The following is a 51,594-nucleotide window of genomic DNA, read 5'->3' as shown; positions in this document are numbered from 1 at the left end:
CGACCCGGCGGAGACGCTGTTCATCGTCGCGTCGAAGACGTTCACCACCATCGAGACCATCACCAACGCCACCTCGGCCCGCGACTGGCTGCTGAGCGGCCTGGCGGCCGGTCCCGAGGCGGTCGCCAAGCACTTCGTGGCGCTGTCGACGAACGCCGGGAAGGTGTCCGCGTTCGGCATCGACACGGCCAACATGTTCGAGTTCTGGGACTGGGTCGGCGGCCGCTACTCGTACGACTCCGCGATCGGTCTCTCCCTGATGATCGCCATCGGCCCCGACCGCTTCCGCGAGATGCTCGACGGCTTCCACCTCGTCGACGAGCACTTCCGCACCGCCCCCGCCGAGGCCAACGCACCGCTGCTGCTGGGCCTGCTGGGCATCTGGTACGGCAACTTCCACGACGCCCAGTCGCACGCGGTGCTGCCCTACTCGCACTACCTCTCCAAGTTCACCGCCTATCTCCAGCAGTTGGACATGGAGTCCAACGGCAAGTCGGTGGACCGCGAGGGCAACCCGGTCGACTGGCAGACCGGGCCGGTGGTCTGGGGCACCCCGGGCACCAACGGACAGCACGCCTACTACCAGTTGATCCACCAGGGCACCAAGCTCATCCCGGCCGACTTCATCGGCTTCGCCCGCCCGGTGGGCGAGCTGAGCGACGGACTCAAGGCACAGCACGACCTGTTGATGGCCAACTTCTTCGCCCAGACCCAGGCGCTGGCCTTCGGCAAGACGCCGGAGGAGGTCCGCGCGGAGGGTGTGCCCGAGGAGCTGGTGGCGCACAAGACGTTCCGCGGCGACCGGCCCACCACCACGATCCTGGCGCGCGAGCTGACCCCCTCGGTCCTCGGCCAGCTCGTCGCCCTCTACGAGCACAAGGTGTTCGTCCAGGGCGCGGTGTGGAACATCGACTCCTTCGACCAGTGGGGCGTGGAGCTCGGCAAGGTCCTCGCCAAGCGGATCGAACCGGCCCTGACCGACGGCGCCGAGGTGCCCGGCCTCGACACCTCCACCCAGGCCCTCGTCGCCGCGTACCGGGGGCTGCGCAACCGGAAGTGACCACCGGTGCGGGAAGCGGGCGGCGTACGGCCGCCCGTTTCCCGCAGACTCCCCGGCGATCATCACGGCCGTGGCTCGGGGGAGTGCAAGGTGGCTGTTTCCAGGGGGAGTTGGACGGGCAGAAGGCTGCGTGGCGGCTCCTTCCCGAAACCCCACAAGGTGGCCCGGGTGCTGTTGCACCCCGCGTGGATCCCGGAGTCGCTCGACCCGTCCGTGGAGCGGCTCAAGCGCGTCCGGATCGCCGCGGGCGCGGTCGCGGCCATCGATGTCCACACCTTCGTCGAAGGCGGCTTCGTCCTCACGGAGATGATGCAGAACACGCTGGTCGCCGCCGCGGTGCTGCTGCTGACGGGCGCGGGCGCGCTGCGGGTCACGGCGAACTTCTTCGGCACCGCGGCCGTGCACCGCGCCCTGCCGCCGCTGCTGGCCACCGTGACTACCTGGCTGATGGCCGTCCCGGACCTCGTCACCGGCGATCTGCACGGCCTCGGGCTCCGCCTGGGCGTGGTCTTCATCCTGGGCGCCCCGGTCACGGTCACGGCCGTCTCCCTGCTGGAGCTGCGCCGTCTCAAGCGGCGCTACGGCATCCGGCTCGGCGCCCACCCCGCGACCCTGCCGCCGACGCGCCCGGCGTACGTACCGCCCCAGGGGAATCCGTACGGTCAGGGAAACCCGTACGGCCAGGGGAGTCCGTATCCCCCGGGAAGTCCGTATCCGGCAGGGAACCCGTACGGCCAGGGGAATCCGTATCCCCGAGGGAACCCCTACGCACCGCCCCCGCCCCCGCGACAGCCCCGTAACGGCCGGAACCCGTACGGCCGTTGACCGTACGGGTTCCGTGAAGTGCCTGCTCCGCCGTCAGGGCGACGCGGGCGGGTACAGCGAGCGCGGCAGCTGGGCGGCCGCCGCCGAGTCCAGCAGCCACAGGGTGCGCTGCCTTCCGTACGCCCCGGCCGCCGGGGCCTGGATCTCGCCCGCGCCCGACAGGGCGATCGCCGCGGCGTTCGCCTTGTCCTCGCCGGCCGCCAGCAGCCACACCTCACGGGCCGCCCGGATCGCCGGGAGGGTGAGGGTGGTGCGGGTCGGCGGGGGCTTGGGCGCGCCGTGGACGCCGACGACCGTGCGCTCGGTCTCCCGGACCGCGGGCAGCTCCGGGAAGAGCGACGCCACATGGGTGTCCGGGCCGACGCCCAGCATCAGCACGTCGAAGGTCGGCACCGCGCCGTGGTTCTCGGGGCCGGCCGCACGGGCCAGCTCCTGCGCGTACGCGGCCGCGGCGGCGTCCGCGTCCGCACCCTGCGGGCCGTCCGAGGCGGGCATGGCGTGCACGCGCTTCGGGTCCAGCGGTACGGAGTCCAGCAGTGCCTCGCGGGCCTGCGTGACATTGCGCTCGGGATCGCCCTCGGGCAGGAACCGCTCGTCGCCCCACCACAGGTCGAGGCGGCTCCAGTCGATGGCGTCCCGGGCCGGCTGGGCGGCCAGCGCGGCCAGCAGCCCGTTGCCGTTGCGGCCACCGGTCAGGACCACGGACGCCGCACCCCGGGAGGCCTGCGCGTCCACGATCTTCGTGATGAGCCGAGCCGCGGCGGCCTGGGCCATCAGTTCCTTGTCGTGGTGCACGACCAGCTGGGGAGTGCTCACTTCGCCGCCTTCTTCCCCGGAGGCGGGGCCGGCACCGGAGCCTTCCCGGCGGTCCTCTCCGTGGTGGACGCGGCGGGCCCGCCGGGCGTCGCCGCGAGCCCCTCCGGCGCCCGCTCGCGCGGGGCCGCGGACTGCGCGTGCAGCCGGTCCACCCCGAACCGCAGCGCCGAGGCGTACGTGTCGTCCGGGTCGAGCCGGCGCAGCTCCTCCGCGATCAGCTCGGCGGTGTCCCGCCGCTTGAGCGCCACCGCACGGTCCGGCTGCCCCTCGATCGACAGCGTGGCGACGGTGCCGTCCGCGCGGTCGAGGGCGATCGAGCCGTGGTCGGTGGCCAGGCGGACCGCCGTCAGGCCGGGGCCGGACGACAGGGATCGCCTGACGGGGACGTCCAGCCGGTCCGCGAGCCACATCGCGAGCAGCTCGCAGCTCGGGTTGAACTCCTCGCCCTCCACCTCGACGCCCTTGACCTCGCAGACGACCTGGTCCAGGGCCGCGGCGAGCATCGAACGCCAGGGCGTGATGCGCGTCCACGACAGGTCCGTGTCGCCGGGCGCGTAGGTGTCGGCGCGGGCGGACAGCTCCCGTACCGGCTGCTCGGCGGCGTAGGTGTCGGTGACCCGGCGCTGGGCGAGGGCGCCCAGCGGGTCGTTCGCCGGGTCCAGGGGCGAGTCGACCGGCCACCAGACCACCACGGGGGCGTCGGGCAGCAGCAGCGGCAGCACCACCGACTGGGCGTGGTCGGCGACCTCGCCGTACAGCCGCAGGACGACCGTCTCGCCGGTGCCCGCGTCCGCGCCCACCCGCACCTCGGCGTCGAGGCGGGACTTCGTGCGGTCGCGGGGCGAGCGGGAGACCCGCCTGATGACCACGAGGGTGCGCGAGGGGTGCTCGCGCGAGGCGTCGTTCGCCGCCTTCAGGGCGTCGTAGGCGTTCTCCTCGTCGGTGACGATGACCAGGGTGAGCACCATGCCCACGGCCGGGGTGCCGATGGCGCGGCGGCCCTTGACGAGCGCCTTGTTGATCTTGCTCGCCGTGGTGTCCGTCAGGTCTATCTTCATGGCCGGCGCCAGCTCCGTCCGTCTCGCTCCAGCATCTCGTCCGCCTCGACGGGACCCCAGGTGCCGGCCGGGTACTGGGCCGGCCTGCCGTGCTTGTCCCAGTACTGCTCGATCGGGTCGAGGATCTTCCAGGACAGCTCGACCTCCTCGGTGCGCGGGAAGAGGTTCGAGTCGCCGAGCAGCACGTCCAGGATGAGCCGCTCGTACGCCTCCGGGCTGGACTCCGTGAACGACTCGCCGTAGGCGAAGTCCATGGACACGTCCCGGATCTCCATCGACGTGCCCGGCACCTTGGAGCCGAAGCGGACGGTGACGCCCTCGTCGGGCTGGACGCGGATGACGATCGCGTTCTGGCCCAGTTCCTCGGTGGCCGTCGTGTCGAAGGGGGAGTGCGGGGCGCGCTGGAAGACGACCGCGATCTCCGTGACCCGGCGGCCGAGGCGCTTGCCCGCCCTCAGGTAGAACGGCACGCCCGCCCAGCGGCGGTTGTCGACGCCCACCTTGATCGCGGCATAGGTGTCGGTCTTCGACCTGGCGTCGATGCCGTCTTCCTGGAGGTAGCCGATGACCTTCTCGCCGCCCTGCCAGCCTTCCGAGTACTGGCCGCGCACGGTGTCCTTGCCGAGGTCCTTCGGCAGCCGTACGGCGCCGAGCACCTTGGTCTTCTCCGCGGCCAGCGCGTCCGCGTCGAAGGAGGCGGGCTCCTCCATCGCGGTCAGCGCCATCAGCTGGAGCAGGTGGTTCTGGATGACGTCACGGGCGGCGCCGATGCCGTCGTAGTAGCCGGCCCGGCCGCCGATGCCGATGTCCTCGGCCATGGTGATCTGCACATGGTCCACGAAGGACCGGTTCCAGATCGGCTCGAACATCGTGTTGGCGAAGCGCAGCGCCAGGATGTTCTGGACGGTCTCCTTGCCCAGGTAGTGGTCGATACGGAAGACCTGGTCCGGGGCGAAGACCTCGTGCACGACCTTGTTGAGCTCCTCGGCCGACTTCAGGTCGTGGCCGAAGGGCTTCTCGATGACCGCGCGCCGCCACGAGCCGCGCGCCTGGTCGGCGAGGCCGTGCTTCTTGAGCTGCTGGATGACCACCGGGAAGGAACGCGGCGGCACGGAGAGGTAGAAGGCGAAGTTGCCGCCCGTCCCCTGTGCCTTGTCGAGCTCCTCGATGGTCCCGCGCAGCCGCTCGAAGGCGTCGTCGTCGTCGAAGGTGCCCTGGACGAAGCGCATCCCCTGGATGAGCTGCTGCCAGACCTCCTCGCGGAACGGCGTACGGGCGTGCTCCTTGACGGCGTCGTGGACCTCGGCGGCGAAGTCCTCGTGCTGCCACTCGCGGCGGGCGAAGCCGACGAGCGAGAAGCCCGGCGGAAGCAGCCCGCGGTTGGCGAGGTCGTAGACGGCGGGCATCAGCTTCTTGCGCGACAGGTCGCCGGTGACGCCGAAGATGACCAGGCCCGACGGCCCCGCGATACGCGGGAGCCGTCGGTCGGCGGGGTCACGCAGCGGGTTGCTGCTTGACAAAGTTTCAGCCCTCCGAAGGGGCGAGGCGCTGGAGCTCCGCCTCGGTCGACTTGAGCAGGTCGTTCCAGGACGTCTCGAACTTGTCGACGCCCTCGTCCTCCAGCAGCTGCACCACGTCGTCGTACGAGATGCCGAGCTTCTCGACCGCGTCGAGTTCCGCGCGGGCCTGCTCGTACGTGCCGGCGATCGTGTTGCCGCTGATCTCGCCGTGGTCCTCGGTGGCCTGCAGGGTGGCCTCCGGCATGGTGTTCACCGTGTTCGGGGCCACCAGCTCCACCACGTACATGGTGTCCTTGTACGCCGGGTCCTTCACGCCGGTCGACGCCCACAGCGGACGCTGCTTGTTCGCCTGCGCCTTGTCGAGGGCCAGCCAGCGTTCGGAGGAGAAGACCTCCTCGTACGCCTGGTAGGCGAGCCGGGCGTTGGCGACGCCCGCCTTGCCACGGGCGGCCTTGGCCTCGTCGGTGCCCAGGGCGTCGAGCCGCTTGTCGATCTCCGTGTCCACGCGGGAGACGAAGAAGGACGCCACCGACTGGATCTTCGACAGGTCCAGGCCGCGGTCCTTGGCCTTCTCCAGGCCGGAGAGGTACGCGTCCATGACCGCGCGGTAACGCTCCAGCGAGAAGATCAGCGTGACGTTGACGCTGATCCCGAGGCCGATGACCTCGGTGATCGCCGGCAGACCCGCCTTGGTGGCCGGGATCTTGATGAGCGTGTTGGGGCGGTCCACGAGCCAGGCGAGCTGCTTGGCCTCGGCGACGGTCGCCGTGGTGTTGTGCGCCAGGCGCGGGTCGACCTCGATGGAGACCCGGCCGTCCTGGCCACCGGTGGCGTCGAAGACCGGGCGCAGGATGTCGGCGGCGTCGCGGACGTCCGCCGTCGTGATCATGCGGATGGCCTCTTCGACGGTGACCTTGCGGGCGGCGAGGTCGGCGAGCTGCTGCTCGTAACCGTCGCCGCTGCTGATCGCCTTCTGGAAGATCGACGGGTTGGTGGTGACGCCGACGACGTGCTGCTGGTCGATCAGTTCGGCGAGGTTGCCGGACGTGATCCGCTTGCGGGACAGGTCGTCCAGCCAGATCGCGACGCCCTCATCGGAGAGGCGCTTCAGTGCGTCTGTCATGGAAATTGCATCTCCTACGTGTCGTGTACGGGCGTCAGTGCCGGGTGGCGGCGAGGGATTCCCGGGCCTTCGCGGCCACGTTCTCGGCGGTGAAGCCGAACTCGTCGAACAGGACCGCGCCGTCGGCGGAGGCCCCGAAGTGCTCCAGGGAGACGATGCGGCCGGCGTCTCCGACGTACTTGTGCCAGGTCAGACCGATGCCGGCCTCGACCGCGACCCGCGCCTTGACCGACGGCGGCAGGACGCTCTCCCGGTACCCCTGGTCCTGCTCCTCGAACCACTCCACGCAGGGCATGGACACGACTCGCGTCGGCACACCCTCCGCCTGGAGCCGCTCGCGCGCCTCGACGGCGATGTGCACCTCGGAACCGGTGGCGATCAGGACGACCTGCGGCTCGCCGCCCTCGGCCTCGAACAGCACGTAGCCGCCCTTGGCCGTGTTGTCGTCGGGCTCGTAGGTCGGCACGCCCTGACGGGTCAGCGCCAGACCGTGCGGGGCACCCTTGCCGAACACCTTGGTGTGACGGCGCAGGATCTCGCGCCAGGCGACGGCGGTCTCGTTGGCGTCGGCCGGGCGGACCACGTTCAGGCCCGGGATGGCGCGCAGCGAGGCGAGGTGCTCGACCGGCTGGTGGGTGGGACCGTCCTCGCCGAGGCCGATGGAGTCGTGCGTCCACACGTACGTCACCGGCAGGTGCATCAGGGCCGACAGGCGTACGGCGTTGCGCATGTAGTCGGAGAACACCAGGAAGGTGCCGCCGTAGATGCGGGTGTTGCCGTGCAGCGCGATGCCGTTCATCTCCGCGGCCATGGAGTGCTCGCGGATGCCGAAGTGGATCGTGCGGCCGTAGGGGTCCGCCTCCGGCAGCGGGTTGTCCGCCGGGAGGAAGGAGCTGTCCTTGTCGATGGTGGTGTTGTTCGAGCCGGCCAGGTCGGCGGAGCCGCCCCACAGCTCGGGGATCACCGGGCCGAGCGCCTGGAGGATCTTGCCGGAGGCGGCCCGGGTGGCGACGCCCTTGCCGGGCTCGAAGACCGGGATCTTCTCCTCCCAGCCGGTGGGCAGCTCGCCCGCGGCGATGCGGTCGAACTCGGCCGCGCGCTCCGCGTTGCCGTTGCGCCACTCCTGGAAGGACTTCTCCCACTCGGCCCGCGCCTGACGGCCGCGCTCCAGCGCGCCACGGGTGTGGTCGATGACGGCCTCGGCGACCTCGAAGGACTGCTCGGGGTCGAAGCCCAGGACGCGCTTGGTGGCCGCGACCTCGTCCGCGCCGAGCGCCGAGCCGTGCGCGGCCTCGGTGTTCTGGGCGTTCGGGGCCGGCCAGGCGATGATCGAGCGCATCGCGATGAACGACGGACGGTCGGTGACCTGCTTGGCCGCCTCGATCGCGTCGTAGAGGGCGTGCGGGTCCAGGTCGCCGTCCGGCTTCGGCGCCACGCGCTGCACGTGCCAGCCGTAGGCCTCGTACCGCTTGACGGTGTCCTCGGAGACGGCCGTCTCGGTGTCGCCCTCGATCGAGATGTGGTTGTCGTCCCACAGCAGGACCAGGTTGCCGAGCTTCTGGTGGCCGGCGAGCGAGGACGCCTCCGCGGAGATGCCCTCCTGGAGGCAGCCGTCACCGGCGATGCAGTAGACGAAGTGGTCGAACGGGGAGTCGCCCTGCGGGGCCTCCGGGTCGAACAGACCGCGCTCGTAGCGGGCGGCCATCGCCATGCCCACCGCGTTGGCGACACCCTGGCCCAGCGGGCCGGTCGTCGTCTCCACACCCTTGGTGTGCCCGTACTCGGGGTGACCGGGGGTCTTCGAACCCCAGGTGCGGAAGGCCTTCAGATCATCCAGCTCAAGACCGAAACCGGCCAGGTAGAGCTGCGTGTAGAGGGTCAGGGACGAGTGGCCCGCGGACAGCACGAAGCGGTCGCGGCCGACCCACTCGGGGTCGGCGGGGTCATGCCGCATCACCTTCTGGAAGAGGGTGTAAGCAGCGGGCGCCAGGCTCATCGCCGTACCCGGATGGCCGTTTCCGACCTTCTGTACGGCATCGGCGGCCAGGACACGGGCGGTGTCGACGGCCCGCTGGTCCAACTCGGTCCACTCGAGGTCTGTGGTGGTCGGCTTGGTGCTCACCCTGGGTCAGGGCTCCTCTCCACATGTCGAATTACCGGTGCTCTGGGCGCGTGCCCACCGGCTGCCGGCGGACGAGTCGCCCACCGGCCGTTGTCGAGCCTACCCCCGTAAGAACGTGCATTTTTTCGAGTCATTCCAGACTGACGGGACTCCTGCGGATCCGCCTCCCGACTGGGCCGAATCGCATTCGGCAAGTGAATACGGAGCCGCTCATCCGACTGCTCAATCGATCTACATTCCGCTCGTCCGGAGCACGCTCAATCGGACAGATGTGCGCACGTAGGAGCGACGCACCAACACGACCCCACCCCCGCGAATGTCCGGGTCTGGGCAACGTCTACAGTGGCGTGGTACGCGCGGGCCTTTACGGGGAGTTCATCCCGGGGCTTGCTGGGATGTCTCTGTCAGGGGTGTGCGTGACGGCCGTCGAATCCCGTCCAGCCGGTGTGCTCGGGACGAGCAACAGCCGGGGCCAGCGGCCGTTCGGGGCCCGTCTCAAGGCGTTCGTGGCGCTGACCAAGCCCCGGATCATCGAACTGCTGCTGATCACCACCGTTCCGGTGATGTTCCTGGCGCAGCAGGGTGTGCCCGATCTGAAGCTGGTGCTGCTGACCTGTATCGGCGGGTACCTCTCCGCCGGTGGCGCGAACGCGCTCAACATGTACATCGACCGGGACATCGACGCGCTGATGGACCGCACGTCGCAGCGTCCGCTGGTCACCGGCATGGTCAGCCCCGCCGAGTGCCTGGCCTTCGGCATCGCCCTCGCGGTCGTGTCGACCCTGCTGTTCGGCCTGACCGTCAACTGGCTGTCGGCCTGGCTGTCGCTCGGCGCGCTCCTGTTCTACGTGGTCGTCTACACGATGATCCTCAAGCGGCGCACCTCGCAGAACATCGTGTGGGGCGGCATCGCCGGCTGCCTCCCGGTCCTCATCGGCTGGTCGTCCGTCACGAACTCCCTGTCGTGGGCGCCGGTCATCCTCTTCCTCGTCATGTTCTTCTGGACCCCGCCGCACTACTGGCCGCTGTCCATGAAGGTCAGGGACGACTACGCGCGCGTGGGCGTGCCGATGCTCCCGGTCGTCGCCTCCAACAAGGTGGTCGCGCGGCAGATCGTCATCTACAGCTGGGTCATGGTCGGCGTGTCGCTGCTGCTCACCCCGCTGGGCTACACGGGCTGGTTCTACACCGCGGTCGCCCTGCTGGCCGGCGGGTTCTGGCTCTGGGAAGCGCACGGGCTGCAGAACCGGGCCAAGGCCGAGGTGACGGGCGCCAAGCTCAAGGAGATGCGGCTGTTCCACTGGTCGATCACCTACGTGTCGATCCTGTTCGTGGCGGTCGCGGTGGACCCCTTCCTCCACTAGGGCCTGTCCGGCGAATCATGCCGCAGACGCGGGGTGTGGCACGCCTCCCCGGCCTCCGGCCGGGAGGTGCCCCCACCGCGTCGACGCCCTCCTCCACCTTGCGGCTGAACGCACCACACCCCGCTCACCCGGGTTGATACGGCACCGCTGCTTTCCTGCGGCTTGATCCGCCGGACAGGTCCCGGACACGCCGACGGTCCCCGTACGGGCGGGGTGCGTGGTCAAGGCCACGCACCCCGCCCGTCGCCGTTTGATCTACCCGTCGGTAGCATCTGGCCATGGCAGAAACGAAGCAGGTTGACGAGGGCACCGACGCCAAGCGGGCCGCGAAGGCCGAGCGCACCGCGGCCAAGCTCGCCAAGCGGATCACCGCCTTCTCCAAGGAGCACGGCGGCGCCGAGGGCCAGGTGGCGTACATCGGGGAGCGCGGCGCGAGGATCGTGCTCGTCGGCGAGGACGGCGGCTGGGGCGACCTGGTGGCGCCCTCCTTCGCGGTCGCCGAGAAGGCCGTGGAGAAGTCCGGGATCACCGTGCACGAGGCGTTCGACGGCGAGTTCGCGGCCAAGGTGAAGACCGGACCGTACGAATGGACGCGCATGGCGGGCATCCAGCTCGGCGGCCCGAGCAACGGCTGACCGTCGGGGCGGGCCCGTGGGCGATGGGCGTCCGCACCGGGCGGGCCCGCGGCCGGCGGGCGTTCGCACGGGGTGTGCACGACCAACACCTGAGGCCGGTTTCACCCGTTAGGAGCGTAGGGGCCGCGGCGGAAGCGGCCCCGGGACACGGTCCAGTCGTGGGGAGCCCGGATGATCGAGACGCCGTCCCTCGTGGACCAGTACTGCCACGGCGTGCTGAGAACGGAGCTGGGCCTCGGCACCTTCGAGGCCCAGCTGGCCCGCACCGAGGGCCCGCCCGCGCCGGGCACCACCCTCTTCGACACCCAGACCGGGTTCGCGGTACGCCGCTGGTGCCCCCCGCTGCTCGGCCTGGAACCGCACTGCCCGCCCGCCCGCTATCTCGCCCGGCGTCGTGAACTCGGCGTACCGGAGACCGGCCGCCGGCTGCTGCGCGGCAGCGGCATCACGACGTACCTCGTCGACACCGGGCTGCCCGGCGACCTGACCGGCCCGCCGGAGATGGCCTCCGCCGGGGACGCGGACGCGCACGAGATCGTGCGCCTGGAACTCCTCGCCGAACAGGTCGCCGACACCTCCGGCACCGTGGAGGCCTTCCTCGCCAACCTCGCCGAGGCGGTGCACGGCGCCGCCGCTCAGGCCGTCGCCTTCACCTCGGTCGCGGGCGTCCGGCACGGTCTGGCCCTCGCGCCGGAACCGCCCGGACCGGGCGAGGTGCGCGGCGCGGCCGGCCGCTGGCTGGCCGCACGCCGGGTGGGCGGGGAGCTGACCGACCCGGTGCTGCTGCGCCACGCGCTGTGGATCGCGGTCACCTCCGGACTGCCCCTGCAACTGCACGCCGGGCTCGGCCCGCCGGGCCCGCGCATCGACCGTACGGACCCGGTGCTGCTCACGGACTTCGTACGGGCGACCGCGGGCATGGGCACGGACCTGGTCCTGCTGCACGGCTACCCGTACCACCGGCACGCCGCCCACCTCGCCGCTGTCTTCCCGCACGTGTACGCCGACTCGGGCGCCGCCCTCGTACGCACCGGGGCACGCGCCGCGACCGTCCTCGCGGAGATCCTGGAGCTGGCCCCGTTCGGCAAGATCCTCTTCTCCAGCGGGGCACAGGGGCTGCCGGAGCTGCACGTGGTGGGCGCCCGGTTGTTCCGCGAAGCGCTCGGCCGGGTGCTCGGCGGCTGGGTGACCGAGGGGGCGTGGTCGGCGGCGGACGCGCAGCGGGTGGCGGGGATGGTGGCGGCGGGCAACGCCCGGCGGGTCTACGGCCTGGCGAGCTGAGCCACGCGCGCGTGGCTCAGCCGAACGGGGATCACGCGTGAGCCCCCCGAAGAGGGCTCACGCGGGTGCGGCCCTGTCGCGTGCGGCCTACGCGGCCGTGGCGACCGCCGCCTCGGCCGTGGAGCCCGGCAGACCGGCCTCCGGCGTGCCGGGACGCTCGCGCAGCGACAGCAGCACGCGCAGCACGGCGATCCACATCACGGCCGAACCCAGCATGTGCAGCGCGACCAGCGCCTCGGGCAGGTTCGTGAAGTACTGGACGTAGCCGACGACCCCCTGGGCGAGCAGCACCAGGAACAGGTCCCGCGTCCGGTCCAGCGGCCCCTTGGGGGCGTCCACCGCCTTCAGCACGAACCACAGGGCGAACGTCAGCGTCACCACGATCCAGGCCAGTACGGCGTGCAGCTTGCTGACCGACTCCCAGTCCAGCGGCATCCGCGCGACCTCGCTGGAGTCGCCCGCGTGCGGACCCGACCCGGTGACCACCGTGCCCACGGCGATCAGCAGCACCGAGGCGGCGACCAGGAACCACACCAGCTGCTGCACCGACTTGCCGACCAGCGGCTTGGGCGCCGCGTCGCCCTCCCGGGTGCGCTGCCACATCACCGTGGCGACCGTGATCAGGGCGGAGGAGAGCAGGAAGTGGGCCGCCACCGTGTACGGGTTGAGGCCGACGAGGACCACCACACCGCCGAGGACCGCGTTGCCCATCACGACCCAGAACTGCGCCCAGCCCAGCCGGGTCAGGCTGCGCCGGCGGGGCTTCTCCGACCGGGCGGCGACGATCGCCCAGCCGACCGCCGCGCACAGCACGTACGTCAGCATGCGGTTGCCGAACTCGATGGCGCCGTGGAAGCCCATCTCGCTGGTGGCGGTGAGCGAGTCCGCGGTGCACTTGGGCCAGGTCGGGCAGCCGAGCCCGGAGCCCGTCAGGCGCACGGCGCCGCCGGTGAGCACGATCACCACCGACATGACGAGCGCGGCCAGGGCGGCCCGGCTGGTCGTACGGGGTCGCGGGGTCCAGCGTGCGGCGACGAAGGCGAGCGGGTTGCGCACGGCCGCTACGGCGTCGGTGGGGGTCAGGTTCGGCACGCGTCCATCGTAGGCGCCCGCTTGTGCACGCTTTCACGAGGGTCGGGCGCCGGCTCGGCCGGGCACCGGTCGCGGCGCGGGAGGGGCGCTCGGGCGGACCGCTCCCGGGGGACCCGGCCGAGGGCGGGTGACCGGCCCGGGACGGGAGCCCTGCGGACTACTCCCAGCGGAAGAACCGTCCGGCGGCCGCCAGCCCCACGATCCCCCACACGGTCAGGATCCCCAGGTCGGCCCAGGGCAGCCCGGCCCCGTTCCGGAGCACCTCGCGCAGGCCGTCCGACAGGGCCGAGATCGGCAGCAGCCCGAGCACCTCCCGCACGCCCGGCGGGAACTTCTCCAGCGGGACGACGACCCCGCCGCCGACCAGCAGCAGCAGGAAGACCAGGTTGGCCGCGGCCAGGGTGGCCTCGGCCTTCAGGGTCCCGGCCATCAGCAGTCCAAGGCCCGAGAACGCGGCCGTGCCCAGCACCAGCAGCAGCAGGACGGTGAGCGGGTTGCCGTGCGGCGACCAGCCCAGCGCGAGTGCGATCACCGTCACCAGGAGCACCTGGAGGATCTCGGTGACCAGCACCGAGGCCGTCTTCGCGGTCATCAGGCCCCAGCGCGGCAGCGGCGAGGACGCGAGGCGCTTGAGCACCCCGTAGCGCCGCTCGAAGCCGGTCGCGATGGCCTGGCCGGTGAACGCCGTCGACATCACGGCGAGGGCGAGGATGCCGGGCGCGAGGAAGTCGACGGCCTTGCCCGCGCCGGTGTCCACGACGTCCACGGAGCTGAAGAGCACCAGCAGCAGCGTCGGGATGACGACGGTGAGCAGCAGCTGCTCACCGTTGCGCAGCAGCATCCTCGTCTCCAGCACGGCCTGCGCGGCGATCATGCGGGGGAGACCGGACGAGCCCGGCTTCGGGGTGTACGTACCGGGGACGGTCGTCGTCATGACCGCAGCTCCTTGCCCGTGAGCTCCAAAAAGACGTCCTCGAGGGTATGCCGCTCCACCGAGATCCGGTCCGGCATCACCCCGTGCTGCGCGCACCAGGAGGTGACGGTGGCCAGCAGCTGGGGGTCGACCTTGCCGACCACTCGGTAGGAGCCCGGGGTCAGCTCCGCGGCCGTGCTGTCCGCGGGCAGCGCCTTCAGCAGCGAGGCCACGTCGAGGCCGGGCCGGCCGGTGAAGCGCAGGGTGTTCTCCGCGCCGCCGCGGCACAGCTCCTCGGGGGAGCCGTGGGCGATGACCTTGCCCGCGTCGATGATCGCGACATCGTCGGCGAGCTGCTCGGCCTCGTCCATGTGGTGGGTGGTGAGGATCACGCAGACGCCGTCGGTGCGCAGGTCCCGGACCAGGTCCCAGGTGGCCCGGCGGGCCTGGGGGTCGAGGCCGGCGGTCGGCTCGTCCAGGAACACCAGTTCCGGGCGCCCGACGACGGCCATCGCCAGCGCGAGCCGCTGCTGCTGGCCGCCGGAGAGCCGGCGGTAGGTCGTGCGGCCGCAGCCGCCGAGCCCGAGGCGTTCGACGAGCGCGTCCACGTCGAGCGGGTGCGCGTGCAGCTTCGCCACGTGCCGGAGCATCTCGTCGGCCCGCGCGCCCGAGTAGACGCCGCCGGACTGGAGCATCACCCCGATCCGGGGACGCAGCTCGGCGGCCTGCCGCACGGGGTCGAGGCCCAGGACGCGCACCGTGCCGGAGTCCGGCCTCAGGTAGCCCTCGCAGGTCTCGACGGTGGTCGTCTTGCCGGCGCCGTTGGGGCCGAGCACCGCGGTGACGCCCGCTCCGACCGTGAGGTCGAGGCCGTCCACCGCGGTTTTCGTCCCGTACCGCTTCACCAGGGACCGGACCTGGACGACAGGCTCACTTCGCATGGGACCAGAGTCTAGGTACGCGCCGGACGCCTCAGGCGGGCGGGTCCGCAACCTCCTCCTCGCGGGGCCGGTGCAGGGCCAGCCACCGCTGCGCGTAGGCCACCGCGTCCGCCACCGGGAACAGCCGGGCGTCGGCCGCGCCCACCCGGCCCCGGACCACCGGGCGGTCACGCTCGAAGTCGTGGCCGAGCTCGTCGAACCGGTCCGAGGTGATCGACACCTCGGTCGGCTCCTCCCAGCCGGCCGGGCCGGGCCGTCCCACCCGCACCCGCGGGGACGGGATGCGGTACTCGGCGAGATGGAAGCTCGTACAGGTCTGATAGCCGGCGCCGAGCAGCAGGACCCGGGCGCCGAGGGCCTCCAGCCGGGCCAGCGGGCTGTGCTCGCCGAGGCGGCAGTCCGGCGCGTGGCCCGCCGTGACGGCGGCCGCGCGCGGGCCGAGCGCCGCGAAGGAGGTGTGCGGGTGCGCGCTGCGGACGGCGCCCGGCCAGGTGCGGACGGTCTCCGGGATCACGCCGACCCCGCGCGAGGGCGTGGTCAGCGGGTCGTACACCGGCATGGCGGCCCGGATCGTCTCCCACCACTCCCGGGGCACCCGGGGAGCGCTCCACAGCCCGGGGTCGGAGAGGTCGCCGGACTGGGTGGGGACCACGAGGGTGCCGTCCGGGCCGAGCGCGTCGAGAAGGCCCCGGACGACCGCCACGGCACCCCCGCAGACCCAGCCGAGGGAGCTGAGGGAGGAGTGCAGCAGGAGCGTTTCACCAGGGCGGACGCCGAGTGCGCGCACCTCGGTGGCGACCGTGTCACGGGTGACGAGCGGGCCGGTCGGAGGGGGTGTCGGCATGGCCGGTGAGTCTGGCGGAAGAGCGGTCCGGGCGCCAGCCGTCTGATCGATCAAAGATCGTTTCCGCAGGTCAGCTTAGGTATGCCTAAGTGATGTAGGGCACCGCCCGGTGGTCAGGGGGCGGCTTGCCTGGCTCCGGCGAATTACGCAACAATGGTGTTGTGAAATACGTCGGCGAGGCTCACGAGGCCGGGGAGACCCCCACGGGGCCCCCGCAGGAGGAGCACGCGACCGGAGAGCGCTCGACGCGCAACCGGGTCGCGCGCTCGATCCTGGACCACGGCCCCTCGACCGTCGCCGAGCTGGCCGGACGGCTCGGGCTCACCCAGGCCGCGGTGCGCCGGCACCTGGACGCGCTGGCCGCCGACGACGTGGTGGAGCCGCGGGAGCAGCGGGTGTACGGGGCGCGCACGCGCGGCCGCCCCGCCAAGGTGTTCGCGCTGACCGACTGCGGCCGCGACGCCTTCGACCAGTCCTACGACAAGCTCGCCGCGGACGCTCTGCGCTGGATCCAGGAGCGGTTCGGCGGGGACGAGGCCGTCGTGGCCTTCGCCCGCGCGCGGTTCGCCGAGCAGGCCGCCGCGTACCGCCAGGCGATCGAGGCCGCGGCCCCCGAGGAGCGCACCGAAGCCCTCGCCAAGGCCTTGAGCAGGGACGGGTACGCTGCTACGGCGCGCAACGCGCCCCTCCCGCAGAAGGGCGAGCAGCTCTGCCAGCACCACTGCCCGGTGGCCCACGTCGCGGAGAAGTTCCCGCAGCTGTGCGAGGTGGAGACCGAGATCTTCTCCCAGCTGCTCGGCACCCACGTCCAGCGGCTGGCGACCATCGCGCACGGCGACGGCGTCTGCACGACGTTCATCCCCAAGATTTCCAAGACGCAAGTACACAGCCACAACGCATCTGCAAGCACGGCCGGGAGGAACCCCGCATGACTCTCCCCACGGAGACTGCCCACCCCGAACTCGAGGGACTGGGCAAGTACGAATACGGCTGGGCCGACTCCGACACGGCCGGCGCCTCTGCCAAGCGCGGCATCAACGAGGACGTCGTCCGCGACATCTCCGCGAAGAAGAGCGAGCCGGAGTGGATGACCAAGCTCCGCCTCAAGGGCCTGCGCCTCTTCGAGAAGAAGCCGATGCCCAACTGGGGATCGGACCTGTCGGGCATCGACTTCGACAACATCAAGTACTTCGTGCGTTCCACCGAGAAGCAGGCGGAGTCCTGGGAGGACCTGCCCGAGGACATCAAGAACACGTACGACAAGCTCGGCATCCCGGAGGCGGAGAAGCAGCGCCTCGTCGCCGGTGTCGCGGCCCAGTACGAGTCCGAGGTCGTCTACCACCAGATCCGCGAGGACCTGGAGGAGCAGGGCGTCATCTTCCTGGACACCGACACCGCTCTCAAGGAGCACCCGGAGCTCTTCAAGGAGTACTTCGGCACCGTCATCCCCGTCGGTGACAACAAGTTCGCCTCCCTGAACACCGCCGTGTGGTCGGGCGGCTCCTTCATCTACGTGCCGCCGGGCGTCCACGTGGAGATCCCGCTCCAGGCCTACTTCCGTATCAACACGGAGAACATGGGCCAGTTCGAGCGGACCCTGATCATCGTCGACGAGGGTGCCTACGTGCACTACGTCGAGGGCTGCACGGCGCCGATCTACAAGTCGGACTCCCTGCACTCCGCGGTCGTCGAGATCATCGTCAAGAAGAACGCCCGCTGCCGCTACACGACCATCCAGAACTGGTCGAACAACGTCTACAACCTGGTCACCAAGCGCGCCGTGGCGTACGAGGGCGCGACCATGGAGTGGATCGACGGCAACATCGGTTCCAAGGTGACGATGAAGTACCCGGCCGTCTACCTGATGGGCGAGCACGCCAAGGGCGAGACCCTGTCCATCGCCTTCGCGGGCGAGGGCCAGCACCAGGACGCCGGTTCCAAGATGGTCCACATGGCGCCGAACACCTCCTCCAACATCGTCTCCAAGTCGGTGGCGCGCGGCGGCGGCCGTACCTCGTACCGCGGTCTGGTCGAGATCGGCGAGGGCGCCCACGGCTCGAAGTCGAACGTGCTGTGCGACGCGCTGCTCGTCGACACCATCTCCCGCTCGGACACGTACCCCTACGTGGACGTGCGCGAGGACGACGTGTCCATGGGCCACGAGGCGACCGTCTCCAAGGTCTCCGAGGACCAGCTCTTCTACCTGATGAGCCGCGGGCTGAGCGAGTTCGAGGCGATGGCGATGATCGTGCGCGGCTTCGTCGAGCCGATCGCCAAGGAACTGCCCATGGAGTACGCCCTCGAACTCAACCGGCTGATCGAGCTCCAGATGGAGGGCGCGGTCGGCTGACGCCGAACGCAGCCCCGTCAAGCCACTCCCGTAAGAAAGCGAGCAGACCGACAGCCATGGCTGAGGCTCAGAACATCCCGGTGGGCAGCACGACCGCCGGCCAGATCGCGGTGGCCGCCGAGTCGACCGTCGCCACGCGCATGAGCGCGCCCCCGTCCTTCGACGTGGCGGACTTCCCCGTCCCCCACGGCCGCGAGGAGGAGTGGCGGTTCACCCCGCTGGAGCGCCTGCGCGGGCTGCACGACGGCACCGCGGTCGCCACCGGCGACGGCGTCAAGGTGGACGTGCAGGCCCCCGAGGGCGTCGTCGTCGAGACCGTCGGCCGTGACGACGCCCGGCTCGGCCGGGCGGGCACCCCGGTGGACCGGGTCGCCGCGCAGGCCTGGTCGGCGTTCGAGAAGGCCGGGGTCGTCACCGTCCCCAAGGAGACCGTGCTCACCGAGCCGATCCGGATCGCCGTGCACGGCGAGGGCGGTGTTGCCTACGGCCACCAGGTCGTCGAGCTCGGCGCCTTCGCCGAGGCCGTCGTCGTCATCGACCACACCGGTGACGCGGTGCTCGCCGCCAACGTGGACTTCGTCCTGGGCGACGGCGCCAAGCTGACCGTGGTCTCCGTCCAGGACTGGGACGACAAGGCCGTGCACGTCGGCCAGCACAACGCGCTGATCGGCCGCGACGCCACCTTCAAGTCGTTCGTGGTCACCTTCGGCGGCGACCTCGTACGCCTGCACCCGCGCGTCGCCTACGCGGGCACCGGCGGCGAGGCCGAGCTGTTCGGCCTGTACTTCACCGACGCCGGCCAGCACCAGGAGCACCGCCTGCTGGTCGACCACAACACCCCGCACTGCAAGTCCAACGTGATGTACAAGGGCGCGCTCCAGGGCGAGGGCGCGCACGCGGTGTGGATCGGCGACGTCCTCATCGAGGCCAAGGCCGAGGGCACGGACACCTACGAGATGAACCGCAACCTGGTTCTGACCGACGGCGCCCGGGTCGACTCCGTGCCGAACCTGGAGATCGAGACCGGCGAGATCGTCGGCGCCGGTCACGCCTCCGCGACCGGCCGCTTCGACGACGAGCAGCTCTTCTACCTGATGGCCCGCGGCATCCCCGCCGACGAGGCCCGCCGCCTGGTCGTCCGTGGCTTCTTCGCCGGACTGGTCCAGCAGATCGGTGTCGACGACATCGAAGAGCGCCTCCTCGTGAAGATCGACGAGGAGCTGGAGGCGTCGGTCTGATGACGTCGTTCCTGCGCGCCTGTGGGCTGAGCGAGCTGGAGGAGGACACCCCCAAACGGGTGGAACTCGACGGCACGCCGGTCTCGGTCGTGAAGACCGAGGGGGAGGTGTTCGCCATCCACGACGTCTGCTCGCACGCGAACGTCTCGCTCTCCGAGGGCGAGGTGGAGGACTGCCAGATCGAGTGCTGGCTGCACGGCTCCGCCTTCGACCTGCGCACCGGCAAGCCGTCCGGCCTTCCCGCGACGCGCCCCGTCCCCGTATACCCCGTAAAGATCGAAGGGGACGACGTACTCGTCTCCCTCACCCAGGAGTCCTGAGGCACCCATGGCAACGCTTGAAATCCGAGACCTGCACGTCACCGTCGAGGCCGACAACGCCACGAAGGAGATCCTCAAGGGCGTCGACCTCACCGTGAAGCAGGGCGAGACGCACGCCATCATGGGCCCCAACGGCTCCGGCAAGTCGACCCTCGCCTACTCCCTCGCGGGTCACCCGAAGTACACCGTCACCGGCGGCACCGTCACCCTCGACGGCGAGGACGTCCTGGAGATGTCCGTCGACGAGCGCGCCCGCGCGGGCCTGTTCCTGGCCATGCAGTACCCGGTCGAGATCCCCGGCGTCTCGGTCTCCAACTTCCTGCGCACCTCCGCCACCGCCGTCCGCGGCGAGGCCCCCAAGCTGCGCACCTGGGTGAAGGAGGTCAAGGAGACCATGGAGCGCCTCTCCATGGACCCCTCCTTCGCCGAGCGCAACGTCAACGAGGGCTTCTCCGGCGGTGAGAAGAAGCGCCACGAGATCCTCCAGCTCGAGCTGCTCAAGCCGAAGATGGCGATCCTCGACGAGACCGACTCCGGTCTGGACGTCGACGCCCTGCGCATCGTCTCCGAGGGCGTCAACCGCGTCCGTGAGACCGGCGAGGTGGGCACCCTGCTCATCACCCACTACACGCGCATCCTGCGCTACATCAAGCCCGACTTCGTCCACGTCTTCTCCGGCGGCCGCATCGTCGAGTCCGGCGGTGCCGAGCTCGCCGACAAGCTGGAGAACGAGGGTTACGAGGCCTACACGAAGGGTGGCGTATCCGCGTGACGCAGTTGCCGGGCCTCCTCGACACCGAGGCGATCCGCAAGGACTTCCCCGTCCTGGACCGACTGATCCACGACGGCAAGAAGCTTGTGTACCTGGACAACGCGGCGACCTCGCAGAAGCCGCGCCAGGTGCTGGACGCCCTGAGCGAGTACTACGAGCGCTACAACGCCAACGTCCACCGCGGTGTGCATGTGCTCGCCGAGGAGGCCACGGCACTGTACGAGGGCGCGCGCGACAAGGTCGCGGAGTTCATCAACGCGCCCAGCCGCGACGAGGTGATCTTCACCAAGAACGCCTCCGAGTCCCTCAACCTCGTGGCGAACATGCTGGGCTGGGCCGACGAGCCCTACCGCGTGGACCACGAGACCGAGATCGTCATCACCGAGATGGAGCACCACTCCAACATCGTTCCGTGGCAGCTGCTGGCACAGCGCACCGGCGCGAAGCTGAAGTGGTTCGGCCTGACCGACGACGGCCGGCTCGACCTGTCCAACATCGACGAGATCATCACCGAGAAGACGAAGATCGTCTCCTTCGTGCTGGTGTCGAACATCCTGGGCACGGTCAACCCGGTCGAGGCGATAGTGCGCCGCGCGCAGGAGGTCGGCGCGCTGGTCTGCATCGACGCCTCGCAGGCGGCACCGCACATGCCGCTGGACGTACAGGCCCTCCAGGCCGACTTCGTGGCCTTCACCGGCCACAAGATGTGCGCTCCGACGGGCATCGGGGTGCTGTGGGGACGCCAGGAACTCCTGGAGGACCTGCCCCCCTTCCTCGGCGGCGGCGAGATGATCGAGACGGTGTCGATGCACTCCTCGACGTACGCCCCGGCGCCCCACAAGTTCGAGGCGGGCACCCCGCCGATCGCTCAGGCGGTCGGTCTGGGCGCGGCGGTCGACTACCTGTCGGCCATCGGCATGGACAAGATCCTCGCCCACGAGCACGCCCTCACCGAGTACGCGGTGCGCCGGCTGTCCGAGGTGCCGGACCTGAAGATCATCGGCCCGACGACGGCCGAGGACCGGGGCGCGGCGATCTCGTTCACGCTCGGCGACATCCACCCGCACGACGTGGGCCAGGTCCTCGACGAGCAGGGCATCGCGGTCCGGGTCGGCCACCACTGCGCCCGCCCGGTCTGCCTGCGCTACGGAATTCCCGCGACCACGCGAGCGTCGTTCTATCTGTACTCCACGCCGGCCGAGATCGACGCTCTGGTCGACGGCCTGGAGCACGTACGGAACTTCTTCGGCTGAGGGGCGTGCTGACAACGTGCTGTGCTATTCCGGGGGGCAACCCCCGGACCCCCGGCCGGAAGGCCATGAAACGGACGCTGGGATGCGAGGTTCGCCGCAGTGAAGCTGGATTCGATGTACCAGGAAGTCATCCTGGACCACTACAAGCACCCGCACGGGCGTGGTCTGAGGGATGGCGACGCCGAGGTGCACCACGTGAACCCGACGTGCGGTGACGAGATCACCCTGCGGGTGAAGTACGACGGCACGACGATCAGCGACGTCTCGTACGAGGGGCAGGGCTGCTCGATCAGCCAGGCCTCGGCGTCCGTGCTGAACGACCTCCTCGTCGGCAAGGAGCTGGCCGACGCGCAGCGGATCCAGGAGACGTTCCTGGAGCTGATGCAGTCCAAGGGCCGCATCGAGCCCGACGACGAGATGGAGGAGGTGCTGGAGGACGCGGTCGCGTTCGCCGGTGTCTCCAAGTACCCGGCCCGGGTCAAGTGCGCCCTCCTGAGCTGGATGGCGTGGAAGGACGCGACGGCCCAGGTACTGGGCGGGGCCGACGCCGAAAGGAAGACGGCATGAGCGAGACCGTTGAGATGAAGCCCGCCTCGGAAGAGGAAGTCCGTGAGGCGCTGTACGACGTCGTCGACCCCGAACTGGGCATCGACGTCGTCAACCTGGGCCTGATCTACGGCATCCACATCGACGACGCGAACATCGCGACGATCGACATGACGCTGACCTCGGCGGCCTGCCCGCTGACGGACGTGATCGAGGACCAGGCCAAGTCCGCCACGGACGGCCTGGTGAGCGAGCTGCGCATCAACTGGGTGTGGATGCCGCCGTGGGGCCCCGACAAGATCACCGACGACGGTCGCGAGCAGCTCAGGGCGCTGGGCTTCAACGTCTGAGCCGCACCCGCCGAACTGCGGTCGACCCGCGGTCGACCTGAGGCGGACCCGCACAGTGGCCCCCGGCCTTCAAGCCGGGGGCCACTGGCGTCTCCGCCGTCGTTGCCGCTGTCAGCTCAGCCCGGCCACCAGCCGGAACGTCGCGTCGGCCCGGTAGAGGTCGCTGTTCTGGTACGGGTCGAGGCGTAGCTGGAAGTTCTTGTGACGCAGGAAGCGGCCGGGGTAGTTGACCGCCTCCAGCATCACCGCGCCGGACGCCGCGGACGAGGCGCGCGGGCAGAAGGTGGCGTCCTTGCGGAAGAGGGACGAGCCGTCGTCGTGCTCGGCGCGCAGCACGAAGTCGCGATGGCGCAGATAGCCGCCGTCGGCCGTGGCGAAGGAGTAACAGGACGCGTCGGCAAGGCCGTTGACCCGCCTGAAGGCGGCGCCCTGGCGAGCCGAGGGCGAGCCGACCCGATCGAGCTTCACCAGGCCGCCGCTCACCTGCCAGTAGCGGTCGGGGTAGTTGACCGAGCGGACGGCCGTCCAGGCCGTCGACGGCGCGGGCGTGGCAGCCGAACCACCGGTGGAACCGGCGGACTTGGTCGGCTTCGCGGAGGCCGCGGGGCTCGTACCGTCGGCCGCCGGACCGGTGGGCGTGGGCGTCGCGGACGTGGACCCGGCCGACGCCGACGGGGTGCCCGCCCGGCCGGGCGTCCCGGTGCCGGACGCGGACGGCGTGGCGAAGGAGATCAGGCCCGGCACCGTCGCCCCGCTTCCCGGCAGGGCGCTCCTCGTCCGCGGGGACGCGTCGTCGGCTTCCTTGTGGGTCACGGTGATCGCGACGGCACAGCCCGCGATGGTGGATATCGCGAGAGCGCCGGCCAGCCACAGGCGGCGCGTTCCCGGAGCCCGGCCGGTGTCCGGGGCCCAGCCGTTCTCCCAGGGGCGCTGGGAGGGCGGGGACTTGTCTTCTGGCATGCGCGGTTCCTCCGCCGACGCCCGTGGCGACGGCTGTGGCCGTGGTGATGGTGGGGGGTTGGAGCGGTGAAAGAGTAGTGGAGGCAAGGGAGTTGGGGCACCTGTTTCAGTGAGCGGTTTCCATGGGTCACACCGGCGGTGAGTCACCGGGCGGGTCGGATCCGGTGACGGCCGGGCCGCCACCGGATCCCCGCGGTCAGGGGGTGATCCGCACGACCTGCGGGTCGTGGTCGCTGGTCTGGTCCGCGAACTCGCTGTTGATGTGCACGATGTCGTAGTCGTACGACGTGATCGACGAGCTGACCAGGGTGTGGTCGAGCACCTGCGAGTTGCCGTCGTAGACGTAGGTGTACTGCTGCGCGGCCGAGAGGGTGTCCACCAGGTCGGTCAGCACCCCGCCCTCCAGGTTGGAGACCGCGGTGGAGAACTGGTAGTCGTTCAGGTCGCCGAGCACGACCACGTTCGCGTCCGGCTGGGCGGCGAGGACCGAGTCCACGAAGGAGTTCACCACCGAGCCCTGGCTGCCCCGCTGGGTCTCGGAGGACCGGGCGGGGGCCTGGTACTGGCTGTGCAGCGAGTAGTCGCCGCCCTTCGACACGAAGTGGTTGGCGATCACGAAGTACTTCTCGCCGTTGAAGGTGAACTCCCCCGCCAGCGGCTTGCGGCTGTCCGTCCAGGCGGAGTTGGCGGGCGCGATCCGGCCCGGGTTGTACGTCAGCTGGGCCACCCCGCTGCTCGTCGTCACCGAGTTCGCGGTGGTCGCCGTGGCGCTGCCGCGCGAAGTGAAGCCCACCCGCGCGGAGTTGTACAGGAACACCTGGCGGATGTTGCCGCCGGTCTCCCCGCCGTCCGCGTCGTTCGTCGGGTTGATCTGGGTGTACGAGTACGTCGGGCCGCCCGCCGTCCTGATCGCCGAGATCAGCGTGGACAGGGTCGTGGTGGCGGAGACGGTGCCGTCGTCCGTGGCGCCGTTGTTGTCCTGGACCTCCTCCAGGGCCACGATGTCGGGCGACTTCAGGTTGTTCACGATGCCCGAGGCGAGCGCCGTGAACTTCGAGGCGGCGTCGGTCGGGTCGAGGTTCTCCACGTTGTACGTCGCCACCGACAGCTGACCCGTCGACCGGTCCGTCGTCGTCTCCTTTGCGGTACCGCCCGAGGTGAGGGTGCCGAGCGAGGTGGCCTGGAGGGTGTAGCCGCCGTACGCGATGTAGTCGAGGACACCCGTGGCGCCGGACAGCGTGTCACCCACCGTCGCCGTCGGGAACGTCGACGACAACAGGGTGCTGATCTGCACCCGGCCGGAGTTCTGGCTGCTGTAGGAGGAGTACAGGGAGCCGCCGCGGGCCGAAGTCACCTGCGCGGGCTTCACGTTGACCCACAGCTCGCTGTACTCGTCGGTCCGGCCGACCACCGGCGCGGAGCCGACGGAGACCCGCATGCCCTCCAGGGACTCGTAATAGTCCAGGGCGTACGTCGTCGGGGCGAGCGTGAAGGAGTTGATCGAGCCGCCGCCGTTGGTGCGCGTGTAGGTCGCCGGGACCGTCGAGTCGCTGATGGTCACGGCCGAAGGGAGCGTGTTCCCGGTCGAGTTGGTGGTCCAGGAGGCGCTGCCCAGCTCGGTGAGCGACTGGCTGCCGGAGGACGAGTCCGGGTAGTACTCCGAGACCTTGCCGGTGACCGTGACGCTGTTGCCGACCGTGGTGCTCGGCGTGCTGGACCCCGTGTAGACGAAGATCGCGTCACTGGTCGCCGCGTTGCCGTCGCCGCTCGCGCTCTGGATCCAGAAGCCGCGCGAGGAGCCGGTGGAGCGGATCGCGGTGACGATGCCGGTCGTGGTGACCGTCGAGCCGTTGTAGGGGGATATCCGGGTCGAGCCCTGGATCGCGGAGATCGTGTACGTGGCCGCGTGCGCGCTCGCCGGGAGCGCGACGAGCGCCGCCGAACCGAGCAGACCGGCGGCCAGGGCACGGGTGCCGAGAGCGAGTGTTCTGTTCATGCGCGTCCTTACAACTGTCAGTGGGGTGAACGGAGTTGGAGCGACGTACATGAGCGACTGGTCGTGCAGAGTTCTAGGGGCCCAGCGTTACGCCCCCGTGTACGGAACGTTTTCCACGCGTGTCGTCTACGCGCGTCATGCGTACGTTGTGGGGCACCTGTGGAGGGGCTGTCACGCACGCTTGTGCCGGGGGCGGGGCGGCCGCGGATCAGCGGCGCGGCGATCCGGGCGAGGGGCGGGAAGGGCCTGGCGGGACCGGGTCGTCGGCGCCCCGGCCCCCCTGTCCGGGGCGCCGTCGCCCGCCACCTGAGACAGCCCGCGGCTGGTTGGCCTCCCGGCCCCCCGGCCGGTTAGGTTTCCCTCATGACCGAAACGACTGCTCCCCGCACCACCGGCGCCGTGGCCGCCGGGCTCGCCACCGTCGCCGCCGACGGCACCGTTCTCGACACCTGGTACCCCGCGCCCGAGCTGTCCGCCGCGCCGGGCCCCGCCGGCACCGAGCGGCTCGACGACGAACGCACCCGGGAACTGCTCGGTGAGCACGGTGTCGCCGCCCTCGGCAAGGACGAGGTGCGCGGTGTGGAGATCGTCGCGGTCCGTACGGTCATCTCCTCGCTCGACGACAAGCCGCTCGACACGCACGACGTCTACCTGCGTCTGCACCTGCTCTCGCACCGGCTGGTCAAGCCGAACGAGCAGAACCTGGACGGCGTCTTCGGCTTCCTCGCCAACGTCGCCTGGACCTCGCTCGGCCCGGTCGCGGTGGACACCCTGGAGACCGTGCGGCTGGCCGCCCGCGCGCGCGGCCTGCACCTCGGCGTCTTCGGCGTGGACAAGTTCCCGCGCATGACCGACTACGTGGCCCCGGTCGGCGTCCGCATCGCCGACGCCGACCGTGTCCGCCTCGGCGCGCACCTCGCGGCCGGCACCACCGTGATGCACGAGGGCTTCGTCAACTTCAACGCCGGCACCCTGGGCACCTCCATGGTCGAGGGCCGTATCTCGCAGGGCGTCGTGGTCGGCGACGGCTCGGACATCGGCGGCGGCGCCTCCACCATGGGCACCCTCTCCGGCGGCGGCAAGCAGCGCGTCGCCATCGGCGAGCGCTCCCTGGTCGGCGCCGAGGCCGGTGTCGGCATCGCCCTCGGCGACGACTGCGTGGTCGAGGCGGGTCTGTACCTGACCGCCGGCACCCGCGTCACGCTGCCCGACGGCTCGATCGTCAAGGCCCGCGAGCTGTCCGGCGCCTCCAACATCCTCTTCCGCCGCAACTCGGTCACCGGCACGGTCGAGGGCCGCCCGAACAACGCGGAGTGGGGCGGCCTGAACGACGTCCTGCACAGCCACAACTGATCACCGCACCCGCGCGAGCGCCCTTCCACGGCCGCAGGACGGCCGGGGAGGGCGCTCGTGCGTCGGGTGCGGATGTCGGGCGGGCCGGGGTCTTCACCGTGCGCCGCTGTCACCACTCGTCGTGGTCGTCGATCACCCGGAAGCTGCCCGCGGCGCCGTCGTCACCGAACATGCCCTCGAGGCCGGTACGGGTCACGGTGCCATAGGTCTCGCCGTGGGGACCCACGGTGGCGACCGGAGCGCCGGCACAGTTGAAGCCCCGGAAGACCTCGACGGTCTGCCGGCTGTCATTGAAGATGCTGAAGCTGCTGGAGCCGGCCGCGGTGATGCAGCCGTCGGCGGAGGCCGAGTAGGCACGCTCGTTGAAGTAGATCCTTCCGTCTTCCCTGCGATCGTGGTCGCGTCCGCCCTCGTCGTGGCCCTCGTTCCTCCCCCCGCTCGCGTTCCTCTCCCCGCTCGCGCTCCTGTCGCCCGAGGGAGCCGCGACAGGGGCGGCTCGTTGCACGGGCCGGGTCACTCGGTGGACGGACTGGACGGACCGGACGGACCGGGACGCCGGGGTGGATCCGGCGGTCGGGGCGTAGGTGACGCCGGCGGCCACGAGGGCGGTCGCGCTCAATCCGGTGCCGACCACAGCAAAAATATGCGGAGGCATGTCACTTCTCTCTGTCGGACGGACGTCGGCCGGGCAACCGGCCTGCGAGGAACGTACCGACAGCTCTCATGACCGGCATTTCGGATGTATCCGGATGGGGTGCCGTTCAGGAGCGGGGGCGGCGCCTGCGCGTCCGCGGAGCGGGAGGACGCCTTCGTCACTCCGGCAGGCCCGCCGCGAACTCCGCCAGCGTCGCGAAGTCGTCCGCCCGCAGCCCGATCCGCGGGTCGACCTGGTGCAGCAGCGCGGGGCCGGGATGGTGGGCGGTCACGTACGCGACATCGGCCTCGCTCTGTTCGTCGTCCACCCAGGCGAAGGGGCGGCCTTCGGCGTACGCCACGATCGCCTCGGTCTTCCAGTGCACCCCGTCGGGCCGATACGCGAACAACCGGGTGCCGAAGTCGACGTACGGCAGTTCGGGCAGCCCGACGACCGGGGCGATCCAGCGGTTCGCCGCGTCCATCCAGGTCGTGGCCCAGCACAGCTCGAACGGCAGGGCGAGCAGAGCCGCGCCGTGCTCCGGGTTCAGCCAGACCCGCAGCGGCCGGCCCGGTCGTACGGTGGCCCGGATCGTCGTGTAACCGGCGGGCCGTCGCTCCGCCTGCGCGGCGTACGGGTTGAGCGGGCCGTCGACTTTACCGACCGCAGGAGCTTGGATATCGGCTCTGAACTGCGACGATTCATAGAGTACATGTCCGTGACGGCGAGTTGGGATCGATAATGTCGTCCGTCCGAGTGAACGTTGGCCCCGTGTCTGTGGCCAAGGGAAACGAGGCTGCGTTGGATCGGGGAGCCGGGCAGCATCGCGGTGTGGCTGATCTGCTGTGGGATGACGTGAGCTGTTTCTTCGACCCGGACCTGATGGGGTCTCTGCCGGACCTGCGTGTCCCAGACGCCTCGGTGGAGGACTGGCAGGCGGTCCTCGATCTTGTCGAGGAGAGAGGTTGGCGGCGCCAGTGCTCCGAAGGCGAGACTGTGCTGCCGGTCCCTCGGGCGGAGACCGTGCTGTCCCGCCCGGAGGACGCTGAGTGCCCGAACCTGCGGGTGTGGCCGACTGCTGATGTTCTGGCGATCTTCCGTTTCCATGACGATGATGAAGTCGACTTCGATGTTGACCTGCGGGAGTTGCAGGGCCAAGAGCGACTTGATGTGTTCTGCGACTTCTTGCGGGAGATCGGGCGACGCTTGGGCAAGCCGGTGCTGATGGACCCGGAGGGTGATCGTGGCCATCCGGTACTCGGCTTCGATATCGAGGCCGATCGCGTCGTACTCTTGGCTGAGCCACTGGTCAGGTGATTGCGGCCACCGGCCGCGATTTGTAGAGGGCTCCGTTGCGGAGTCAACGAAGACACTTGGGGCAACCACGGCTCGGTGGTTTCTCGTGCCTTGTCCTGTCGAGGATCAGTCGGTAGCGCCCGCCGAGCGGAGCGAACGGCCGAGATCGCCGACGAGTAGACGAGGGTGGCGCCGCCACCACCACATGTCGATGGGGTCGAATCCGCTGATCCGGTGGAACTGTGACAACGAGATGCCGTCGTCGAAGACGGTGGCGGCCCGGAAACGATCGTCGAGGGCTTTGACCTGGGGGGTCCATAGGACGATCACACGCTCAGTGAGGATCGGCCACGCCTCATGGAGCCAGTTCCGGCTGTAGAGGTCGTTGGTGTATTCGTCCACCAGGTCGCTGTAACCGTCCTCGACTTTGTCCACGAGCCAGGCCCACTTGTCGATCATCTCTCGGACGGTGAATGCCTTGCGCCAGCCGCGTTGACGCAGGACCTCGCCTGCGGCCTGCTCGTTGTGGGGCTCCATATGCCGGAGCCTGGCATACGGGATGGTCCGGTGACCACGGGTTTCCCCTGGTCACCGGACCGGACTGAGCGGCATCCCCGGGTTGTCAGGTGGCCGTGATCTGGGCTTCGAGGTCGGCGACGCGCCGGTCCTGGAAGCGGAGGTTGGAGCGGGCGGCCTTGAGCCGCTCGTCGAGGGTGCGGTTGTCGGTCGTGAGTTGGCGGACCCGCTGTTTGAGGGTGGTGTTCTCAGTGGTGATCCGCTGGATGGCTTCCTCGGTCCACTCGGCTTCCAAGTCCCGGATCCGGCCAAGGAGTTCGCCAATTCGGGTCCGCTGGGTGAGGATCTCGGCCTGGGCGGCCTTGAGACCTTCTTCGGCGTTCAGGGCACGTTCGCGCCAGGTCGCCTCGCGCTCGTCGTCCTGGTCGGCGAGCAACTGTGCCCGGCGGCTTCCGGACTCGGCCATCGCGCTGGTGATCGTGGCTCGGGCCTCGGCGTTGTCGTAGAGGAAGGTGCGCGAGACGTCCGCGCGCCGGGCGACGGCGGCGACGCTGACCGGGGTTTTCTCGCGCTGGAGTCGGATGATGGCTTCGCGGACCCGCTGGAGAGCGGTCTCGGTCTTGTGGCGGCGGGCCGCCAGGGCGGCGGCCGTGCGGGGTTCTGGGACGGCAGCGGTCTTCATGCGATGTCCTGATCAGAGTCGTTGTCGGTTGTACGCGTATCGCTGTACTCGCTCTGCTCGTCTTCGCTGCCCGCGGCGGCGAGGTCGGCGGCGCGGAAGGCGGTGGACCACACGCGGTGGAAGTAGTCCTGCGGTTTGCGCAGGTCCAGGGCGAGGGCGTCATCGAGCAGCCCGAGACCGGCCAGGGCTTTCTCCAAGCCGTCGATGGCGCGGGCGGTCGGCTCGAAGTAGCGGTGGAGGTAGTCGGCGGTGGCGTCGTCCGAGGCGCCTTCGGCCAGTTGCCGCCACTGTTCCCGTTTCCGCCGCCAGTAGAGGAGATCCGCGCCGGAGAGGACGAACTTGTCGCAGTTGTGGCAGTCGAGGTTCCAGGGACAGGCACCGCCGTCGACGACCGGCTGGAAGGTGCAGAAGCCACCCTCGGCCGGGGTGCTGCGGCGGGCGAGGTCGACGGCGATGGCCAGAGCCTGCTCCTTCGTGAGCGCCTCGGCTGAGTCCCCTGCAAGGAGCTCCCCAGGAGCGGTCGTGCCGGGGCCGGCGACCCAGACATGCTGGAGCACGTTCTCCAGATCGGTGCTGGAGAGGTGGACGTAGTGCTCGGCCATCCGGTCCGAGACGTGTCCGAGGTAGCGGCGGATGTGGGTGAGGGTGGCGCCTTGACGCAGGAGGCTGGTGGCCAGCGTGTGGCGGGCCTGGTGGGGGACGCAATGGCCGATGTCCATAGCGTCGACCCAGGGACGGAAACGGCTGTAGAACCACGGTCTGCTCAGCGCGATTGTTCCGTCGGTGCTGCGGTAGTTGGTGGGGAACAGCGCGAGTCCGTCGCGTTCCTTGCCCGTAGGGGTGTAGCCGTGTTCGTCGGCGAACCGGCTGAGCGTTTTGCGCTGCCGGTCGGCGATGAGGGCGTAGAGGGACTCGGGGATGCGGATAGCCGCGTCGTAGTTGCCTACCTTGGTCTGGTCGTGCCAGAGCATCGCGAGCCCGCTGAGTCGACCGATACAGTTCCAGCGGAGCTCGATGACCTCCCCCAACCGCCGTCCGGTGACCACGAGGATCTCCCAGATGTCCCGGGCGCCCTCGTCATCCGGATCGTGGACGCGTGTGAACTCGGCGAGATTGTGTTCGTCGGCCAGTGCGCGTGCCACCTCGTCGGCGAAGGGGCGTCGCCGCTTCTGGTAGGCGGTGCCGCCGGCGTTCGGCAACGCGATGACGAACTCCCTGGCCAGACCGATGGCGCCGGTCACGCCATCGTCCATCGCCTTACGGAGGATCCTGCGGGTGTGGTTGAAGACCAACGATCGCGTGCCGGTCGTGACGATGCTCGCCTTCCCATCGACCCGGACCATGGCCAAAGACGGGAGCGCGTGGCGCTCGCGATGTCGCTGATCTGCGACGAAGCGGTCGGCGTGTTCCTTCGCCAGGACTGCGGGGTCGTGGCCCCCGCCGGGAGCGTCGGCCTCGATGAAAGCGCTCAACTCGATCATCGCTCGACGAATCTGGTCAAGCGTGTGGGCACTGTTGGGGCAGCGCGGGGAGCGCAGAAGTTCCGCGAAGTAGTCCCACGTGATGTCCCGCAGCCACCGTTGAGAGATCGCGGTGAGGCTGATGTGCCCGAGCCGGTTCTCGTAACTGATACCGAAGTGCCTCGTTTCGAGGAATCCGGCCTCTTTGGCCTCCTCAGGTGTGAAGTAGACCAGGCGCAACTCGTGGAGGATCTCTTTCACGACCCCGCTGGCGGCCTTGGTCAGGCAAGCAAGGTCCAGATCGACGATCGAGGTCGCATCCTGCTCGCGGCAGGCGTTCACCACCATGCGGAGCGCGGTGACATCCCAGCGGGCCGGACGCGGTCGCTGTGTATGAGTGAACAACCCCCACTGGATTTCCGCTCGCGGCAGCGGCCTCAGCCCGCGCAAATTCAGCTGAGCGGGCACAGAGACCGCGATCTCCCTGGCGCACCACGCACGGAACTGGACGTGGTCGATGTAGCTGACAGCGACTCGCCCTTCGCGCCACGATCCGCCCGGAATGGACGCACCGCCGGGAGAACCCGCCCTCCGGTAGGCGTGAGCGTGTCGCTGGCACAGTCCCAGCGGCGACTCTGCCAGCAGAGGACAGACCAGCACCGCGCAGGTCCCGAACCCCGGAACAGGGCTTTGCTCGGCGGCCCACCCATCGAAGTCGGGTGTGGCGTCTTGTCCGGCTCGCGTCCGACTCCATTTCTGGAGGTGATATTGGCAGAGACGGTACTGGCCTGCCCGCGCGGGTCGTCCGGGGCAGATCAGACAGGCCAGATTCCCGTCATGCTCGGTTGTCTGGCTCAATGGTTCAGCAGCGCTGAGGAATGCTGACCTGCTGACGCCTTCTTTCGCGGCCGTGAGCCACTCCTGGCGATGGGCGTGGCAGAAGTCGCCGAGACCGGTGACGCGCTGGCAGTCGGTGACCCGGCAGAACCACCGGTAGGTCTGGTGCCCTCGCGGGATCTGGACGATGTCGTCGCGGAACACAGGGTCGAAGGAGGGCGAGCTCGTCAGCGCGGTGAGGATCTCCAGGCGATCCCTGCCGATTCGCGTGTGGTCTTGGTGTGTGTTCAGCAAGGGCAGCAGAAACGCGTCCCGGCGCTTCACCGGTCCTCACCCCAGACCGTGCGCAGAGCGGCGTCGAAGACCGGATCGTGGATGTCGACGTGCCCGTAGACCTCGTCGACCATCGCGGCCGAGGCCCAGCCGCCCGCGTCCCGGGCGATCAGGGTGTTGCCGCCCGCGGCGTCGAGAACCGCCGAGGTAAAGGTGTGCCGGAAGGCATGGGGTTTCACCAGCCCCAGCCCAGCGCGTTTCCCGGCCCGGCCGAGCATCCGGCGGGCGCCGACCGGGGTCCACGGCTGGCCCGTATCGGCGCCGTGCAGTTGGACCAGGAGCATTCCGTGCCGGACGCTGCGCGGGTACTCGGTGGTGATGTACTCGAAGTAGGAGTGCACCATCGCCGGGCTGACACGCTTGATCAGCCCGCCGGTGACCATCCCGCGCTCGACCCGCCACGGGTGCTTGGTCTTGGCCTCTGCCCCGTTCGGGTTGCCGGGCCGGTGGCAGACATGCAGATGCGGGGTGCGGCACTCGCCGCAGGCAGCGTTCTCCCGAAGGTGCAGGTCGACCAGATGCAGCCCGCACAGCTCGCCGATCCGCAGGCCACCGTCGGCGAGCCAGTCCACGACCAGCCGGTCACGGGCGGCGTTCACCGTCTCCAGCAGCCTCTCCCTCGCCCCGTCCGGCAACATCTTCGGGTGCCGGCGGTGCGGCCCCTTCGGCGCCAGCGGATTCGTGGGCAGCGGCGACTTCACATGACCGAGGAACGAGCGACGGCGGTCCACCCGCGACGGCAGCCGGGACCTGTCGAGTTTCTTGCCGAGTTCGCCGTTTACGCCGAGCGCGGCTTGGTGCAGGTAGAAGCCCTTCAAGCAGGCCGCCGCGGTCGACAGCGCCGAGCGGCCGTAAGGGCGCTTACCCACCCGCCACGGTTCTCCGAGAGGCATGCGGACCTCGGCACCGACGATCCCCATGTACCTTTCCAGGTCGCGCAGTTGGACCGTTTCGAAGGCCAGGCACTCTCGCTCCAGCCACCGCAGGTGGTCCACCAGGTAGTACGCGTAGGTCTTCTGCGTGCCCGAGCCCTCGTGCTCACGCAGGAACCGGTCCGCCTCCGTGTGCAGCGTGCCCTCGGGCCAGACGATCGTCCATGATCTCCGCCCGTCCTTCCTCTCGATCCGCTGGACCCTCAAGTCCCCGACCACGACGTGCCGTACCACTTGTCCTCCGTACCGACTCCGGAACATGACTGACGTCACGGTCCCGGTCGGTAAACGAGCCCATGACGCCCAAGTCACAGGCCCAGACGGACATCACGGGCAGCACTACCCGCGGTCGGTAAAGTCGACGTCGAGGAAGAGCAGGGGGCGGCTCATCCGGTCACCGTACGGCAGCGGCGCTGCGGGGCGCGCGGACGTTCTCGGCGGGGCCGGCCCCGGACTCGTGCCCCGTGTCCGTGGTCAGTCGGCCACGAGGCGTCCGTACTCCGCCAGCAGTCCGTCGACCGCCTCGCGGCTCGCGGGCCGCAGCGGGGCGCGGACCGGGCCGGCCGGAAGGCCGAGGGCGCCCAGGAGCGCCTTGGCGGTGACGGCGCCCGGCAGGCCCGCGGCCATCATCGACTCGATGAGGGGGACGGCCCGCCGCTGGAGCCGGGCCGCCCCGTCCGTGTCGCCCGCGTCGAACGCGTCCAGGACCGAACGCAGGTGGCGCGGGACGGCGTTCGCGACCGTGCTGACGTATCCGGCGGCGCCCACCGCGTACAGGGCGAGGTTGTGTTCGTCGCAGCCCGCGTAGTACGCCAGGTCCGTGCGGGACAGCACCTTCTGGGTGCCGAGGAAGTCGTAGGAGCAGTCCTTGACCGCGACGATCCCCGGGTGTTCGGCGAGGCGGATCATCGTGTCGGGCTCGATACGGGTGCCGGTGCGGCCAGGGATGTCGTACAGCACGACCGGCAGGCCACCGGCGTCCGCCACCTCCCTGAAGTGTTCCTCGACCGCGTCCTGCGGGGGCCTGCTGTAGTACGGGGTGACCACCAGCGCAGCGTCCGCGCCGGCCCGCTCCGCCGCCCGGGCCAGTTCCACGGTGTGCCGGGTGTCGGAGGTGCCCACACCGGCGAGCAGCGGCACCCGGTCGCCCACCGCCGCCCGGACGGCCCTGATCAGCGCCGACTTCTCGGCGTCCGTCGTGGTCGGCGACTCGCCCGTGGTACCGGACAGCACGAGCCCGTCGCAGCCCTCCGCCACCAGCCGTCCGGCCAGCCGCTGCGCACCGTCGAGGTCGAGCGCGCCCGCCTCGGTGAACGGCGTGATCATGGCGCAGAGGGCGCGGCCGAAGGGTGGGGCGGAGGAACCGGTGTGCGTCATGGGACCAGTCTCGGCAGGACGATCGTGTAGATCCACTTAATTCTTCTGTGAGATATGAGTAAGCATCGCTGAGAGGTCGGAGTGCCGGAGGTGCGCCGACCTCCTCGGTCCCGTCACCCTTCCGTTCCGCCGGGCGCCCGGCGGCGGGTGCGGCCGACTCGATGGGGCGAGGCACTGTGTCCCCTTCGGGCCTCCATGGGTCACTATGGCCATGACGGTCACGAAACCCTGTCATGGGAGGCGTCATGAAACTCGGCAAGGCACTCGCCACCGGTGTCGCGCAGGAGCGGCCGCAGACCCGTCCGGACGAACTCGAACTCCCCCGCGAGGCAGCGGACGTGGAGACCACCGCCTCCGCCGCCCCCGTACCCGGTCCCGCCTCCCTGCCCGCGCCCGCGGCCGAAGAGGTGTCGGCCGCCCGATGAGGCTGCGGCTTCCGGCGGAACGTCCGACGGAGGCGCCGACCGGATTCAAGATCGCCCACCCGGTGCTGTCCCAGGACGGCACCCGGGCCGGGTTCACCGGTGTGTCGCTCGGCGGCGCGCTGCCGTACGCGGTGGTGGCCGACGCGTCCTGTGTCTACGGACTGCGGCACCGGGCGCCGCACCGCCGCTGCGACTGCGGCTTCCACTGCGTGCACGACCGTACGACGGCGGAAGCGCTGCTGTGCACGGCCGAACACCGGACGGCCGTCCTGCTCGAGGTCTCCGTGCTGGGCGCCTACATCCGCTTCGAGCGCGGCTTCCGCTACGCCCGCCAGCGGGTGCGCGTGGCGACGGTCGGGCCGTGCGTCTGCGGCACGGCCGCGGCCGCGCTCGCCGACGCCGGGTGGGGCAGGCCCGGCTGGTCCGCCCTGGCGCCCGCCTGCGCGGCCTGCGTGCGCGGTCGTACGTCCTTGTCGCTCGCGGCGTTCGCCCGGCTGGCCGGGGACGGACTGCGGGTCGCGGCGGGCGGCGGCGGCCCCTGGGGCGGCGCGGGACACGGCGACCCGGTACCTGCGGCGGGCGGCGGCGTCCCCGCCGGTCCCGGTGTGCGCGACGGTGCCGGACCCGCGCTGCGCGCCGACCTCGGCGTGCCCGAACTCGTCGCCGAGGCGGCCCTGTTGCAGGCCCGCCTGGACTGGTTCCAGACCCAGCTGGCCCGGCTGGGCGAGCCCGGGTCCGGCGGAGCGGCGCGCGGGTAGGGCGGCCGGTCCGGGATCGTCGGCGGCCGACAGCCGACAGCCGACAGCCGACAGCCGACAGCCGACAGCCGACAGCCGACAGCCGACGGGTGCGGGTGCCGGGGCGGCTCGGCGTGCGGGCCGTGGGAGGTCCGGACGTTCGCCGGATCCTGTGACGAGCGGTCCCGCCGGACCTGGGTACCCGGGGCGGGTGGTCCGCCGGGAGGGGGCCCGGGAGGGGCCGCCTACGGGGTGGCCAGGGAGGCGGGGGAGTTCAGGGACGAGAGGTACCTCGATGGCGAAGCGCAGGTCGACACCGGGCGTGGCCGGAGCCGGAGCCGGAGTCGAAGCCAGGGCCGACGGGGCCGCCGCGCCGCGCCGCCGGGCGCGGCGGGCCCACGCCCTGGGGCGCTTCCTGCGGGAGACGCTGGCGAGGGCGGACGTCAGGGGCCGGGCCGGGGCGCGTGCCGCCGACCTCGGGGACCGGGCCGGTGCGCTGACCGTCCAGTTGCGCGGCGGTGCCGTCGAGGCCGGGCACGGGGTGCGCGGCGCGGTGGTGGGCGCCGGGCGCGGCACGCGGGACGCGGCCGCGCGCGCGGGGCACAGTCTCCGGGACACGGGGGCACGGGCGGGCCGTTCGGCGGAGCATGTGCTCCCGGGGCCGTTGGGCAGCGCGGCGCGGGCCGGGCTGCGGCACCCCCTCCCGGTGCTGATCGCCGGCGCGGCGGGGGCCGCGACCGTCAAGGCCGCGGTGTCGCGGCGACCGCGGGAACGGGGCCCACGGCAGCGGGATCCACGGCAGCGATGCCCACGGCGGCGACGCTCACGGCGGCGGTACTCGCGAGGCGGGTCACTGCGCGAACGGCGACCGCGGCAGCGGGGCCGACGACGGCCGTGAGCGCGGCACCAGCGACCCCGCTGACCCCGTTGACCCCGGTGACTCCGGTGACTCCGATGGGCCGGGCAGGCGACCCTACCGAACAATCCACCCTCCTGGACAGGAAAACTGTTCGGTGAGAGGGTGGGTACATGTTGGACGTCACCGTGATCGAGGACTCCGAGGCCGCAGTCGTCTCCCTGGACCCCGTCCGGGCCGGGCTGCTCGCCGAACTGGCCGCCGGCCCCGCCTCGGCCACCATGCTGGCCGGCCGGGTCGGGCTGCCCAGGCAGAAGGTGAACTACCACCTCAAGGCCCTGGAGCGGCACGGCCTGGTGGAGCTGGCCGGGGAACGCCGCAAGGGCAACGTCACCGAGCGGCTGATGCGCGCGACGGCGGCGTCGTACGTGATCTCACCGCTCGCGCTCGCCGCCGTGCAGCCGGATCCGGACCGCTTCCGCGACGAGTTCTCCGCGCGCTGGCTGCTGGCCCTCGGCGCCCGGCTGGTCCGCGACGTCGGCTCACTGATCACCGGTGCCGCGCGGGCGCGCAAACGGCTGGCGACCTACGCGCTGGACGGCGAGGTGCGCTTCGCCTCCGCCGCCGATCGGGCAGCGTTCGTCGAGGAGCTCACGGCGGGGATCGCCGCCCTGATCCGCAAGTACGACGCTCCGGAGGCCGAGGGCGGCCGTGACCACCGGATCGTCGTGGCCCTCCATCCCACGCTCAAGGACCCGCAGTCCGTCGGCGAGGCCGGCGCCCGGCCGTCCGCCGCCCCACCGGAACTCGACCAGTAGGAGCCAGGAACCAGTCATGTCCAAGGAATTCGAGATCGTCCGCGAGTTCGAGGTCGACGCCACGCCGGAGGAGGTGTGGGAGGCCGTCACGCGCGACACCGGCGGCTGGCTGTGGCCGATGGAGTACGACGGCGAGAGCGGCACCGGCCCCTTCGGGTCCACGCTCACGAACTGGGATCCGCCGCACCGCCTCACCTCGCGCACCGAGGACGTCCGCTTCCCGACCCAGAGCCTGAACCAGCTCGACCACACCATCGAGCCGCGCGACGGCGGCCGCCGGGCCTGGGTGCGGTACGTGCACAGCGGGATCTTCACCGACGACTGGGACAACCAGTACGACGGCGCGAGCCGGCACACCGACTTCTATCTGCACACCCTGCGCGAGTACCTGACGCACTTCGCGGGCCGCCCGGTCGCCTTCGCGACGCTCCACGGGCCCGGCGCCTCCACGGCCGCCGACGCGTTCGTCGCCGTGGGCCGGGCCCTCGGCCTCGCCGACGACACGGCGCAGGGCGCGCGGGTGACGGTCCGCGGACCGGCCGGGCGGGAGCTGGACGCCGTGGTCGACTACCGCAACCCGTACTTCCTGGGGCTGCGCACCGATGACGCCCTGCTCCGCTTCTTCGGGCGCAACCACTGGGGCGCGCCGGTCGGCATCTCCGTCCACGACTTCGCGCCGGACGCCGACGCCAAGGCGGACGAGAGCGCCTGGCAGGTCTGGCTCGACGGCGTGTTCGGTCGGTCCTGAGCGGCAGCCGGCGGTCGGCAGCCTTCGCGGTCCGCGACCGAAACCGCCCGGGTTCCGGTCGCGGTCCGCGGTCGTACGGGCTCCGGTCGCGGCCCCGCGTTTGATGCGGTGAACCGATGGCCGCGTAGGATCTACGCGCGTCAATGCCCTGCCCGTCCAAGCCGGTTGCCGGGAATTCGGCCAAGTGCGGCCACCGGTGGGCAGATGAACCGGGCGGCATGGGTGGAAATCCGTCTAGGCTGAGTGGTCGAACCGTGATGCGTACGGCCGTCAAGGCGCCCTAGGAGAACCAGCCGATGTCAGCAAGCCCCAGCTCCTCCCTGCCGCCGGTGCGGCTGCATCCCGAAGCGGAGCTGGCGCGGGACGCCCTGTCCACGCCGTTGCTCTCGCGGGCCGCGCGGCTCGCCCGCTGGGCCGGACCCGAGACCCGGGTCGAGGCCGGGGGCGTACTCGTCGAGGAGCAGTTGCCCGCGGCCGCCGAGGTCCTCGGCCTGACCGGTGACGACGCGGCCGCCCTGGCGAGCGAGGCCTGGCGGATCGCCGTGGACGCCGGGCTCGTCGAGATCGTGGACGAGGAGGCCGGCACGGTGGCCGCGGGCGAGGAGCTGGGCCTGCTGTTCGGCGGCTCGCCGCGCGACGTGCTCGACGTGTGGCTGGCCGCGCTGGAGGCGGTGCTGGCCGACGCGAGCGTCCCCGACCTCGACGAACTGATCGAGGCGATGGACGCGGGCGGCGAGGTCGACCTCTCCCGGCTGGACTGGGACGCCGAGGCGGAGGCCGAGTTCCTCGACGGCGTCCTCGGCAACCTCTACCTGCTCACGGTGAGCGAGGACGGGCCCGGCGACGGCCCCGTACCGCTTCCCGCGCTCGCCGCGTCGATGATCGTGCCCGACGGCTCGCACGAGCCCACCAACGACATGCTGGAACAGGTGTCCGACGCCATGATGCGGCTCGACGAGCAGTTCCGGCTGCTGGAGCCGGTGGGTCTGGTGGACTACCGGCCGGTCGACGAGGCGCTCATGACGGACACCGACGACACCGACGACACCGCCGCACAGCCCTCGGCCTCGATCGACGACACCGACGTCGCCCGCTACGGCATGGTCCGCCTTACCCCCCTCGGCTGCTACGGACTGCGCGCGCGGCTGCTGGACGCCGGCTTCGCGGCCCCGGCCGTGGGGGAGCTGTCCGACAAGGGCGCGGACGCGCTGCTCGACGGCACGGCCGCGTTCCCTCCGGCGGCGGCGCACGCCGAGACCCGGTCCTGGCTCGCGCACCGCGAACCGCTCGCCGCGGCCCACGAGTTGCTCGCGGCGGCGCGCGGCGCCGACGACGGCGCGCCCCTGCGGCGGCTGCGCTGCCAGCAGGCGCTGTCGCTGGTCGGCCCGGAGGCCGAACCGGCGCTGCGTGACGTCCTGGACGACGCCGAACTCGGCGGGCTCGCCCGGGTGTGGCTGAGCGAGCACGGGGCCGCCGACGTGCCCGTGCCGTCCCAGGCCATGGTCTTCTGGCTCACCATCGACACGGTCGCCGCACAGTTGGCGGCCGAGGGCAACTCCGAGGAGCTCCAGGCCCTCGTGGAAGGACTCGCGGAGCAGCACAGCGGTTTCTTCGCGGCCGCCTGGCGGGTGGACCACCCGGCCACGGCGGACGTGCTGGACGCGATGGGGCGCCTGCACCCGGACAAGAAGGTGGCCAAGGAAGCCCGGAAGGCGGCGTTCAAGGCACGCTCGCAGCAGGGGTGAAGCCCGCCCGGTACCGACGCGGAACCGCCCTGTGCACGCCGACGCGGAACCGCCCTGTGCCGACGTGGCACCGCCCGGCGCCGACGTGGCGACTTCTCGCCGCGGCGCCGGGCCGCGCGGCATTTCTTTGCCTCCTGCGGGGGAGGTCCGTACGGATTCATGGAACAGAGTCCGCATCGGACCACCGGTGTTCAACTCCCGTTCAGGCGGGGGCGGGACGGTTTCGCCGACACCGCCTCCGCCACCCTCCACGGCAATCCACCGTCACAGGAGACACCATGTCGCTCACCCGCAGGGACTTCGCCAGGAAATCCGCGATCACCGGTGCAGGGGTCGCACTGGCGGGCAGTGTCGGCGCGCTGGCCACCGCGCCGAACGCCCTCGCGTCCACGGAATCCGAGAGCGTGGGGGAGGAGCCGGCGCACGGGCACCACGGCGTCGGCTACGGACCGCTGATCGCCGACCCGGACGGACTCCTGGCCCTGCCCGCCGGTTTCAAGTACCGCGTCATCACCTACAGCGGCCGCACCAAGCTGGAGTCCGGCGAGTTCACCCCCTCCAACCACGACGGCACCTCCACCTTCGACGGTCCCCGCGGCACGACCCTCCTGGTCAACAACCACGAGCTGGCCGGCCCGCGCGCCAACTGGCCGCACCCGGTGCCGCTCACCGAGGGCCTGGTCTACGACCCGGCGGCGGCCGGCGGCTGCACGGTCGTCGAGATCCGTCCCGGCGGACACGTCGCCGAATGGGTCGGCATCGCCGGCACCGCCACCAACTGCGCGGGCGGCAACACCCCTTGGGGCACCTGGCTGACCTGTGAGGAGACCGAGGACCGCACCGGGACCAACGGTTTCACCAAGGACCACGGCTACGTCTTCGAGGTCGACCCCGCCGACCGCCGCGCCAACCGCGCCCCCAAGCCCATCAAGGCGCTCGGCCGCTACGCCCACGAGGCCGTCGTCGTCGACCCCAAGCGCGGCCACCTCTACCTCACCGAGGACGCGTCCAACCCCAACGGCCTGCTGTACCGCTGGACCCCGCCCGAGGACCACCGCCACGGCCACGGCCGGCTGCGCGGCCTCGCCGACGACGCGGGCACCCTCCAGGCCTTCAAGTGCTTCGACTCCGGCGGCAGGTTCGTCGACGACCTCTCCCGCGCCACCAGGATCGGCACGGTGTACGGCGTCGACTGGGTCGACGTCCCCGACCGCGACGCGAAGACGGTCTCGGTGCGCAAGCAGTTCGCCGCCGGCGAGGTCACCCGCGCCCGCAAGCTCGAAGGCATGTGGTGGGGCGACGGCGGCACGTACATCGTCTCCTCGTACGCCCGCACCGAGAGCCCCGTCCAGCACGACGGCGCGGTCTGGTTCTACGACCCCAGGCGCCGCACCCTCACCCTGAAGGTGCTGCTCGGCGTGAACCCCGACCCGTCCGTCGACGGCGCCTTCGACGGCCCCGACAACATCACCGTCTCCCCGTACGGCGGTCTCGTCATCGCCGAGGACGGCGAGGGCGTCCAGCACCTGTTCGGCGCGACCGACAGCGGCCGCACGTACCCCATCGCCCGTAACGAGCTGAACATCGGCACGGCGGAGAAGCCCGAATACAGCGAGTTCACCGGCGTCACCTTCTCGCCCGACGGGAAGACGCTCTTCGCCAACATCCAGACCCCCGGCATCATGCTGGCCGTCACCGGGCCCTGGAAGCGGCAGAAGCGCGGCTGAGGCGCGGCTGGTTAATTCGTTCGCTCGTCCCGCGGTACGCCTCCTAGAGTGATGCACGTCCAGGTGCGAAGGCAGGACCTACTTCCACTCATAATGGGGCGGCCGCGGGTTCGAGTCCCGCCACCGGTACGACAGGCCGGTGTAGCTCAGGGGTCAGAGCACCTACGTCGGTTCCGCCGGCTTCGATCTCTGGACACCACAACTTCATGCACCTCCCGGTGCGCTGGCTGCGGCTACTTCTTCTGCAAAAAGATCCCTGCCGCCGCCGACTCTGATCTCGGGAGGCGCGGCTCAAGGTGGGTGCCCGGTGCGCGGACAGCGGATACTTCGGGATCTGGTGGGGTGACATGCCTCGTGCGGGTTCGAATCCCGTCATCGACTTCGGGTCGGTGTGGCGGAAACGGCAAGACGCGCCAGTTGACAAGCGACCGCCGTCGAATTCGACCTCGGACACCCTCCTTCCGCCGTGCCTCCCTCCGGAACACGACTGGAAAGTCGGGGAAGAATTCGGGGGAATTCACCATGGCGCGATTCAACTCCCGTTCCGCGAAGGCGCAGCCCACCTCGCGGGTGACATCGACGGGCCGGGTGCTGCGCACCCACCAGGGCGGCCGAGGCCAGGAGCGCGACGCGCGCTCCGAGCTCTTTCTGCTCGCGCTGTCCAACTTCGTCTCCCAGCAGACCTTCTACGAGACCGGCGCCGACCGCGACGGCCGGTTCGCCCGGCTGGTGCGTGAGCTCGCCGTCACCGATCCCGAGTGGACGGCCGGCCTGCTGGGCTGGCTGCGGGGCGAGGGCAACATGCGTACCGCCTCGCTCGTGGGCGCGGCCGAGTACGTGAAGGCGCGGCTCGACGCCGGGGCGGTCGAAGGTCCGTCGAACCGGCAGGTCGTGGCCTCGGTGCTGCGGCGCCCGGACGAGCCCGGCGAGCTGCTCGCCTACTGGACCGCGCGGTACGGCCGCAACGTCCCGAAGCCCGTCAAGCGCGGGATCGCCGACGCCGTACGACGTCTCTACAGCGGCAAGTCGCTGCTGAAGTACGACACCGCGTCCAAGGGCTACCGCTTCGGCGACATCCTCAACCTGGTGCACGCGGCGCCGGACCCGGACAAGCCGTGGCAGGGCGACCTGTTCCGGTACGCGCTGGACCGGCGCCACCACCCGGACACGGCCGTCGTCCCCAAGTCGCTGCCCGTGCTCGCCGCCCATCGCGACCTGATGGCGCTGCGGCCCGCCAAGCGGCGCAAGGTCGTGACCGGAGCGCACGGGGCCCAGCGCCTGGCGGACGCCGGGATGACCTGGGAGGCGCTGGCCGGCTGGCTCCAGGGCCCGATGGACAAGGCGGCGTGGGAGGCGGTCATCCCGTCGATGGGCGCCATGGCGCTCGTCCGCAACCTGCGCAACTTCGACGAGGCCGGGGTCGGCGACGAGGTGGCGGCCCAGGTCGCCGCGAGGATCAGCGACCCGGCGGAGGTCGCGCGCTCGCGGCAGTTCCCGTTCCGCTACCTCGCGGCCTACCGGCACGCGCCGTCGCTGCGCTGGTCGTACCCGCTGGAGCAGGCGCTCGGCCACTCGCTGGCCAACGTGCCCGCGCTGCCGGGCCGGACCCTGGTGCTCGTGGACCGTTCGGGCTCGATGTTCTACTCGCGGCTGTCGGAGCGCTCCGAGCTGACCCGGGCCGACGCGGCGGCGGTCTTCGGCGCGGCGCTCGCGCTGCGGGCGGCGGACGCGGACCTCGTCGAGTTCGGCACCACCAGCAAGCGGGTGGAGTTCCGCAAGGGCGAGTCGGTGCTGAAGGTGCTGGAGCGCTTCGGCGACCTCGGCGGCACCGACACCACCGAGGCGGTGCGCCGGCACTACCGTCGGCACGACCGGGTGCTGATCGTCACCGACGAGCAGTACGCGTACAGCCCGCACGGCGCCCCGACCGAGCAGGTGCCGGCGCGCGTCCCGGTCTACACGTGGAACCTCGCCGGTCACCGCGCGGGTCACGGCCCCTCGGGGAAGGACAACCGGCACACCTTCGGCGGCCTCTCGGACGCGGCCTTCCGGATGGTCCCGCTCCTCGAGCAGGCGCGGGACGCGGACTGGCCGTGGGCACAGGCCGGCTGAGGCCCACGGCCTCGGGGCAGCGGCCCGCGGGGCCGAGTCGTGGGCGCGGCCCGTACGTCGGTACGGGCCGCGTTCCTGCGTGCGCCGGGATCGGCCGCCCTAGTGTTCGCGTCGGGCGCCGGTGATCACGAACGCCGACACCAGCAGCGCGGCCAGGGCGATCAGCGCGCCCGCGCCGAACGCGCGGGCCGCGCCCTCGGTGAGGACCACGGCGGGCGACCCGGTCGCGTGCCGGGTCGCCGTGCCGAACACCGTGACCAGGACGGACAGTCCGAGGGTGCCGCCGAGCCACTGGAAGGTCTGGAGCAGCCCGGAGGCGGCGCCCGCCTCGTGCGGTGCGACGCCCGCGAGGATCGTCACGGTGAGCGGCATGAAGCTCAGGCCGACGCCCACGCCCATCAGCAGCAGCGGCCCCAGCAGCCCGGCCGGGTAGCCGTCACCGGGGTGGAGCCGCCACAGCCATCCGGCCGCCGCGACGATCAGGGACATGCCGGTGAGCAGGACCGGCCTGGTGCCGAAGCGGGCCAGTAGCCGGGGCACGAAGCGCACGGTGGTGAACATCGCCAGGGTCATCGGCAGAAAGGCGAACCCCGCGCGCAGTGGGCTGTAGTCGAGGACCTGCTGGCTGATCAGGGTGAGGAAGTAGAAGGCGCCGAACATGCCGGCGGGCAGCAGCAGGACGCCCGCGTAGCCGCCGGAGCGGTTTCTGCTCGCGAACAGCCGCAGCGGCAGGACCGGTTGCGGGGCGCGGGCCTCGATCAGGGTGAAGCCGGCCAGCAGGGCCGCCGCGGCGGCGAAGCCGAGCTGTGCCCGCAGGTCGCTCCAGCCGTCCGTGGAGACCCGGATGAACGCGTACACGAGGCAGGACATCCCGGCAGTGCCGGTCAGCGCGCCCGCCGCGTCGAACCGGCCCGCGTGCCGGGGGGTCTCGGTCACGAAGCGGGGAAGGGCGACGGCGACGCCGATGCCGATCGGCACGTTGATGAGCAGGGCCCAGCGCCAGGACGCCCAGGAGGTGAGCAGGCCGCCGAGGAGCAGCCCGACGGAGGCGCCGATGCCCGCCATGGAGGAGTACACGCCCAGGGCGTGGTGCCGGCGCGGGCCCTCCGGGAAGTTGGTGGTGATCAGCGCGAGGGTGCTGGGCGCGACCAGTGCGGCACCGACACCCTGGAGCGTGCGTGCGGCGATCAGCCAGGGGCTCTCGGTGGCCAGACCGCCGAGCAGTGAGGAGGCGGCGAAGACCAGGACGCCGACGGTGAGGGTGCGGCGCCGTCCCGCGATGTCGCCGACCCGGCCGCCGAGCAGCAGCAGACCGCCGAAGGCGAGGGTGTAGGCGTTGAGGACCCAGGACAGGCCGGTACGGGAGAAGCCGAGGTCCCGCTGGAGGTCGGGGAGGGCGACGTTCACCACGGTGGAGTCGACGCCGACCATGAGATAGGCGGTGACGATGACGAGGAGGACGGTGCCCGCTCGGGCGGTCCCCCCGGGTAAGGCGGAGGCCTCGACGGGTTCCGGGCGGGTGGACGGTGCGGACGAGGTGGACATGGGGCACTCCCTGTCTGGTGTCCCCGGGTGATGTGATGGACCATGCGGGCAGCGCGGACTAGCACGGACTGCCCGCGGCGATAAGCGGGGACTGTCTCCGTTTAATGCTCGTCAAGATACGGAGAGAGTCCCCGGTTTGCAAGGAGTGACGGGATGACGCAGGTCAAACCCATGCGCGCGGACGCTCGGCGCAACTACGAGCGGTTGCTGGAGGTGGCGGCCGAGGCCTTCGCCGAGCACGGGGAGGGCGCGTCGTTGGACGACATCGCCAAGCGTGCCGGGGTCGGCTCCGGCACGCTCTACCGCCACTTCCCGACGCGGCGGGCGCTGTTGGAGGCCGCGTACGTGGACCGTATCGAGGCGCTGGCGGTGCGGGCCGGCGAACTCGCCGACGAGCTGCCCCCGGGCGAGGCGCTGGTGGAGTGGCTGAACGAGCTGTGTGTCGGCACGATCCAGGTGCGCGGGATGAAGGCCCTGCTGGGCTCGGCCGTCACGGACGGCAGTGTGGCCGCGGTGACCGCGTGCGCCACCTCGATGAAGGGCGCGGCGACGCGGCTGGTCGAGGCGGCGCAGGAGGCGGGGGCGCTGCGGCGGGACGTCGAGCCGATCGACGTGCTGCGACTGGCTCACGGAGTGGCCACGGCGTCGGAACTGGCCAACGGGCAGCGGGAGTCCATCCGTCGGTACGTCGCCCTGCTGACGGAGGGCCTGCGGGCGTAGCCGGTCCGGAGAGCGGGGCCCGGGCGGTGCTGGTGCGGGAGCGGTCCGGGTGTCGTGGGGCAGGACGGGCGGTGGAGGGGCTCGTACGACCTCTGCCGAGCCCCTTGCCGCCGTGTGCCGCGGTGTGTTCCCCGTGTTGTCCCCGTGCGGGGCCGGGGGGCCTACAGGGCCTCGGCCCCCGGCTTCACCATGTTCCGTACCGTGCGCGCCTTGACGAAGTCGCCCATGGCGGTCATCTCCCACTCGCCGGAGAACTGCCTGATCAGCTTCGCCATCAGCACACCCGTCTGCGGCTCGGCGTTGGTGAGGTCGAAGCGGACGAGCTCCTCCTCGGTGCTGGCGTCCAGCAGCCGGCAGTAGGCCTTGGCGACCTCGGTGAACTTCTGGCCGGAGAACGAGTTGACCGTGAAGACCAGGCCGGTGACCTCCTGCGGCAGTCGGCCGAGGTCGACGACGATCACCTCGTCGTCACCACCGCCCTCGCCGGTGAGGTTGTCGCCGGAGTGCTTGATGGCGCCGTTGACGATGGAGAGCTTGCCGAAGTAGCAGCTGTCGATGTGGTTGCGCTGCGGACCGTAGGCGATGACCGAGGCGTCGAGGTCGATGTCCTTGCCGCGGTACGCGGGTTCCCAGCCGAGGCCCATCTTGACCCGGGAGAGCAGCGGGCGGCCGTTCTTGACCAGGGAGACGGTCTGGTTCTTCTGGAGGCTGACCCGGCCCTTGTCGAGGTTGATCTTCCCGGTGCCGGGCGCGGCGGCGGGCGGTGCCGGGGGAGCGGGCGGGGCGGCCGGGGGCTGCACGGGCATGGGCGGGGTGACCGGCTGCGCGGACACGGGCGGGGCGACCGGCTGGGCGGGCGGGGCGGCCGCGGCGGGCTCCTCGACCGACACGCCGAAGTCGGTGGCGATGCCGGCCAGCCCGTTCGCGTACCCCTGGCCGACGGCGCGGGCCTTCCAGGCGCCGTTGCGCAGGTAGACCTCCACGACCACCAGGGCCGTCTCGGTGTCGAGCTGCGGCGGCGTGAACGTGGCCAGGACGCTGTTGTCGTCGGCGTTGCGGATCGTGGCCGTGGGCTCGATGCCCTGGAAGGTCTGGCCCGCGGCGTCCGGGCTGGCGGTGATGACGATCTTCTCGATGCCCGGCGGCACCGCGGAGGTGTCGACCGTGATCGCGTCGGGGGCCGCGCCGCCGCCGGAGCGGTAGCTCACGCCGGGTCCGCTCGGCTGGTTGTAGAAGATGAAGTCGTCGTCGGAGCGCACCTTGCCGTCGGCGGTGAGCAGCAGGCCCGATACGTCCAGCCGCACCGGAGCGGCCACGTCCACCGTCACACGGGCGGCGGACAGGGGGATGTTCGAGCCAGGCGTCATAGCTGTCATACCGGGTGAACGAGCGGACCCGCTTTACCGTTCCCTTACCTGAAGGCCAATCGGGTCGGGTGTTTCCGGGTCAGTACGGCCAGATCGGCGGATCGCTGACGAAATGGCCGCCCAGGCAGGCCTGCGCGATGTTCGCAGGGTCCAGTTCGCCCTGCTCGGCGATCAGCTTCTCCGCGTACGGCTCGGAGTCGTCCTGCGGCTCGTAACCGAGCGCCCGCGCGCTCGACAGGTCCCACCACAGGCGCGTGTTGGCGGAGGAGCCGTAGACCACCGTGTGGCCGACGTGCTCGGCGGTCAGGGCCGCGTGGAAGAGGCGGGCGCCGTCGGCGGGGCTCATCCAGACCGACAGCATGCGCACGCTGGTGGGCTCCGGGAAGCAGGAGCCGATGCGGACCGAGACGCTCTCCAGGCCGTGCTTGTCCCAGTAGAGCTGCGCCAGGTCCTCGCCGAAGGACTTGGACAGGCCGTAGAAGGTGTCGGGGCGGCGCGGGGTGTCCACCGGGATCAGCGGGTCGTCCCCGCGGGGTGCGGGGGTGAAGCCGACGGCGTGGTTGGAGGACGCGAGGACGACGCGTCCGACGCCCTCCTCGCGGGCGGCCTCGTACAGGTTGTAGGTCCCCTCGATGTTCGCCCTGAGGATCTTCTCGAAGGGGGCTTCCAGGGAGATGCCCGCGAGGTGGACGATGGCGTCGACGCCCTGGACGGCCTCCCGCAGGGCCTCCCGGTCGGCGAGGTCCGCCGTGATCGCGTCCGGCTCGCCCTCGACGGGAAGCAGGTCGAACAGCCGGAGCGTGTATCCGTGGGCCGGCAGCAGCTCGCGCATCAGGGTGCCGAGCCCGCCGGCGGCGCCGGTGAGCAGAACGGTGCGGGGAGCGGGCATCCTCGGGTCTCCTTGGGTCCGCCGCCTGGGACAGGTGGCCGCATGTGTGGACTGCATTCACACTCGTGGACACGCTAGGGATCGTCGACGTGTCCCGTCAAGTGTGGCGCGGACCTGGTGGATCCGCTTCTGTGTTGCGGTGATGCGTGCTTGACCGGCCCTGATGGGGCTCCTTAGGGTACGAGTGTTCAGAAATGTAGACATGGATCAGAAACGTGAGCGCGCTTCGGGAACGTGAGCGCCTGTCCCAGGGAGAGCCCGTGACACCAGCCCCCCTCGCCGCCCGGCTCGGCGTCCCCAGCGGGCCGCTGTTCTTCCCCGTCACCCCCTACGGGCCCGACGGCTCCGTCGACCTCGACGTCTTTCGCACGCACGTGCGCCGCGGAGTCGGGGCCGGTGCCGCCGCGGTCTTCGCCTGCTGCGGCACCGGGGAGTTCCACGCCCTGACGCCCGAGGAGTTCTCGGCCTGCGTACGAGCGGCCGTGGAGGCGGTCGACGGGCGCGTGCCGGTGGTCGCGGGCGCCGGGTACGGCACCGCCCTCGCCGTCCGGTACGCACGGCTCGCGCAGGAGGCGGGCGCGGACGGGCTGCTGGCCATGCCGCCGTACCTGGTGGTCGCCGGACAGGAGGGCCTGCTGCGGCACTACCGCGAGCTGGCCGCCGCCACGGACCTGCCCGTCGTCGTCTACCAGCGCGACAACGCGGTGTTCACCCCGGAGACCGTGGTCGCGCTGGCCCGTACGGAAGGGATCATCGGGCTCAAGGACGGCCTCGGCGACCTGGACCTGATGCAGCGCGTCGTGAGCGCCGTACGGACCGAGGCGCCCGGCGACTTCCTGTACTTCAACGGGCTGCCGACCGCCGAGCAGACCCAGCTCGCCTACCGCGCCCTCGGCATCACCCTCTACTCCTCCGCCGTCTTCTGCTTCGCCCCGGAGATCGCGCTCGCCTTCCACCGGGCGCTGAACTCGGGCGACGACGCCCTGGCGCACCGCCTCCTGGACGGCTTCTACCGCCCCTTCGTCGAACTGCGCGCCCAGGGCCGCGGCTACGCCGTCTCCCTGGTCAAGGCCGGGGTACGGCTGCGCGGGCTCGACGTGGGGGAGGTGCGGCCGCCGCTGCACGAGCCGACCGAGGACCACGTCAAGCAGCTCGCCCAGGTGATCGAACGCGGTTACGCGCTGCTGGAGGAGGGCCGGTGACCGCGTCGGCGTTCCTCTACCCCTGGGACGTCAACGGCGATCCCGCGGCGCCCGCGCGCGTCGCCGGGCTCGGCGTCGGGCAGGTCACCCTCGCCTCCGCCTACCACTCCACCCGCGCCCTGACCCCGCGCCACCCCCGGCACCGCGTCGTCACCGCCGAGCACGCGGCCGTGCTCTACCCCCTCGGCGACCGCTGGGCGGGCCGCACCCTGCGTCCCTTCCCGGCCGGGGACTGGGCCTCCGGCGACGCCTACGGCGAGGCCGCCGACGCGCTCGCGGACGCCGGCCTGGCGGTGCACACGTGGGTGGTCCTCGCCCACAACTCCCGCCTGGGCGCCGAACACCCGGACACCTCGGTCGTCAACGCCTACGGCGACCGCTACCCGTGGGCGCCGTGCATCGCGCAGCCCGCCACGCGCGCGTACCTCGTCGACCTGGCGGCCGAGGCCGCCGTACGTCCCGGGGCGCACGGCACCGAGCTGGAGTCCCTGGGCTGGTACGGACTGCCCCATCTGCACGCCCACGACAAGACCGGCGGAGTCGGCCTCGGGGAGGCCGGGCAGTACCTGATGGCCCTGTGCTTCTGCCCCGACTGCCGGACCGGGTACGAGCGGCGGGACCTGGACCCGGACGCCCTGGCGTCCGCCGTGCGCGACGCCCTGGAGCCGCTGTGGCGGGGCCGGGCCGAGGAGGAGGGCGGCTGGACGGGGGTCGTGAAGCTGCTCGGCGAGACGTACGCGGACGCCACGCGCGCGTGGCGCGACGCCACCGCCCGCACGCTCCAGGAGGACGCGGTCGCCGCCGTCCGGGCGGCCGCGCCCGACGGCTTCCAGGTACTGCTGCACGCGGACCCGGTGTCGTACCACTGCGGCGCGAACGCGGGCGTCGACCCCGCGCACGTCCTCTCCGTGGCGGACGGCGTGGTCGTGCCCTGCACGGGCGGCCCCGGCCTGCTCGCGCCCTTCGCCGAGCAGGGGCGGCGGGCGGCGGTAGTCGCCGCCAACCTCACCGTGGTCTCCGGGATGGGCGGCAGCCCGCACGCCCTGGCGGCCGACGCGGCCCGGGCGCGGGACCTGGGCGCCACCGAACTGCGCCTCTACCACGCGGGCCTGGCGTCGGACGCGGACCTGGAGGCGGTACGCCGGGCGCTCACCGGGAACTGAGCCGGGGGGCGGCGCGGGAGGGGGCGGTCCGGCACCCGGGAGACCGATGAGTTCCGGGGGCCGTGCCGGTCCACCGCTTCAGGCACACCACACTCCCAAGGAGCGAGCCATGACCGACACCGGCACCGGCACCGGCGCGGACGTCACGACCTTCGACCTCGGACCGCAGACCCGGATCGTGGCGGCCCTGGCGGCGGGCGTGCGCGACGAGCAGCTCGCGGACGGCACGCCGTGCCCGGACTGCGCCGTACGCACCATGCTGGGGCACCTGTCCGGCCTGGCCGTCGCCTTCCGCGACGCCGCGCGCAAGGACTTCGGCCCCACCACCGACACCGCCCCGGACCCGGCCGCGGCCGACATCGGCCCCGACTGGCGCGAGCGACTGCCCGAGGTGCTCGACGAACTCGCCGAGGCCTGGCGCGACCCCGCCGCCTGGACCGGCACGACCCGCGCGGGCAGCGTGGACCTGCCCGCCGCGGTCGCCGCCGCCGTCGTCGCCGACGAACTGGTCGTGCACGGCTGGGACCTGGCGCGGGCGACCGGCCAGGAGTACGAGCCCGACCCGGCCGCGCTCCGGGCGTCGTACGACTTCCTCGGCGCCGTGGCCGACGACCCGCGGCGTGCCGGTGGCGCCTTCGGGCCGGTCGTCCAGGTCCCGGACGGCGCCCCGCTGCTCGACCGGGTGGTGGGACTGAGCGGCCGGGACCCGGGCTGGAAGCCGTGACCGGCCCAGGGAACCGG

General features: G+C 71.2%; 48 protein-coding genes. 27 read left to right on the top strand and 21 right to left on the bottom strand.

Features of this window, described 5'->3' with window-relative positions:
* Together pgi and ACWC24_RS28580 are read left to right on the top strand one after the other, a co-directional pair.
* Window positions 1–1,060: glucose-6-phosphate isomerase (pgi, locus tag ACWC24_RS28585; protein ID WP_450665763.1), on the top strand; the 1,060-nt coding region annotated here is incomplete at its 5' end.
* A gap of 90 nt (window positions 1,061–1,150) precedes the next feature.
* Window positions 1,151–1,885, top strand: a complete 735-nt coding sequence (locus ACWC24_RS28580) for a hypothetical protein (RefSeq protein ID WP_450665762.1) — start codon at window positions 1,151–1,153, stop codon at window positions 1,883–1,885.
* Between the two features lie 33 nt (window positions 1,886–1,918).
* On the opposite strand, the gene pgl is transcribed toward ACWC24_RS28580, so the two are convergent.
* From pgl to tkt, 5 genes are read right to left on the bottom strand one after another with little or no spacing between them, the layout of a single operon-like run.
* Window positions 1,919–2,701 (bottom strand): 6-phosphogluconolactonase, encoded by a 783-nt coding sequence (pgl, locus tag ACWC24_RS28575; RefSeq protein WP_450665761.1) that lies wholly within the window; start codon window positions 2,699–2,701, stop codon window positions 1,919–1,921.
* Window positions 2,698–3,759, bottom strand: a complete 1,062-nt coding sequence (opcA, locus tag ACWC24_RS28570) for a glucose-6-phosphate dehydrogenase assembly protein OpcA (RefSeq protein WP_450665760.1) — start codon at window positions 3,757–3,759, stop codon at window positions 2,698–2,700. The genes pgl and opcA overlap by 4 nt, the downstream gene beginning before the upstream one ends.
* Window positions 3,756–5,279, bottom strand: a complete 1,524-nt coding sequence (gene zwf / locus ACWC24_RS28565; protein WP_450665759.1) for a glucose-6-phosphate dehydrogenase — start codon at window positions 5,277–5,279, stop codon at window positions 3,756–3,758. Before zwf ends, opcA begins: the two co-directional genes overlap by 4 nt.
* 4 nt (window positions 5,280–5,283) lie before the next feature.
* Window positions 5,284–6,402, bottom strand: coding sequence for a transaldolase (gene tal / locus ACWC24_RS28560; protein ID WP_450665758.1), 1,119 nt, complete (start codon window positions 6,400–6,402; stop codon window positions 5,284–5,286).
* Window positions 6,403–6,436: 34 nt separating this feature from the next.
* Window positions 6,437–8,524: a transketolase gene (gene tkt, locus ACWC24_RS28555; RefSeq protein WP_450665757.1), complete on the bottom strand. Its 2,088-nt coding sequence runs from the start codon at window positions 8,522–8,524 to the stop codon at window positions 6,437–6,439.
* A gap of 410 nt (window positions 8,525–8,934) precedes the next feature.
* Between tkt and ACWC24_RS28550 the strand changes: the two genes are divergently transcribed.
* The 3 genes from ACWC24_RS28550 (at window position 8,935) to ACWC24_RS28540 (ending at window position 11,804) form a co-directional block, all read left to right on the top strand.
* Entirely contained in the window at window positions 8,935–9,888 is a 954-nt protein-coding gene (locus tag ACWC24_RS28550) for a heme o synthase (protein WP_450665766.1), read from the top strand.
* Window positions 9,889–10,166: 278 nt separating this feature from the next.
* Window positions 10,167–10,523 carry a hypothetical protein gene (locus ACWC24_RS28545; RefSeq protein WP_450665756.1) on the top strand — a complete coding sequence of 119 codons (357 nt, stop codon included), beginning with the start codon at window positions 10,167–10,169 and terminating at the stop codon, window positions 10,521–10,523.
* Between the two features lie 171 nt (window positions 10,524–10,694).
* Complete coding sequence (locus ACWC24_RS28540) at window positions 10,695–11,804, top strand: amidohydrolase family protein (protein ID WP_450665755.1); 1,110 nt, start codon at window positions 10,695–10,697, stop codon at window positions 11,802–11,804.
* An 87-nt stretch (window positions 11,805–11,891) separates the two neighbouring features.
* On the opposite strand, the gene ACWC24_RS28535 is transcribed toward ACWC24_RS28540, so the two are convergent.
* The 4 genes from ACWC24_RS28535 to ACWC24_RS28520 form a co-directional block, all read right to left on the bottom strand.
* Window positions 11,892–12,896 carry a COX15/CtaA family protein gene (locus tag ACWC24_RS28535; protein WP_450665754.1) on the bottom strand — a complete coding sequence of 335 codons (1,005 nt, stop codon included), beginning with the start codon at window positions 12,894–12,896 and terminating at the stop codon, window positions 11,892–11,894.
* 157 nt (window positions 12,897–13,053) lie between these two features.
* Entirely contained in the window at window positions 13,054–13,830 is a 777-nt protein-coding gene (locus ACWC24_RS28530; RefSeq protein WP_450665753.1) for an ABC transporter permease, read from the bottom strand.
* Complete coding sequence (locus tag ACWC24_RS28525; protein ID WP_450665752.1) at window positions 13,827–14,750, bottom strand: ABC transporter ATP-binding protein; 924 nt, start codon at window positions 14,748–14,750, stop codon at window positions 13,827–13,829. The genes ACWC24_RS28530 and ACWC24_RS28525 overlap by 4 nt, the downstream gene beginning before the upstream one ends.
* Before the next feature lie 31 nt (window positions 14,751–14,781).
* Window positions 14,782–15,594 carry an aminoglycoside N(3)-acetyltransferase gene (locus tag ACWC24_RS28520; RefSeq protein WP_450665751.1) on the bottom strand — a complete coding sequence of 271 codons (813 nt, stop codon included), beginning with the start codon at window positions 15,592–15,594 and terminating at the stop codon, window positions 14,782–14,784.
* A 161-nt stretch (window positions 15,595–15,755) separates the two neighbouring features.
* Here ACWC24_RS28520 and ACWC24_RS28515 point away from each other — a divergent pair, with 161 nt between their 5' ends.
* The 8 genes from ACWC24_RS28515 (at window position 15,756) to ACWC24_RS28480 (ending at window position 22,423) form a co-directional block, all read left to right on the top strand.
* Window positions 15,756–16,526 carry a helix-turn-helix transcriptional regulator gene (locus ACWC24_RS28515; RefSeq protein WP_450665750.1) on the top strand — a complete coding sequence of 257 codons (771 nt, stop codon included), beginning with the start codon at window positions 15,756–15,758 and terminating at the stop codon, window positions 16,524–16,526.
* Window positions 16,523–17,944, top strand: coding sequence for a Fe-S cluster assembly protein SufB (sufB, locus tag ACWC24_RS28510; RefSeq protein WP_152892996.1), 1,422 nt, complete (start codon window positions 16,523–16,525; stop codon window positions 17,942–17,944). The genes ACWC24_RS28515 and sufB overlap by 4 nt, the downstream gene beginning before the upstream one ends.
* 56 nt (window positions 17,945–18,000) lie before the next feature.
* Window positions 18,001–19,182, top strand: a complete 1,182-nt coding sequence (gene sufD, locus ACWC24_RS28505) for a Fe-S cluster assembly protein SufD (RefSeq protein ID WP_450665749.1) — start codon at window positions 18,001–18,003, stop codon at window positions 19,180–19,182.
* A complete protein-coding gene (locus ACWC24_RS28500; protein ID WP_392622062.1) occupies window positions 19,182–19,502 on the top strand; it encodes a non-heme iron oxygenase ferredoxin subunit in 321 nt (106 codons plus the stop codon). Before sufD ends, ACWC24_RS28500 begins: the two co-directional genes overlap by 1 nt.
* Window positions 19,503–19,509: 7 nt before the next feature.
* The gene (gene sufC / locus ACWC24_RS28495; RefSeq protein ID WP_450665748.1) at window positions 19,510–20,274 is read left to right on the top strand and encodes a Fe-S cluster assembly ATPase SufC; all 765 of its coding nucleotides are present in this window, start codon (window positions 19,510–19,512) and stop codon (window positions 20,272–20,274) included.
* Window positions 20,271–21,527 carry a cysteine desulfurase gene (locus ACWC24_RS28490; protein WP_450665747.1) on the top strand — a complete coding sequence of 419 codons (1,257 nt, stop codon included), beginning with the start codon at window positions 20,271–20,273 and terminating at the stop codon, window positions 21,525–21,527. Before sufC ends, ACWC24_RS28490 begins: the two co-directional genes overlap by 4 nt.
* A 99-nt stretch (window positions 21,528–21,626) precedes the next feature.
* Window positions 21,627–22,094, top strand: a complete 468-nt coding sequence (gene sufU, locus ACWC24_RS28485; protein WP_450665746.1) for a Fe-S cluster assembly sulfur transfer protein SufU — start codon at window positions 21,627–21,629, stop codon at window positions 22,092–22,094.
* On the top strand, window positions 22,091–22,423 hold the full coding sequence (locus ACWC24_RS28480) for a metal-sulfur cluster assembly factor (protein WP_351613095.1): 333 nt from the start codon (window positions 22,091–22,093) through the stop codon (window positions 22,421–22,423). Before sufU ends, ACWC24_RS28480 begins: the two co-directional genes overlap by 4 nt.
* Before the next feature lie 111 nt (window positions 22,424–22,534).
* Here the strand turns inward: ACWC24_RS28480 and ACWC24_RS28475 are convergent, their stop codons facing one another.
* Entirely contained in the window at window positions 22,535–23,383 is an 849-nt protein-coding gene (locus tag ACWC24_RS28475) for an AbfB domain-containing protein (protein WP_450665745.1), read from the bottom strand.
* Window positions 23,384–23,579: 196 nt separating this feature from the next.
* Window positions 23,580–25,379 carry an endonuclease/exonuclease/phosphatase family protein gene (locus tag ACWC24_RS28470; RefSeq protein WP_450665744.1) on the bottom strand — a complete coding sequence of 600 codons (1,800 nt, stop codon included), beginning with the start codon at window positions 25,377–25,379 and terminating at the stop codon, window positions 23,580–23,582.
* Between the two features lie 363 nt (window positions 25,380–25,742).
* Here ACWC24_RS28470 and dapD point away from each other — a divergent pair, with 363 nt between their 5' ends.
* Window positions 25,743–26,732 carry a 2,3,4,5-tetrahydropyridine-2,6-dicarboxylate N-succinyltransferase gene (gene dapD / locus ACWC24_RS28465; protein ID WP_450665743.1) on the top strand — a complete coding sequence of 330 codons (990 nt, stop codon included), beginning with the start codon at window positions 25,743–25,745 and terminating at the stop codon, window positions 26,730–26,732.
* Between the two features lie 109 nt (window positions 26,733–26,841).
* Here dapD and ACWC24_RS28460 read toward each other — a convergent pair whose 3' ends face one another.
* Entirely contained in the window at window positions 26,842–27,366 is a 525-nt protein-coding gene (locus ACWC24_RS28460) for a hypothetical protein (RefSeq protein WP_450665742.1), read from the bottom strand.
* Between the two features lie 178 nt (window positions 27,367–27,544).
* On the bottom strand, window positions 27,545–28,045 hold the full coding sequence (locus ACWC24_RS28455) for a hypothetical protein (RefSeq protein WP_450665765.1): 501 nt from the start codon (window positions 28,043–28,045) through the stop codon (window positions 27,545–27,547).
* Window positions 28,046–28,197: 152 nt separating this feature from the next.
* Here ACWC24_RS28455 and ACWC24_RS28450 point away from each other — a divergent pair, with 152 nt between their 5' ends.
* Entirely contained in the window at window positions 28,198–28,683 is a 486-nt protein-coding gene (locus ACWC24_RS28450; RefSeq protein ID WP_450665741.1) for a hypothetical protein, read from the top strand.
* A gap of 105 nt (window positions 28,684–28,788) precedes the next feature.
* On the opposite strand, the gene ACWC24_RS28445 is transcribed toward ACWC24_RS28450, so the two are convergent.
* The 5 genes from ACWC24_RS28445 to dapA all read right to left on the bottom strand — a co-directional run bounded on the left by ACWC24_RS28445 (window position 28,789) and on the right by dapA (window position 34,799).
* A complete protein-coding gene (locus ACWC24_RS28445) occupies window positions 28,789–29,199 on the bottom strand; it encodes a hypothetical protein (RefSeq protein ID WP_100566578.1) in 411 nt (136 codons plus the stop codon).
* Between the two features lie 85 nt (window positions 29,200–29,284).
* Window positions 29,285–29,860, bottom strand: coding sequence for a DUF6262 family protein (locus ACWC24_RS28440; RefSeq protein WP_450665740.1), 576 nt, complete (start codon window positions 29,858–29,860; stop codon window positions 29,285–29,287).
* Entirely contained in the window at window positions 29,857–32,481 is a 2,625-nt protein-coding gene (locus ACWC24_RS28435) for a tyrosine-type recombinase/integrase (protein ID WP_450665739.1), read from the bottom strand. Before ACWC24_RS28435 ends, ACWC24_RS28440 begins: the two co-directional genes overlap by 4 nt.
* Window positions 32,478–33,656 carry a tyrosine-type recombinase/integrase gene (locus ACWC24_RS28430; protein WP_234360429.1) on the bottom strand — a complete coding sequence of 393 codons (1,179 nt, stop codon included), beginning with the start codon at window positions 33,654–33,656 and terminating at the stop codon, window positions 32,478–32,480. The genes ACWC24_RS28435 and ACWC24_RS28430 overlap by 4 nt, the downstream gene beginning before the upstream one ends.
* A 240-nt stretch (window positions 33,657–33,896) precedes the next feature.
* Window positions 33,897–34,799, bottom strand: coding sequence for a 4-hydroxy-tetrahydrodipicolinate synthase (dapA, locus tag ACWC24_RS28425; protein ID WP_450665738.1), 903 nt, complete (start codon window positions 34,797–34,799; stop codon window positions 33,897–33,899).
* A gap of 245 nt (window positions 34,800–35,044) precedes the next feature.
* Between dapA and ACWC24_RS28420 the strand changes: the two genes are divergently transcribed.
* The 8 genes from ACWC24_RS28420 to ACWC24_RS28385 all read left to right on the top strand — a co-directional run bounded on the left by ACWC24_RS28420 (window position 35,045) and on the right by ACWC24_RS28385 (window position 43,967).
* Window positions 35,045–35,224 (top strand): hypothetical protein, encoded by a 180-nt coding sequence (locus ACWC24_RS28420; protein WP_450665737.1) that lies wholly within the window; start codon window positions 35,045–35,047, stop codon window positions 35,222–35,224.
* On the top strand, window positions 35,221–35,982 hold the full coding sequence (locus ACWC24_RS28415) for a hypothetical protein (protein WP_450665736.1): 762 nt from the start codon (window positions 35,221–35,223) through the stop codon (window positions 35,980–35,982). Before ACWC24_RS28420 ends, ACWC24_RS28415 begins: the two co-directional genes overlap by 4 nt.
* A gap of 274 nt (window positions 35,983–36,256) precedes the next feature.
* A complete protein-coding gene (locus tag ACWC24_RS28410; protein ID WP_450665735.1) occupies window positions 36,257–36,859 on the top strand; it encodes a DUF3618 domain-containing protein in 603 nt (200 codons plus the stop codon).
* A 131-nt stretch (window positions 36,860–36,990) separates the two neighbouring features.
* Window positions 36,991–37,635: an ArsR/SmtB family transcription factor gene (locus ACWC24_RS28405; protein ID WP_450665734.1), complete on the top strand. Its 645-nt coding sequence runs from the start codon at window positions 36,991–36,993 to the stop codon at window positions 37,633–37,635.
* Between the two features lie 16 nt (window positions 37,636–37,651).
* Complete coding sequence (locus tag ACWC24_RS28400; RefSeq protein ID WP_450665733.1) at window positions 37,652–38,383, top strand: SRPBCC domain-containing protein; 732 nt, start codon at window positions 37,652–37,654, stop codon at window positions 38,381–38,383.
* 296 nt (window positions 38,384–38,679) lie between these two features.
* Window positions 38,680–40,128 carry a hypothetical protein gene (locus ACWC24_RS28395; protein ID WP_450665732.1) on the top strand — a complete coding sequence of 483 codons (1,449 nt, stop codon included), beginning with the start codon at window positions 38,680–38,682 and terminating at the stop codon, window positions 40,126–40,128.
* A gap of 278 nt (window positions 40,129–40,406) precedes the next feature.
* On the top strand, window positions 40,407–41,855 hold the full coding sequence (locus ACWC24_RS28390; protein WP_450665731.1) for an alkaline phosphatase PhoX: 1,449 nt from the start codon (window positions 40,407–40,409) through the stop codon (window positions 41,853–41,855).
* 522 nt (window positions 41,856–42,377) lie between these two features.
* On the top strand, window positions 42,378–43,967 hold the full coding sequence (locus ACWC24_RS28385; RefSeq protein WP_450665730.1) for a TROVE domain-containing protein: 1,590 nt from the start codon (window positions 42,378–42,380) through the stop codon (window positions 43,965–43,967).
* A gap of 99 nt (window positions 43,968–44,066) precedes the next feature.
* On the opposite strand, the gene ACWC24_RS28380 is transcribed toward ACWC24_RS28385, so the two are convergent.
* Window positions 44,067–45,512 carry an MFS transporter gene (locus tag ACWC24_RS28380; RefSeq protein ID WP_450665729.1) on the bottom strand — a complete coding sequence of 482 codons (1,446 nt, stop codon included), beginning with the start codon at window positions 45,510–45,512 and terminating at the stop codon, window positions 44,067–44,069.
* A gap of 153 nt (window positions 45,513–45,665) precedes the next feature.
* Here ACWC24_RS28380 and ACWC24_RS28375 point away from each other — a divergent pair, with 153 nt between their 5' ends.
* Complete coding sequence (locus tag ACWC24_RS28375) at window positions 45,666–46,232, top strand: TetR/AcrR family transcriptional regulator (protein WP_450665728.1); 567 nt, start codon at window positions 45,666–45,668, stop codon at window positions 46,230–46,232.
* A gap of 161 nt (window positions 46,233–46,393) precedes the next feature.
* On the opposite strand, the gene ACWC24_RS28370 is transcribed toward ACWC24_RS28375, so the two are convergent.
* Both ACWC24_RS28370 and ACWC24_RS28365 read right to left on the bottom strand, forming a co-directional pair.
* The gene (locus tag ACWC24_RS28370) at window positions 46,394–47,599 is read right to left on the bottom strand and encodes a TerD family protein (protein ID WP_450665727.1); all 1,206 of its coding nucleotides are present in this window, start codon (window positions 47,597–47,599) and stop codon (window positions 46,394–46,396) included.
* A 79-nt stretch (window positions 47,600–47,678) separates the two neighbouring features.
* Entirely contained in the window at window positions 47,679–48,488 is an 810-nt protein-coding gene (locus ACWC24_RS28365; protein WP_450665726.1) for an NAD-dependent epimerase/dehydratase family protein, read from the bottom strand.
* Window positions 48,489–48,748: 260 nt separating this feature from the next.
* Between ACWC24_RS28365 and ACWC24_RS28360 the strand changes: the two genes are divergently transcribed.
* The 3 genes from ACWC24_RS28360 (at window position 48,749) to ACWC24_RS28350 (ending at window position 51,577) form a co-directional block, all read left to right on the top strand.
* Complete coding sequence (locus ACWC24_RS28360; RefSeq protein WP_450665725.1) at window positions 48,749–49,690, top strand: 5-dehydro-4-deoxyglucarate dehydratase; 942 nt, start codon at window positions 48,749–48,751, stop codon at window positions 49,688–49,690.
* The gene (locus ACWC24_RS28355; protein WP_450665724.1) at window positions 49,687–50,853 is read left to right on the top strand and encodes a hypothetical protein; all 1,167 of its coding nucleotides are present in this window, start codon (window positions 49,687–49,689) and stop codon (window positions 50,851–50,853) included. Before ACWC24_RS28360 ends, ACWC24_RS28355 begins: the two co-directional genes overlap by 4 nt.
* 109 nt (window positions 50,854–50,962) lie before the next feature.
* Window positions 50,963–51,577: a TIGR03086 family metal-binding protein gene (locus ACWC24_RS28350; protein ID WP_450665723.1), complete on the top strand. Its 615-nt coding sequence runs from the start codon at window positions 50,963–50,965 to the stop codon at window positions 51,575–51,577.
* Window positions 51,578–51,594 lie beyond the last annotated feature (17 nt).

This window comes from Streptomyces sp. NPDC001443, from assembly GCF_053597355.1.
Note: the sequence above shows the minus strand (reverse complement) of the source record. Positions and strands in the feature narration are given on the sequence as shown.

Coding starts and splice junctions, on each gene's coding strand:
- opcA (WP_450665760.1), bottom strand. CDS start 3,759: ATGAAGATAGACCTGACGGACACCACGGCGAGCAAGATCAACAAGGCG.
- tal (WP_450665758.1), bottom strand. CDS start 6,402: ATGACAGACGCACTGAAGCGCCTCTCCGATGAGGGCGTCGCGATCTGG.
- ACWC24_RS28545 (WP_450665756.1), top strand. CDS start 10,167: ATGGCAGAAACGAAGCAGGTTGACGAGGGCACCGACGCCAAGCGGGCC.
- ACWC24_RS28540 (WP_450665755.1), top strand. CDS start 10,695: ATGATCGAGACGCCGTCCCTCGTGGACCAGTACTGCCACGGCGTGCTG.
- ACWC24_RS28530 (WP_450665753.1), bottom strand. CDS start 13,830: ATGACGACGACCGTCCCCGGTACGTACACCCCGAAGCCGGGCTCGTCC.
- ACWC24_RS28525 (WP_450665752.1), bottom strand. CDS start 14,750: ATGCGAAGTGAGCCTGTCGTCCAGGTCCGGTCCCTGGTGAAGCGGTAC.
- ACWC24_RS28520 (WP_450665751.1), bottom strand. CDS start 15,594: ATGCCGACACCCCCTCCGACCGGCCCGCTCGTCACCCGTGACACGGTC.
- sufB (WP_152892996.1), top strand. CDS start 16,523: ATGACTCTCCCCACGGAGACTGCCCACCCCGAACTCGAGGGACTGGGC.
- sufD (WP_450665749.1), top strand. CDS start 18,001: ATGGCTGAGGCTCAGAACATCCCGGTGGGCAGCACGACCGCCGGCCAG.
- ACWC24_RS28500 (WP_392622062.1), top strand. CDS start 19,182: ATGACGTCGTTCCTGCGCGCCTGTGGGCTGAGCGAGCTGGAGGAGGAC.
- sufC (WP_450665748.1), top strand. CDS start 19,510: ATGGCAACGCTTGAAATCCGAGACCTGCACGTCACCGTCGAGGCCGAC.
- ACWC24_RS28480 (WP_351613095.1), top strand. CDS start 22,091: ATGAGCGAGACCGTTGAGATGAAGCCCGCCTCGGAAGAGGAAGTCCGT.
- ACWC24_RS28475 (WP_450665745.1), bottom strand. CDS start 23,383: ATGCCAGAAGACAAGTCCCCGCCCTCCCAGCGCCCCTGGGAGAACGGC.
- ACWC24_RS28470 (WP_450665744.1), bottom strand. CDS start 25,379: ATGAACAGAACACTCGCTCTCGGCACCCGTGCCCTGGCCGCCGGTCTG.
- dapD (WP_450665743.1), top strand. CDS start 25,743: ATGACCGAAACGACTGCTCCCCGCACCACCGGCGCCGTGGCCGCCGGG.
- ACWC24_RS28445 (WP_100566578.1), bottom strand. CDS start 29,199: ATGGAGCCCCACAACGAGCAGGCCGCAGGCGAGGTCCTGCGTCAACGC.
- ACWC24_RS28440 (WP_450665740.1), bottom strand. CDS start 29,860: ATGAAGACCGCTGCCGTCCCAGAACCCCGCACGGCCGCCGCCCTGGCG.
- dapA (WP_450665738.1), bottom strand. CDS start 34,799: ATGACGCACACCGGTTCCTCCGCCCCACCCTTCGGCCGCGCCCTCTGC.
- ACWC24_RS28420 (WP_450665737.1), top strand. CDS start 35,045: ATGAAACTCGGCAAGGCACTCGCCACCGGTGTCGCGCAGGAGCGGCCG.
- ACWC24_RS28415 (WP_450665736.1), top strand. CDS start 35,221: ATGAGGCTGCGGCTTCCGGCGGAACGTCCGACGGAGGCGCCGACCGGA.
- ACWC24_RS28410 (WP_450665735.1), top strand. CDS start 36,257: ATGGCGAAGCGCAGGTCGACACCGGGCGTGGCCGGAGCCGGAGCCGGA.
- ACWC24_RS28405 (WP_450665734.1), top strand. CDS start 36,991: ATGTTGGACGTCACCGTGATCGAGGACTCCGAGGCCGCAGTCGTCTCC.
- ACWC24_RS28400 (WP_450665733.1), top strand. CDS start 37,652: ATGTCCAAGGAATTCGAGATCGTCCGCGAGTTCGAGGTCGACGCCACG.
- ACWC24_RS28395 (WP_450665732.1), top strand. CDS start 38,680: ATGTCAGCAAGCCCCAGCTCCTCCCTGCCGCCGGTGCGGCTGCATCCC.
- ACWC24_RS28390 (WP_450665731.1), top strand. CDS start 40,407: ATGTCGCTCACCCGCAGGGACTTCGCCAGGAAATCCGCGATCACCGGT.
- ACWC24_RS28385 (WP_450665730.1), top strand. CDS start 42,378: ATGGCGCGATTCAACTCCCGTTCCGCGAAGGCGCAGCCCACCTCGCGG.
- ACWC24_RS28380 (WP_450665729.1), bottom strand. CDS start 45,512: ATGTCCACCTCGTCCGCACCGTCCACCCGCCCGGAACCCGTCGAGGCC.
- ACWC24_RS28375 (WP_450665728.1), top strand. CDS start 45,666: ATGACGCAGGTCAAACCCATGCGCGCGGACGCTCGGCGCAACTACGAG.
- ACWC24_RS28370 (WP_450665727.1), bottom strand. CDS start 47,599: ATGACGCCTGGCTCGAACATCCCCCTGTCCGCCGCCCGTGTGACGGTG.
- ACWC24_RS28365 (WP_450665726.1), bottom strand. CDS start 48,488: ATGCCCGCTCCCCGCACCGTTCTGCTCACCGGCGCCGCCGGCGGGCTC.
- ACWC24_RS28350 (WP_450665723.1), top strand. CDS start 50,963: ATGACCGACACCGGCACCGGCACCGGCGCGGACGTCACGACCTTCGAC.